Source organism: Paenibacillus sp. FSL K6-1096, assembly GCF_037977055.1.
Taxonomy (GTDB): domain Bacteria; phylum Bacillota; class Bacilli; order Paenibacillales; family Paenibacillaceae; genus Paenibacillus_AQ.
Genome location: NZ_CP150274.1, coordinates 57,672 through 115,342 on the forward strand (window position 1 = coordinate 57,672; position 57,671 = coordinate 115,342).

At 54.8% G+C, this 57,671-nt stretch carries 54 protein-coding genes (2 of these 54 cut by a window edge); 48 read left to right on the forward strand and 6 right to left on the reverse strand.

Annotated elements, in window-relative coordinates:
- Positions 1 to 810, forward strand: the end of a protein-coding gene (locus tag MHI24_RS00210) for a hypothetical protein (protein ID WP_340023540.1). Its footprint begins 903 nt before the window's first position; 810 of the gene's 1,713 nt are visible here — the last part of the coding sequence; its start codon lies off the left edge, out of view; its stop codon occupies positions 808 to 810.
- A gap of 74 nt (positions 811 to 884) precedes the next feature.
- Here the strand turns inward: MHI24_RS00210 and MHI24_RS00215 are convergent, their stop codons facing one another.
- Complete coding sequence (locus tag MHI24_RS00215; RefSeq protein WP_340023541.1) at positions 885 to 1,862, reverse strand: biotin--[acetyl-CoA-carboxylase] ligase; 978 nt, start codon at positions 1,860 to 1,862, stop codon at positions 885 to 887.
- Positions 1,863 to 2,089: 227 nt separating this feature from the next.
- On the opposite strand from MHI24_RS00215, the gene MHI24_RS00220 reads away from it, so the two are divergent.
- The 30 genes from MHI24_RS00220 (at position 2,090) to MHI24_RS00365 (ending at position 36,728) form a co-directional block, all read left to right on the forward strand.
- Positions 2,090 to 2,641, forward strand: coding sequence for a biotin transporter BioY (locus MHI24_RS00220; RefSeq protein WP_340023542.1), 552 nt, complete (start codon positions 2,090 to 2,092; stop codon positions 2,639 to 2,641).
- A gap of 6 nt (positions 2,642 to 2,647) precedes the next feature.
- A complete protein-coding gene (locus MHI24_RS00225) occupies positions 2,648 to 4,141 on the forward strand; it encodes an AMP-binding protein (RefSeq protein WP_340023544.1) in 1,494 nt (497 codons plus the stop codon).
- 35 nt (positions 4,142 to 4,176) lie between these two features.
- Complete coding sequence (locus MHI24_RS00230) at positions 4,177 to 4,974, forward strand: ATP-binding cassette domain-containing protein (RefSeq protein ID WP_340023545.1); 798 nt, start codon at positions 4,177 to 4,179, stop codon at positions 4,972 to 4,974.
- A complete protein-coding gene (locus tag MHI24_RS00235) occupies positions 4,959 to 5,813 on the forward strand; it encodes an ATP-binding cassette domain-containing protein (protein WP_340023546.1) in 855 nt (284 codons plus the stop codon). The genes MHI24_RS00230 and MHI24_RS00235 overlap by 16 nt, the downstream gene beginning before the upstream one ends.
- Positions 5,810 to 6,574 (forward strand): energy-coupling factor transporter transmembrane component T, encoded by a 765-nt coding sequence (locus MHI24_RS00240; RefSeq protein ID WP_340023547.1) that lies wholly within the window; start codon positions 5,810 to 5,812, stop codon positions 6,572 to 6,574. Before MHI24_RS00235 ends, MHI24_RS00240 begins: the two co-directional genes overlap by 4 nt.
- A gap of 42 nt (positions 6,575 to 6,616) precedes the next feature.
- Entirely contained in the window at positions 6,617 to 7,816 is a 1,200-nt protein-coding gene (locus tag MHI24_RS00245; RefSeq protein ID WP_340023549.1) for a phosphoenolpyruvate hydrolase family protein, read from the forward strand.
- Between the two features lie 72 nt (positions 7,817 to 7,888).
- Positions 7,889 to 9,112, forward strand: coding sequence for a Tm-1-like ATP-binding domain-containing protein (locus MHI24_RS00250; RefSeq protein ID WP_340023551.1), 1,224 nt, complete (start codon positions 7,889 to 7,891; stop codon positions 9,110 to 9,112).
- A 25-nt stretch (positions 9,113 to 9,137) separates the two neighbouring features.
- Positions 9,138 to 9,968: a phosphoenolpyruvate hydrolase family protein gene (locus tag MHI24_RS00255; protein ID WP_340023552.1), complete on the forward strand. Its 831-nt coding sequence runs from the start codon at positions 9,138 to 9,140 to the stop codon at positions 9,966 to 9,968.
- Positions 9,969 to 10,379: 411 nt separating this feature from the next.
- Entirely contained in the window at positions 10,380 to 11,621 is a 1,242-nt protein-coding gene (locus MHI24_RS00260) for an MFS transporter (RefSeq protein ID WP_340023553.1), read from the forward strand.
- Positions 11,622 to 12,379: 758 nt separating this feature from the next.
- On the forward strand, positions 12,380 to 13,702 hold the full coding sequence (locus MHI24_RS00265; RefSeq protein ID WP_340023554.1) for a sugar ABC transporter substrate-binding protein: 1,323 nt from the start codon (positions 12,380 to 12,382) through the stop codon (positions 13,700 to 13,702).
- Between the two features lie 48 nt (positions 13,703 to 13,750).
- Positions 13,751 to 14,632: a sugar ABC transporter permease gene (locus MHI24_RS00270; protein WP_340023555.1), complete on the forward strand. Its 882-nt coding sequence runs from the start codon at positions 13,751 to 13,753 to the stop codon at positions 14,630 to 14,632.
- Entirely contained in the window at positions 14,632 to 15,450 is an 819-nt protein-coding gene (locus MHI24_RS00275; RefSeq protein WP_340023556.1) for a carbohydrate ABC transporter permease, read from the forward strand. The genes MHI24_RS00270 and MHI24_RS00275 overlap by 1 nt, the downstream gene beginning before the upstream one ends.
- A gap of 18 nt (positions 15,451 to 15,468) precedes the next feature.
- Positions 15,469 to 17,181, forward strand: coding sequence for a beta-N-acetylglucosaminidase domain-containing protein (locus tag MHI24_RS00280; RefSeq protein WP_340023557.1), 1,713 nt, complete (start codon positions 15,469 to 15,471; stop codon positions 17,179 to 17,181).
- On the forward strand, positions 17,174 to 18,703 hold the full coding sequence (locus MHI24_RS00285; protein WP_340023558.1) for a DUF4127 family protein: 1,530 nt from the start codon (positions 17,174 to 17,176) through the stop codon (positions 18,701 to 18,703). Before MHI24_RS00280 ends, MHI24_RS00285 begins: the two co-directional genes overlap by 8 nt.
- Positions 18,704 to 18,841: 138 nt before the next feature.
- Complete coding sequence (locus MHI24_RS00290; RefSeq protein ID WP_340026856.1) at positions 18,842 to 19,549, forward strand: N-acetylmannosamine-6-phosphate 2-epimerase; 708 nt, start codon at positions 18,842 to 18,844, stop codon at positions 19,547 to 19,549.
- Positions 19,536 to 20,366, forward strand: coding sequence for a MurR/RpiR family transcriptional regulator (locus MHI24_RS00295; RefSeq protein ID WP_340023559.1), 831 nt, complete (start codon positions 19,536 to 19,538; stop codon positions 20,364 to 20,366). The genes MHI24_RS00290 and MHI24_RS00295 overlap by 14 nt, the downstream gene beginning before the upstream one ends.
- A 303-nt stretch (positions 20,367 to 20,669) precedes the next feature.
- Entirely contained in the window at positions 20,670 to 21,665 is a 996-nt protein-coding gene (locus MHI24_RS00300) for an ROK family protein (protein WP_340023560.1), read from the forward strand.
- Positions 21,658 to 23,244 carry an FAD-dependent oxidoreductase gene (locus MHI24_RS00305; protein WP_340023561.1) on the forward strand — a complete coding sequence of 529 codons (1,587 nt, stop codon included), beginning with the start codon at positions 21,658 to 21,660 and terminating at the stop codon, positions 23,242 to 23,244. The genes MHI24_RS00300 and MHI24_RS00305 overlap by 8 nt, the downstream gene beginning before the upstream one ends.
- A gap of 373 nt (positions 23,245 to 23,617) precedes the next feature.
- The gene (locus tag MHI24_RS00310; RefSeq protein WP_340023562.1) at positions 23,618 to 23,929 is read left to right on the forward strand and encodes a hypothetical protein; all 312 of its coding nucleotides are present in this window, start codon (positions 23,618 to 23,620) and stop codon (positions 23,927 to 23,929) included.
- Between the two features lie 160 nt (positions 23,930 to 24,089).
- Entirely contained in the window at positions 24,090 to 25,631 is a 1,542-nt protein-coding gene (locus MHI24_RS00315; protein ID WP_340023563.1) for a PAS domain-containing protein, read from the forward strand.
- A gap of 78 nt (positions 25,632 to 25,709) precedes the next feature.
- Positions 25,710 to 26,207, forward strand: coding sequence for a DinB family protein (locus MHI24_RS00320; protein ID WP_340023564.1), 498 nt, complete (start codon positions 25,710 to 25,712; stop codon positions 26,205 to 26,207).
- A 290-nt stretch (positions 26,208 to 26,497) separates the two neighbouring features.
- A complete protein-coding gene (locus MHI24_RS00325; RefSeq protein ID WP_340023565.1) occupies positions 26,498 to 28,333 on the forward strand; it encodes a sensor histidine kinase in 1,836 nt (611 codons plus the stop codon).
- Positions 28,330 to 29,175, forward strand: coding sequence for a response regulator (locus MHI24_RS00330; protein ID WP_340023567.1), 846 nt, complete (start codon positions 28,330 to 28,332; stop codon positions 29,173 to 29,175). Before MHI24_RS00325 ends, MHI24_RS00330 begins: the two co-directional genes overlap by 4 nt.
- A 253-nt stretch (positions 29,176 to 29,428) precedes the next feature.
- Complete coding sequence (locus MHI24_RS00335) at positions 29,429 to 30,724, forward strand: extracellular solute-binding protein (RefSeq protein WP_340023568.1); 1,296 nt, start codon at positions 29,429 to 29,431, stop codon at positions 30,722 to 30,724.
- An 85-nt stretch (positions 30,725 to 30,809) separates the two neighbouring features.
- Positions 30,810 to 31,694 (forward strand): sugar ABC transporter permease, encoded by an 885-nt coding sequence (locus MHI24_RS00340; RefSeq protein WP_340023569.1) that lies wholly within the window; start codon positions 30,810 to 30,812, stop codon positions 31,692 to 31,694.
- A 12-nt stretch (positions 31,695 to 31,706) separates the two neighbouring features.
- Positions 31,707 to 32,534 carry a carbohydrate ABC transporter permease gene (locus MHI24_RS00345; protein ID WP_340023570.1) on the forward strand — a complete coding sequence of 276 codons (828 nt, stop codon included), beginning with the start codon at positions 31,707 to 31,709 and terminating at the stop codon, positions 32,532 to 32,534.
- A 24-nt stretch (positions 32,535 to 32,558) separates the two neighbouring features.
- A complete protein-coding gene (locus tag MHI24_RS00350; RefSeq protein WP_340023571.1) occupies positions 32,559 to 34,166 on the forward strand; it encodes a 5'-nucleotidase C-terminal domain-containing protein in 1,608 nt (535 codons plus the stop codon).
- Positions 34,167 to 34,354: 188 nt separating this feature from the next.
- The gene (locus MHI24_RS00355) at positions 34,355 to 35,032 is read left to right on the forward strand and encodes an MBL fold metallo-hydrolase (protein ID WP_340023572.1); all 678 of its coding nucleotides are present in this window, start codon (positions 34,355 to 34,357) and stop codon (positions 35,030 to 35,032) included.
- A gap of 27 nt (positions 35,033 to 35,059) precedes the next feature.
- Positions 35,060 to 35,947: an ACP S-malonyltransferase gene (gene fabD, locus MHI24_RS00360; RefSeq protein WP_340023573.1), complete on the forward strand. Its 888-nt coding sequence runs from the start codon at positions 35,060 to 35,062 to the stop codon at positions 35,945 to 35,947.
- 70 nt (positions 35,948 to 36,017) lie between these two features.
- On the forward strand, positions 36,018 to 36,728 hold the full coding sequence (locus tag MHI24_RS00365; protein WP_340023574.1) for a 4'-phosphopantetheinyl transferase superfamily protein: 711 nt from the start codon (positions 36,018 to 36,020) through the stop codon (positions 36,726 to 36,728).
- Between the two features lie 3 nt (positions 36,729 to 36,731).
- On the opposite strand, the gene MHI24_RS00370 is transcribed toward MHI24_RS00365, so the two are convergent.
- From MHI24_RS00370 to MHI24_RS00385, 4 genes are read right to left on the reverse strand one after another with little or no spacing between them, the layout of a single operon-like run.
- On the reverse strand, positions 36,732 to 37,553 hold the full coding sequence (locus MHI24_RS00370) for an arylamine N-acetyltransferase (RefSeq protein WP_340023575.1): 822 nt from the start codon (positions 37,551 to 37,553) through the stop codon (positions 36,732 to 36,734).
- 4 nt (positions 37,554 to 37,557) lie between these two features.
- Positions 37,558 to 38,802 carry a beta-ketoacyl-[acyl-carrier-protein] synthase family protein gene (locus tag MHI24_RS00375; protein ID WP_340023576.1) on the reverse strand — a complete coding sequence of 415 codons (1,245 nt, stop codon included), beginning with the start codon at positions 38,800 to 38,802 and terminating at the stop codon, positions 37,558 to 37,560.
- Complete coding sequence (locus tag MHI24_RS00380; RefSeq protein ID WP_340023578.1) at positions 38,799 to 40,082, reverse strand: beta-ketoacyl synthase N-terminal-like domain-containing protein; 1,284 nt, start codon at positions 40,080 to 40,082, stop codon at positions 38,799 to 38,801. The genes MHI24_RS00375 and MHI24_RS00380 overlap by 4 nt, the downstream gene beginning before the upstream one ends.
- A gap of 4 nt (positions 40,083 to 40,086) precedes the next feature.
- Positions 40,087 to 41,097 (reverse strand): GDP-mannose 4,6-dehydratase, encoded by a 1,011-nt coding sequence (locus tag MHI24_RS00385; protein WP_340023579.1) that lies wholly within the window; start codon positions 41,095 to 41,097, stop codon positions 40,087 to 40,089.
- A 269-nt stretch (positions 41,098 to 41,366) separates the two neighbouring features.
- On the opposite strand from MHI24_RS00385, the gene MHI24_RS00390 reads away from it, so the two are divergent.
- Genes MHI24_RS00390 through MHI24_RS00415 form a run of 6 tightly spaced genes read left to right on the forward strand, consistent with a single transcriptional unit; the run spans position 41,367 to position 45,034 of the window.
- Positions 41,367 to 41,690 (forward strand): acyl carrier protein, encoded by a 324-nt coding sequence (locus tag MHI24_RS00390; RefSeq protein ID WP_340023580.1) that lies wholly within the window; start codon positions 41,367 to 41,369, stop codon positions 41,688 to 41,690.
- Positions 41,691 to 41,696: 6 nt separating this feature from the next.
- Positions 41,697 to 42,452 (forward strand): SDR family NAD(P)-dependent oxidoreductase, encoded by a 756-nt coding sequence (locus tag MHI24_RS00395; RefSeq protein ID WP_340023581.1) that lies wholly within the window; start codon positions 41,697 to 41,699, stop codon positions 42,450 to 42,452.
- 37 nt (positions 42,453 to 42,489) lie between these two features.
- Positions 42,490 to 42,972 carry a hypothetical protein gene (locus tag MHI24_RS00400; protein ID WP_340023582.1) on the forward strand — a complete coding sequence of 161 codons (483 nt, stop codon included), beginning with the start codon at positions 42,490 to 42,492 and terminating at the stop codon, positions 42,970 to 42,972.
- On the forward strand, positions 42,953 to 44,182 hold the full coding sequence (locus tag MHI24_RS00405) for a glycosyltransferase family 2 protein (protein ID WP_340023583.1): 1,230 nt from the start codon (positions 42,953 to 42,955) through the stop codon (positions 44,180 to 44,182). The genes MHI24_RS00400 and MHI24_RS00405 overlap by 20 nt, the downstream gene beginning before the upstream one ends.
- Complete coding sequence (locus tag MHI24_RS00410) at positions 44,166 to 44,591, forward strand: thioesterase family protein (protein WP_340023584.1); 426 nt, start codon at positions 44,166 to 44,168, stop codon at positions 44,589 to 44,591. Before MHI24_RS00405 ends, MHI24_RS00410 begins: the two co-directional genes overlap by 17 nt.
- On the forward strand, positions 44,588 to 45,034 hold the full coding sequence (locus MHI24_RS00415; RefSeq protein WP_340023585.1) for a hypothetical protein: 447 nt from the start codon (positions 44,588 to 44,590) through the stop codon (positions 45,032 to 45,034). The genes MHI24_RS00410 and MHI24_RS00415 overlap by 4 nt, the downstream gene beginning before the upstream one ends.
- Positions 45,035 to 45,051: 17 nt before the next feature.
- On the opposite strand, the gene MHI24_RS00420 is transcribed toward MHI24_RS00415, so the two are convergent.
- Complete coding sequence (locus tag MHI24_RS00420; protein WP_340023586.1) at positions 45,052 to 45,786, reverse strand: SDR family oxidoreductase; 735 nt, start codon at positions 45,784 to 45,786, stop codon at positions 45,052 to 45,054.
- Positions 45,787 to 45,960: 174 nt separating this feature from the next.
- On the opposite strand from MHI24_RS00420, the gene MHI24_RS00425 reads away from it, so the two are divergent.
- From MHI24_RS00425 to MHI24_RS00475, 11 genes are all read left to right on the forward strand, one after another.
- On the forward strand, positions 45,961 to 46,896 hold the full coding sequence (locus MHI24_RS00425; protein WP_340023587.1) for an NADP-dependent oxidoreductase: 936 nt from the start codon (positions 45,961 to 45,963) through the stop codon (positions 46,894 to 46,896).
- A gap of 27 nt (positions 46,897 to 46,923) precedes the next feature.
- Positions 46,924 to 47,883 carry a phosphotriesterase gene (locus tag MHI24_RS00430; protein ID WP_340023588.1) on the forward strand — a complete coding sequence of 320 codons (960 nt, stop codon included), beginning with the start codon at positions 46,924 to 46,926 and terminating at the stop codon, positions 47,881 to 47,883.
- 21 nt (positions 47,884 to 47,904) lie between these two features.
- A complete protein-coding gene (locus MHI24_RS00435) occupies positions 47,905 to 49,134 on the forward strand; it encodes a sugar efflux transporter (RefSeq protein ID WP_340023589.1) in 1,230 nt (409 codons plus the stop codon).
- Positions 49,131 to 50,264: a glycosyltransferase gene (locus MHI24_RS00440; RefSeq protein WP_340023590.1), complete on the forward strand. Its 1,134-nt coding sequence runs from the start codon at positions 49,131 to 49,133 to the stop codon at positions 50,262 to 50,264. Before MHI24_RS00435 ends, MHI24_RS00440 begins: the two co-directional genes overlap by 4 nt.
- A gap of 125 nt (positions 50,265 to 50,389) precedes the next feature.
- On the forward strand, positions 50,390 to 51,382 hold the full coding sequence (locus tag MHI24_RS00445; RefSeq protein WP_340023591.1) for an alpha/beta hydrolase: 993 nt from the start codon (positions 50,390 to 50,392) through the stop codon (positions 51,380 to 51,382).
- Positions 51,383 to 51,531: 149 nt separating this feature from the next.
- Positions 51,532 to 52,218 carry a response regulator transcription factor gene (locus MHI24_RS00450; RefSeq protein WP_340023592.1) on the forward strand — a complete coding sequence of 229 codons (687 nt, stop codon included), beginning with the start codon at positions 51,532 to 51,534 and terminating at the stop codon, positions 52,216 to 52,218.
- Positions 52,205 to 53,194 (forward strand): HAMP domain-containing sensor histidine kinase, encoded by a 990-nt coding sequence (locus MHI24_RS00455; protein WP_340023593.1) that lies wholly within the window; start codon positions 52,205 to 52,207, stop codon positions 53,192 to 53,194. Before MHI24_RS00450 ends, MHI24_RS00455 begins: the two co-directional genes overlap by 14 nt.
- An 82-nt stretch (positions 53,195 to 53,276) precedes the next feature.
- Positions 53,277 to 53,960 carry an ABC transporter ATP-binding protein gene (locus MHI24_RS00460; RefSeq protein WP_340023594.1) on the forward strand — a complete coding sequence of 228 codons (684 nt, stop codon included), beginning with the start codon at positions 53,277 to 53,279 and terminating at the stop codon, positions 53,958 to 53,960.
- Positions 53,957 to 56,533: an FtsX-like permease family protein gene (locus MHI24_RS00465; RefSeq protein WP_340023595.1), complete on the forward strand. Its 2,577-nt coding sequence runs from the start codon at positions 53,957 to 53,959 to the stop codon at positions 56,531 to 56,533. Before MHI24_RS00460 ends, MHI24_RS00465 begins: the two co-directional genes overlap by 4 nt.
- A 64-nt stretch (positions 56,534 to 56,597) precedes the next feature.
- Entirely contained in the window at positions 56,598 to 57,476 is an 879-nt protein-coding gene (locus tag MHI24_RS00470) for a CPBP family glutamic-type intramembrane protease (protein ID WP_340023596.1), read from the forward strand.
- 17 nt (positions 57,477 to 57,493) lie between these two features.
- Positions 57,494 to 57,671, forward strand: the 5' portion of a protein-coding gene (locus MHI24_RS00475; RefSeq protein ID WP_340023597.1) for a MerR family transcriptional regulator. The gene runs 578 nt beyond the window's last position; the window shows 178 of its 756 coding nt (coding positions 1-178); its start codon is at positions 57,494 to 57,496; the stop codon falls past the right edge of the window.

Below are 57,671 nucleotides of genomic sequence, written 5' to 3' on the forward strand. Positions count from 1 at the left end.
CATTGCGAGACCTGCTGCATCAAGGACATGATCGAATGTGCGAACGAGCTGATTCTGGCCGGGTACGGGGAATACTGGGAGGATCTGACGCGGTTCGCGCGCAACCAGCTGGTGGAGAATCAGATCCGGGTGACCTCCTATGTCGTTACTGACAATACCCGGCCGGACGGGGAGGGAATCACCTATAGGGACATTGACCGCAGGATGATCGGCGGCTTCACCGGAGGCTCACTCGTCAATTCCATCTCTTTGTCTAAGTTCCGCTCCATTGCGGGCTGCTGTGTCGGCATGGCCCCGGTAGCCCTGGAGATTGTCTGGAACCGGGCGGTAGAGTTCCTGGACGGAACGGTATTCGTCAATATGCCGGTGGATAAGGAGACGGATGAGGCCATCGTCACCATGAGCTATCCCGATCAGGGCTATCTGTCCATTACAGCCAAGCAGCCGTGCGATGTTGCGGTGCGGGTCTATGATTGGATGGGGGCGGACATCAGTGTGAAGTTGAATGGAACTGTATGCGCAGCCGCCCGGGAAGGCAATCTGCTTGTCCTCCACGGTGTAGGACCTGGAGATAAGGTCGAGCTTATGCATCCGCTGGAGACGGTGGTGGTGAAGGAGACGGTGCGCGGCGAGGAATATAAGGTATCCTGGCGGGGCAGCGATGTCGTGGATATCAGTCCCCGGGGAGAGCACTTGCGGCTGTACCAGCGGGATTTACGTATTCCGAAGGTGTATCCCTCTCCTGAAGATGTTCATTTCACCGGAGCGGCCAATTACGGCCCGACCCAGCAGGCGCAGGGGAGCAAGTAATGCTGAAGCAATAGCCATATTTGAAAAGACCACACCCCGCAGGCATTGCCTGCGGGGTGTGGTCTGTTGGCGCATTAGAGCCGGATATGCACTTCGCCGCTGGAGAGATATTCCTCCTCGCCATTCGCATAGCGGACCTTCAGGCGGCAGTCGTTGTCGATATCGATGGCAGTAGCCTGCTGCTGCTGATTCTCCTTAATGACCATGACTGTCTGGCCCAGGGACATCATCCGCTGCCGGTAGTCGGGCAGGAACAGGCGATTCTTGAGCTGCTCATAGTAGCCCAGGAAGCGGTTTAGCACCTCGGCAGCGAGCCGGTTGCGCAGATCTGCCGGGGGCTTGTCCTGCTCGTATACTGAGGTTGCAATCTCTGACAATCCGCCGGGAAACCCGCCGGAGGGCAGCGCCACATTGATCCCGATCCCGAGCACTGCGTAATCCAGCCACTCATTCTCCAGCGAGAGGGAGGCCTCGGTGAGGATACCGCATACCTTTTTGCCGTTCATGAAGACATCATTGACCCATTTGATCTGTGTGCTGAGACCTGACACGCTCTCAATGGCAAGCGCAACAGCAACGGCTGCCGAAGTGGTCAGCAATGTAGCGTCCGCCGCTGACAGCTTGGGCCGCAGCAGAATACTCATATAGATTCCCGTTCCTGATGGAGAGAAGAAGGGACGGCCTTTTCGGCCCCGGCCTGCAGTCTGCTCCTCCGCCAGAATGACCTTGCCTTCTGCTTCTCCACCGGAGGCCAATGTCTTCACCATTTCGTTGGTTGAAACCACGCTTTTAAATACTTCAAGACTCAGCTTCTGTCCCCGGGCATCCAGGTATCTGGACACTGCTGCGGCGGACAGAATATCCGTCTGGGCCGACAGGGAATAGCCCTTATTGGTGACGGCCTGTATGGAGTAGCCTTCGGTCTGCAGCGATTTGATCGCCTTCCAGACCGCGCTGCGCGTTACGGATAATTGCCCGGCGATGTCCTCGCCCGACAGATATTCACCCTTACGGCTGTCCAGCAGGGCGAGAATATGCTCTTTGACTGTCATGCCTGTTACCCTCCAGAAATATCGCTTTCCGATCCAACCCTTCTCAAATATATTAACATGCTTAGGCGGCAATAGAAAAACAAGGTTTCCGCTTGTTCAATTGTAAACCAAAAAAATAAATAGGTTTACAATACCTGTGGGCCTCGCTTATAATTCTGCTTGTCGGCCAGCCCCCGTCACCGGGAAGGCGGTCCGCACACTTATCCGATTCCATGGAGGTTGTTGATTTGAGAATTAAAGAGCTTGTCTACGCGGCCCTCTTCGCCGCACTGATCGCTGTGCTTGCCCTGATCCCGCCAGTATCGCTCGGCTTCATCCCTGTTCCTATTACAGCACAGACGCTTGGCGTAATGCTGGCCGGCTGCTTCCTGGGCTGGCGGATGGGGGCGCTCAGCCTGGTGATTTTCCTGATACTAATCGCAATCGGCTTGCCGGTGCTGCCCGGAGGACGCGGCGGGCTGGCCATCCTGGCCGGTCCGACTGCGGGCTATCTGCTAAGCTGGCCGCTGGCGGCCGGACTGATCGGCTGGTGCACAGAAGCTGTCTGGCCGAAGGTCCGGGCTTGGAAGCTGTTCGTTATCAGCCTGATCTTCGGCGTCCTGCTGGTGAATCTGATCGGTGCGTCCTGCATGGCCTGGATTACGAATACCCCGGTGTGGGCGGGTCTGACCGGTTCAGCAGCGTTCCTTCCCGGCGATCTGATTAAGGCTCTGCTGGCCGCTGTGATCACGATGCAGCTTAAGCCGCTCAGTCCGCTTGAAGACAAGAGAAGGGGATAAACAGCCATGAATCTGGCAGAGCTGATTCTGGAGCGCGGGCAACAGGTCCCTGACCGCATCGCGGTATCGGACGGGCAGGAAGAGCTTACATACGCAGAGCTTGCGGAGCGCGTCCGGCGGATGGCTGGCGGCTTGCGCCAGGGCGGACATACGGAGCAGCCCATCGCGATCTTAAGCGGCAACCGGCTGGAATTCGCCGAGCTTCTGCTTGGCGCTATCTATGCCGGATGTGCACCGGTGCTGCTGGACCCGATGTGGCCGCAGGCGGTGCTGGAGCAGGTCATCCGGCAATGTGAACCCGGGCTGATCGCCTGTGAAGCGCAATACGCGGTGAAGCTCTCGGGCAGCAGCTTCTGCGGAATGGACCGGTTGATCTTTGACAACGGCCATTCTGCCGGCAGCTACAGAGAGTGGCTGTCCGGCTTCGGGCCGGAGGCTGATGCAGAGAAGAATCCTGAACTGCTGTTCATCGGATACACATCAGGAACGACCGGGGCTCCCAAGGGCTATATGCGCACCCATCAATCCTGGTTCAGCAGCTTCGCAGCGACAGAACAGGCCTTCGGCCTGCATCAGATGAAGCATGTGCTTGCACCCGGGCCGTTCGTCCACTCTCTGTCGCTGTTCGCCTTGCTGCAATCGCTGTACAGTCTGGCCACCTTTCATCTGCTTACGGAATTCGATGCCGCACAGGTACTTACGCTCTGCTCCCGCGAGCCGGAGATAATTCTGTTCGTGGTACCCGCCATGGCTGATGCCCTGCTGCACCATGCTGACACCACCGGTACCAACGTAACCATGCAAGCCATTATCAGCTCCGGCGGCAAATGGCCTGCGGCCTCCGTACAGAGCTGCCGCGACAGGTTCAAGGGAGCCAAGCTCTACGAGTATTACGGCTCATCTGAAGCCAGCTATATCTGTTACCAAGAGCTAACCGGAACAGAACCGTCGGACTGCCTGGGCCGGCCGTTCAGCGGGGTAGAGCTGTCCGTCCGTGACGGACAGTTCCGCGAGGTGCCGCCGGGAACCGTCGGCGAGCTGTACGTCCGCAGCAGTATGATGTTCGCCGGATATTACCGCCTGCCGGAAGAGACGGCAGAGGTCTTCCGGGACGGCTGGCTGCGGACAGGAGATTATGCGGTTCTGGATGGGGAGGGGCAGCTTCGCTTGGCCGGACGCGCAGGCAGCATGATCAAGAGCGGCGGACTGAAGGTGTTCCCCGAGGAGGTGGAGGCGGTACTGCTCCGTCACCCGGCGGTCCGGGAGGTGATGGTATGCGGCCTCCCGGATGAACACTGGGGCGAGCAGGTTACAGCGCTCATCATCTGGAGCAGCCCGCAGCGGCTGGCGCTGGAGGAGCTCCGCAGCTACTGCCGACCATATCTGGCAAGCTACAAGCTGCCTAAGCAGATCATCAGCGTTAAGGAATTCAGCTACACCGGCTCCGGCAAAATCGCCCGCCAGCTCATGAAGAGCCGGGCGGAAGCGGGGATGAAATAAAGGAGGGGGTTCAGCTGGGAAGAGCAGGGCCTGTATTGGTTTTTGACCGGGTGGACTATGATTACCGGCAGGGGGAGCCCGTACTCCGTCAGCTCAGCTTCGCAATTCACCCGGGTGAATTCGTTGCCGTTATCGGTGCGAACGGCAGCGGCAAATCGACTGCCGCCAAGCTAACGAACGGGCTGCTGCAGCCGAGGGCAGGTCAAGTGAGACTGGGGCCGCTGGATACCCTGAACCGGCAAGATCTGGTGAAGATTAGAGAACGGGCCGGACTCGTCTTCCAGAACCCGGACGATCAGTTCATCACGGCGTCGGTGCTGGATGAAGTCGTCTTCGGGCTGGAGAATCTGCGGGTGCCCAGAGCAGAGATGAGCCGCAGGGCGAGCGCAGCTCTGCGGGCTGTGCAGATGGAAGCTTACGCAGACGCCGCGCCGCATCAGCTGTCCGGCGGCCAGAAGCAGCGGGCCGCCATCGCTGCTGTTATCGCCATGCAGCCGGAGATTCTGATCCTGGATGAAGCGACCTCCATGCTCGACCCGCAGGGCAGGCAGGAGCTTATTCAGCTTCTGCACAGCCTGCACCGGCAGGGCCTGACGATCATTCATATCACCCATCATATGGATGAGGTGCTTGCCGCAGAGCGTGTTCTGCTGCTATGCGGCGGAGAGCTGGCCTATGACGGGCCGCCCTCTGAGCTGTTCAGCAACGGCTCTGCTGCGGGGCAGGCGCTGGAGCTTCCTTTTGCCGCCAGATTATTTCAAGCTCTTGGACTAGAAGTGCCTGTAAGCGCGGACTGGAAGGAGACGATTGAGCAGCTATGGGCTATGCGTTAACGGATATAAGTGTAAGGCTGGACGGCCGGGATATTCTGCATTCCGTCAGCTGCCATCTGCAAGAGGGGAAGTGGATCTCACTGATCGGCCGGACCGGGGCGGGGAAGTCTACTTTTGCCAAGGTGGTTAAAGGGCTGACCCCCTTCTATAGAGGCGAGTACTTACATAATGGACGGCCTATGCCAAGAGACCGCCAGGGCCGGCTGAAGGCGGTTCCGCAGATCGGCTATGTCTTTCAGTATCCGGAACAGCAGCTCTTTGCGGCGACGGTGAAGCAGGAGCTGGGTTTCGCGCTCACCATGAAAGGGGCATCCAGAACAAGTGTGGACCAAGCTATTAAGGCGGTTATGGAGCAGACGGGGCTGCCCGCTGGGCTTCTTGAGCAGAATCCGTTCCAGCTCAGCGGGGGCCTGAAGCGGCGGGTGGCGATTGCTTCCGTGCTGATCGCGGACCCGGAGCTGCTGATTCTGGATGAGCCGGCGGCAGGGCTTGATCCCGGCAGCAGAAGGGAACTGCTCTCCCGGCTCCGAAGCTGGCAGAAGGAGAAGCAGCGGACGGTGCTGTTCATCTCGCATCAGCTGGAGGATGTAGCCGAATATTCGGACGAGGTTATTCTTTGCAATGAAGGGCGCATCCTGGGACATATGGGGGTCAATGAGTTATTCCTGAAGCGGGCGGAACTGATGGAGCAGGCGGGGCTGCCTCTGCCGGAGCCGGTACAGCTCTTAAGACTTGTGGAGAGGTTATCCGGGCAGAGGCTGGAGCCTGCAAGCTGCCGGGAGGCCGACATTATGGAGAGGGTTAAGGCGGTCTGGAACAGCAAAGGTGAGCGAGCATGAATAGTACAACCGGTTGGGGGCAGTATGTCCATGCAGATTCTGTAATGCACCGGCTTGATCCGCGCACCAAGCTGTTATGTGTCGTTGTCTTCACCCTGTGCTGTATGCAGCTTAGAACACCCGACGGTTATGTGGCAGCGACTGCGCTTGCGTGTGGTTCTATGCGGTTATCCCGCCTCCCGTTTCGCCTGTACCTCCGGGGATTACGGCCGGTACTCTTGTTCCTGTTGCTGCCGTTCCTCTATCATCTTCTGTTCAACCGGAGCCAGGAAGGCATAATAACGGAGGTTTACAACCTCTGGCGGATTCTGCTGCCGGTCTCCTTTGCCCTGGTGCTGACCCTGACTACGAAGCCGCTGGATCTGGCCAAGGGACTGGAGGTGCTCGGCAAGCCGCTTGCCCGCCTGGGGATTCCAGTGGAAGCCTTCGCGCTGATGGTGATGCTGGCCGTCCGGTTTATCCCGACGATCAGCCAGGAGCTCGACCGTATTCTGTTGGCCCAGAAAGCGAGAGGTTATGAGATCAGCTCTCTTCAAGGCCGCCAGCGGATTCAGGCCTGCCTGCGGCTGGTTATCCCGCTGCTGGTAACCACAATCGGGCGGGCGGAGCAGCTCGCCATGACCCTTGAGGCCAGAGCTTACGGGAACGGGCGCGGCCGGACCTCCTTCAGAGTGCTGCACTTCTCGCGTATGGATGCTGCTGCCGGGGGAATCATGCTTGTGTATATTCTGCTGATTCTGTCAGGCTGGCGGCCATGGTAAGATGGACGGGAAGAGAACACAGTTAGAGAGAAGGGATGAGACTTGAACCGGACCGCTATTCTGGAACGGCTCCAGACACAGCTTCATGAAGGTAACCACATCATCGGCGTCTCAACAGGTACGGGGATCACAGCCAAGGTGGCCGCAGAGAGCGGAGCGGACTTCATCCTGATGCTGAATTCCGGCAAGTTCCGGCAGATGGGAAGAAGCTCATTGGCGGGCTTCCTGCCGTTCTGTAACAGCAATGAGATGGTGATGGATTTTGGCTCCAGAGAGATTGTGCCGCTGGTCAGACATACGCCGGTGCTGTTCGGGCTGAATGCGAATGATCCTACCCGGGATATGGCTAAGTATATTGAGGAGATCAAGGCGAGAGGCTTCGCGGGCATCAACAATTATCCGACTGTCGGCCTGATCGACGGCAAGTTCAGAGAGGCGCTGGAGGAGGACGGCATCTGCTATGAGCAGGAGGTGGAGGCGATTCGCCTGGCGCATCAGCAGGAGCTGTTCACGGTAGCCTTCGTATTCGATGAGCAGCAGGCGGTCCAGATGGCCGAAGCGGGCGCGGAGGTGATCTGTGTGCATCTTGGCCTGACTGTCGGCGGATTGCTGGGCGCGCGGAAGGTGGTCTCTCTGGAGGCGGCCAAGACGAAGGCGCTGCGAATTCTTGCCGCTGCCGGTGAGGTGAAGCCGGAGGTGATCCAGATGATCTACGGCGGGCCGGTCAAGACACCGGTCGATGTCCAGTACATGTACAGCAACAATACAGCGATTATGGGCTATATCGGCGGGTCGGCTTTTGAACGGATTCCCTCTGAGCAGTCGATTACGGCCATTACCCGTGACTTCAAGCGCCTGGGCAAACTGAATGAGGACGACCTGATGGTCCAGATGCTCAGCGGCATCACCAAGCATTACGATTATGTGGAGTTCGTGAAGGAGTATGTGGCGCAGAATTACAGTGAGGAGATTATTTTCGCGGATCTGGCCCAGGTGGCCCATATCTCCCGCAGCTACTTAAGCAGCTTGTTCAAAAAAGAGGTAGGCTGCAGCTTCCAGAGCTACCTGGTGAACTACCGGATTGACAAAGCCGCTACCCTGCTCCAGTCGCCGCATCTACAGCTGTCCGAGGTGGCCGCCATGGCAGGCTATTCCGATTATGCCCAGTTCAGCCGGATGTTCAAAAAACTGAAGGGCTGCTCGCCCAGACAGTACCGATCTAACCTAAACACAAGAATATAGAACATAAAAGCGTTTTCATTCATGGACTGGCCCGGTATGATGAAGCTATCAAGAACAGAAGGAGGGCGCAGCATGAAGACGAAGACGATTGCCATTGCCGGAACATTCGATACCAAAGGCGAGGAATACCTGTATATCAAGCAGCTTGCCGGGGAGCTTGGACTGAAGACGCTGATGATCCATACTGGTGTATTCGAGCCGGTATTTGTCCCGGAGGTATCGAACGGGGAGGTCGCCCGTGCCGCAGGCATGAGCATTGAAGAGCTTGCAGCGGGAAAAGACCGGGCCTTGGCGACAGAGGTATTGTCCAGAGGCTTGGAGCAGCTTGTTCCGCAGCTGTATAAGGAAGGCAGATTCGACGGTATTATCTCCTTCGGGGGTACGGGAGGAACTTCACTGGTCGCACCCGCGATGCGGGCCTTGCCAATCGGCGTGCCGAAGGTGCTGGTCTCGACCGTGGCGTCAGGGAACACTGCTCCTTATGTCGGCACAAGTGATATCGTGATGATTCCGTCTGTGGTGGATGTGGCAGGCCTGAATTCCATCTCGACCAAAATCTTCAGCAATGCGATGTTCGCCATCGCCGGTATGCTGAGGTTCGAGACTGCGCAGCAGCCGGAGAAGAAGCCGCTGGTGGCAGCGACCATGTTCGGCGTAACCACGCCCTGTGTGACAGAAGCGCGTAAGGTTCTGGAGGAGGCGGGCTACGAGGTGCTTGTATTTCATGCAACGGGCATCGGCGGACAGTCGATGGAGGCACTGGTCGAGGCCGGGTTCATCGAAGGGGTGCTCGATCTGACAACCACGGAGTGGGCGGATGAGATCATCGGCGGGGTTCTGAATGCGGGCCCGCACCGCCTGGAGGCCGCAGGCCGCAAGCGTATTCCGCAGGTGGTCTCGGTAGGCGCGCTGGATATGTGCAACTTCGGTACAGCGGATAGCGTGCCGGAGAAGTTCAAGGACCGCAAGTTCTACCATCATAATCCGACGGTTACGCTGATGCGGACAACCGTGGCTGAGAATGAACAGCTGGGTAAGAAGCTGGCAGAGAAGCTCAATATGGCTAAGGAGAGAACGGTCCTGATGCTGCCTCTCCAAGGCATCTCGGCTATTGATGTGGAAGGACAGCCGTTCTATGGTCCCGAGGAGGACCGGATGCTGTTCGATACCCTGCGCGGCCAGGTGGACCGCAACGTTGTTGAAGTGATCGAGCTGGACTATGCGATCAACGATCCGGCTTTTGCCCAGGCGGCGGCCCGTAAGCTGATTAATCTGATGCAGGATGCTAATTCCTGAACCATACCACAAGGAGGAAATACGTATGAATAAGCTAAGCAGAACTGAGATTATGGCGAAATTCAAGGAAGAAGTGAAGGCAGGCAAAATTCTCCTCGGTGTCGGGGCAGGCACTGGCATTACAGCCAAGAGCAGTGAAGCGGGCGGGGCGGATATGCTGATTGTCTATAATTCCGGCCGCTACAGAATGGCGGGGCGCGGTTCACTGGCCGGTCTGCTGTCCTACGGGGATGCCAACCAGATTGTCGTGGAGATGGGATCTGAAGTACTGCCTGTTGTTAAGCACACGCCGGTGTTGGCCGGGGTATGCGGGACCGACCCGTTCCGGGTGATGGAGGTCTACCTGAAGCAGCTCAAGGAGCAGGGCTTCAGCGGTGTGCAGAACTTCCCGACCGTAGGCTTGATTGACGGCGTGTTCCGGCAAAATCTGGAGGAGACCGGCATGGGCTACGGCCTGGAGGTGGAGATGATCCGCACCGCCCATGAGCTGGATCTGCTGACCACCCCGTATGTGTTCGACCCGGAGCAGGCGAGAGCGATGGCCGAAGCAGGTGCTGACATTCTGGTTGCCCATATGGGCCTGACCACCAAGGGCACGATTGGTGCTGTAACTGCGCTGACGCTGGATGACTGCGTGGAACGCATCGAGGCGATTATTGAAGCCGGACGGGCCGTGAACCCGGACATTATGATTATCTGCCACGGCGGGCCGATTGCCGAGCCGGAGGATGCAGCGTATGTGATTGAGCGGACGAAGGGCATCGACGGTTTCTTCGGCGCATCGAGCATCGAGCGTTTTGCCGCCGAGAAGGGCATCACCCAGCAGACCGAGGCGTTCAAGGCTATTCATAAATAAGAGCGTTATAGCCAACCGGCTGTACACTCTCAAAAAGCTGTCTCCAAAGCCATCAAGTGGCTGGTTGGGGCAGCTTTTTCTTTGGGAGCAGGAGCACAACTCTCACTCACATCCGGTCCGTTACCCTGCACCCGCCAAATGTAGTCGGTTTTTCGATTATATTTGACCCGTGCACGTCCCACTCGCCTAATGCGAATGTGTTCAGTTTTCTACATACATCCCGCCCATATATCAGCAGATTCATCCGTCCAAGCCTGTGGAAGATTAATTACAATTTTTCTGTCCGCAGGCCTTTATTGAACAGGGTCCGGTCCGTATAATAAGGGAGGGAAAGGAGAACCCTGCCTGGAATGAACAAAGTATGAACCAGGATTGAACATTTATTTTATGGATTTGTAGGGGGGCAAAAAATTGAATAGTCACGAACAAAACGCAAAACCGCCCAGTTTGTTTGGTAACCGCTTTCTGCAGACGATTCTATTGTCAAGCGTGCTTCTGCAGATCGGGATTTGGGTGCGGAATTTCGCCATTCTCCTGTATGTTGCGGACCGGACCAACAATGATCCCTATGCCATCTCCCTGATTAGCGTAGCGGAGTTTGCACCGATTTTTGTATTCTCGTTCATTGGCGGAACCTTTGCCGACCGGTGGCGGCCGAAGCGGACGATGATCTGGTGCGATTCCCTATCTGCTGTGTCCGTCTTCGCCGTGCTGCTGAGCATCCATTTCGGATCCTGGGAGTCCGTCTATCTGGTCGCCTTCATCTCGGCCATTCTGTCACAGTTCTCCCAGCCGTCGAGCATGAGATTGTTCAAGGTTCATGTACCTGAGGAACAGCTGCAGCAGGGCATGGCGCTTTTCCAGTCGCTGATGGCGATATTCATGGTGCTGGGACCGATGCTGGGAACCTTCGTGTACAGCACATTCGGGCTGGAGATTTCCATTGCTGTTATGGGCGTGGTATTTATTCTGTCTGCGCTGGTTCTTGTCCGCCTCCCTGAGGACCTTTCCGTCACCAAGACAGTGGCTGTTAAAGGGCAATTCCGCAAGGACTTCACCGAAGGCTTCCGCTATGTCTGGCAGAGCCGGGTGCTGCGGATGCTCGGGCTGGCGTTCGTACTGGCAGGGCTTGCCGTTGGCGTATCCCAGGCGCTGAATCTGTTCATCGTCACAGAGCGGCTGGGCAAGAATGAGGAGTTCCTGCAATATTTGCTGATGGTTAACGGGGCTGCGATGCTGATCGGGGGAGGGATTGTCGCTGCTTTTGCCAAAAAAGTCCCTCCACAGCTGCTGCTGGCCATCGGGATGGTCTCGGGCGCGATCTGCACTACGATAGTCGGCTTATCCACCAGCATTCCGCTCACGCTGACCATCCAGTTCCTGAACGGGCTGGTATTCCCGTGCATCCATATCGGGATCAGCACAATGATTCTGAAATGGTCCCATTCCACCATTGTCGGCCGGGTCAACGGGGTGCTGAATCCGATGTTCGTCGGTATGATGGTCATATCCATGTCCTTCGCCGGCGCACTAAAAAGTTCCTTCTCACTAAGCGCGATCTACGGCGGAGCCGGATTGCTGTTCCTGCTGGGGGCAATGGTCATGCTGCCGATCATGAATCAGAAGGCGCCGGAGCAGGCTGCTGCTCAATAGGCACTGAGTACACAGCTCTGGCCGATATCTCCAACCTCCGCATTGCCGGGAAGTCACTTTCCTGTGCAGGCGGAGGTTTTTGTTGTGGAGAAAAACGTACACCCCATGGATTGGAGTCTGAATGTGAAAAACCGAATACAATGTGCTGGAGAGGGGACAGGTAGTGCAAATGTATACGAAAAACCGAATACAATGCGCCCGGTGAGGGCGTGCAGGCCCAATGTGTGTGAAAAACCGAACACAATAGGACCCGAACGGAGCGTGAGGATTAAATGTATGCGGAAAACCGAACACAATCGGTCAGCCGATGGTCCGCGGTTCAAATGTAATCGAAAAACCGAACACATTGCGCGTGTGCAAGGGTGGTGAGCCGAATGTAAGTGGAAAACCGATTACATTGTACTGGACGCGAGGGTGGCGGACCAAATGTACACGGAAAACCGATTACATCACGTCAGCGCGAGTGCACTTAGTCCGAATGATGACGCCGGCCAGCAGGCGGCCGGGCGAAGGTAGACCCTACTGAATAGTGGCATAAGATGCCTGCATCATTTTCTGCATTTTCACCCTTCAGGAGGAGTTGCTCCAATATACTCGACTCAAAAAGAAAAATTATTTCTTTATTTAATTTATTTTAGGAAAAATACTTTATTTTAATGTGAATTCTGCTATACTCATTGCAAAGAGGGGGCAACAAGTCAGGAATGCTGACGCGGGAAGGGCGCTCACCTTACACTTATACTGAGGGGGAATGTTGTGTGAGAACGAACAGAAAAGGCTTCACGGTATCGTTACTGCTGTCCATGTCTATGCTGCTTGCGGCTTGCGGAGGGAATGGCAATACCAAGGATACACCGGATACGGGAAGCGCCGGGCAGACCGGAACAGGCGCAGAGGCAACGGCTGCTGCCAAGGACGTGACTCTGGAATTCTGGACCATTGCACTTCAGCCTACGTTCAATGATTACTTCAATGATCTGATTGCCAAGTATGAGGAGAGCCACCCGGGAGTGAAGGTGGAGTGGAAGGATTATCCGTATGATGCCATCTCGCAGCGCCTGTTGACCAGCACAGCCAGCGGCAAAAGCCCCGATGTCGTGAATCTTAACACTGAATTCGCCAGCCAGTTAGGCAGCAAGGGAGCGCTGCTGGATCTGAATGAATACCTGACGGATGAGCAGGCGAAGAGTTATTTTGAGGGAATCTATAATTCTACGGTGCTGGACGGCAAGGCTTATGCGCTCCCCTGGTACACAGGCACTGAGGTGCTGTTCATGAACAAAAAGCTGGTGGAACAAGCCGGCCTTGACCCGGCGAACCCGCCGCAGACCCGTGAGGAGCTGGTGGAATGGGCCCGCCAGGTACATGAGAAGACCGGAGCCGCAGGGTATGCCCAGCAGCTGGTCTCCAAGCTGTTCCCGATCGATGGTATTCCCATCCTGAATGAAGACAAGACAGCCGCTGCCTTCAATACGCCGGAAGCCGAGGCAATGATTACCCAGATGCGCGATCTGATGAAAGAAGGCGTGGTACTGAAGGAGGACGCGGATTTCAGCAAGCAGATCCAGTATTTTTCGGGTGAGCAGGTAGCTTTTCAGTTATCCGGTCCAACCTTCATTAACTTCATCAAGACCTCTGCGCCGGATGTTTACAAGAACACCATCGCTGTCCCGCTGCCGACAGGCAAGGCCAATCTGCGTCTCTCTAACTCTATGAACCTGGTCGTGCCGCAAAAGTCGAAGAACCCGAAGGAAGCGGTAGAGTTCGCCGCCTTCATTACGGACGCCGAGAACCAGACGGCCTTCTCCAAGGTCGCCAATACACTGCCGTCAAGCAAGGCCTCGATTCAGGACCCGTTCTTCACCGAATCTGACGGCTCCCTGGAAGCCGAAGCGAAGGTCGCTTCCTCACAGAGTCTGGATAAAGCTACTGATTACATGGTCGGTGTGCCAAGTGCAGCGGATATCAACTCTGCGCTGGCGCGGGGACTGCAGGAGATTCTGATGAACGGCGCAGATATCAAGGAGACGCTGAACAAGGTAGAGAAGGAAGTTAACAACATTATCAGTCAGGGCTCCTAAGCTGCTGAAGGATAATGGAGTATTTTGAAGGAGAGGGAGGTGGAGCGGGTGTACAAGGGGATTCGGTCTGAGACGTTTACCGCATGGGCTTTTATGGCACCGGGCCTGCTGTTTCTGGCGGTGTTTACCTTTTGGCCGATTATATACGGAATACCGCTCTCATTGACAGATTATTCGGTCATTGCCGAGACGAAATATGTGGGTCTGGATAACTTCACCCGGGCCTTCCAAGATCACAATTTCCTGATTTCACTATGGAACTCACTGGTGTATGTGCTGATTGTGCCGGTGATCCAGATCCTGTCGATCCTGATGGCGATTCTGGTGAACAGCAAGATTCCTGGAGTCAAAATGTTCCGCGCCGCCTACTACATCCCGGTCGTAACGTCTATGGTAGCAGTGGCGCTGATCTGGAGCTGGCTGCTCGGCAATAACGGTGTAGTCAATTATCTGCTGCTGAAGGTGGGCATTATTAGTGAGCAGGTGTCCTGGCTCTCCACGAGCAGTACGGCGCTGTATGTCCTGATGTTCATTACAATGTGGAAGGGCCTCGGCTATTACATGATGCTCTATCTGGCCGGGCTTCAGGGCATTCCGGCAGACTTGTATGAAGCTGCAAGGGTGGACGGAGCCGGGCCGGGAAGGCTGATTGTGCATGTGACGCTGCCGCTGTTGCGCCCGCATATTCTGTTCTGCACGCTAATCTCGGTCATGGGCGCAATCCGCGTGTTCGATGAGGTCTACATTCTGACCAAGGGGGGGCCGGGGACGTCCACGCTGACCTCAAGCGTCTATATTTTTCAAAAAGGGCTGGAGCAGTTCAATTTCGGCTATGCCTCGGCGCTCGGGCTGATTGTCAGTGTGCTGGTGGGGGCGCTTAGCGTGCTCGTATTCCGGCTCAACCGGAAAGGCGGGGTGAATTCCTATTGATGCCGCGTAGCTTGCGTTATCTGATTACTTATATTCTGCTGGTCCTGCTCGCCCTGTTCATGATGGGGCCGTTCCTGTGGCTGCTCAGCGTGTCGCTGATGCCGGGACGCAATGTGTTTGCGAATCCGCCGGCTATTCTGCCGACCTTCATCGCTTTTGAGAACTATGTGCAGGTGTGGAACTTCATGGATTTCCCGCGTTACATTCTGAATACGGTCGTTATTACGCTGCTTGGGGTCGTCTTCAATATCTTCCTGTCCTGTCTGACCGCGTATCCGCTGGCCGCCTTCCGGTTCAAGGGCCGGAACCTGGTGTTCACGCTGCTGATCTCGACCATGATTATTCCATCGGCTACTGCGATGATTGTGCATTATTTGACGATTCAGGCTTTTGGGCTGGGCAATACCTTCCTTGGGGTGGTTCTTCCGGCGGCGGTGTCGGTGTTCAATATCTTCCTGATGCGCCAGACCTTCCTGGGCATTCCGGCCGACATCCGGGATTCGGGTAAAATGGACGGGGCCTCCGAGCTGCGGATCTTTATCCAACTGGTGATGCCTCTCGTCAAGCCGGGGATTGCCGTCATCGGGCTGCTGGAGGTCATGGCGTTCTGGAACAACTTCCTGTGGCCGATTGTCGTCCTCGACGATCCGCAGAAGTATCCGCTCGCGGCGGCGCTCACTTATCTGAACGGGCAATTCTCTTACAACTTCGGCTGGATTGCCGCCGGAACAATGATTTCGGTGCTGCCGATCATCCTCGTGTTCCTGTTCACACAGAAGTATTATATGGAAGGAATTGCAGGAGCGATTAAAGGGTAACTAAGGAGGCATAACTCAATGGGAATTTCGTTACGGGACTGCCAGTATCTGTTCCGCGACTATTATACACAAGGCAAAGAGCTGATCGTGGACGGCCCGCAGCTGCGCTGTGAACTGGCCTCGCGGTATGCGATGAATCAGGATGCAGACGGGCTGCTTGAGGAAGGCGGCGGCATCGTGATTCTGAAGCCGGCCGGACCGGGCGTAGCCACCGCCGATAAGGGGAATGCACAGCTGATGCTGGAGTATGACGGCGGGCTTGCTGCAGACGGATACCGTCTTACGATTGGCGAGGATGCGAAGCTGGTCATTGCTGCGCCTAACCGGCGCGGGCTAAAATACGGTCTGGATGCACTGAAGCGGCTGCTTACGGTTGAGGAGGACTGTTGCCGCCTGCCGGTGGCTACGGTGGAGGATGAGCCTTCTTTTGCGGTGCGGGGCATTATTGAAGGGTTCTATGGTGTGCCATGGAGCTTCGCAGACCGGATGGATTCGGTCAGGTACATGAGTGAGCACCGGATGAACGCCTTCATGTACGCGCCGAAGGATGATCCCTATCACCGGAAGCTGTGGCGTGAGCCGTATCCGGACGATGTGTCCGCCAAGATTCATGAGCTTAAGCAGGAATGCGACAAGCAGCTGGTGGATTTCTACTATTGTATTAGTCCGGGCAATGATCTGGAATTCCGCAGCCAAGGCGACTTCGCGAAGCTGGAGGAGAAGCTTGCGGCCATGATCGCGATTGGAGTGCGGCATTTCGCACTATTAATGGATGACATTGATTATGTGCTGCAAGGTGACAACAAGCAGTTCCTGGAGCGCTCCGGGACCGCCCATGCCTATGTGACGAACCGGGTCTACGATTATCTGGCTGGTTGTCTGCCGCACTTCACCCTGGCGATGTGTCCTTCGGAATACTGGTCGTATTGGAATACGGAGTACAAGAAGGATATCCGGGAGCAGCTTCATCCTGCCGTCAAAATCTTCTGGACCGGCTACTTCGTCTTCGCCCCGGAGATCGGCCGCAGACATGCGGAGGATAACCATGGCTTTTACGGGCATGAGCTGTGGCTGTGGGACAATATTCCGGTGAACGACTGCGACAAGGACCGGCTGTTCCTTGATCCGGTGCGCGGGCGCAGCTCCCGGCTTGGTCAATTCGGGCACACCGCCGTCGTGGCGAATCCCATGAACCAGTGGGAATGCTCCAAAATCACACTCACCACCATGTCCCACTACATGTGGAACAGCGGGCGCTACATGCCGGAGCTGTCCTGGGAGCTGTCCGTGCGTGAATTCGCCGGGGAGCTGGCGGAGGAGATGATGTTCTTCTGCCGCCAGAATCTGAACAGCCGCCTGTATTCCGGCGGATACCCGGAGCTGGACGATGCGCTGGCAGAGCGCGATCTGGAGCGGCTGGATGCTTATTTCAACCGGCTGGAGCAGACGGCTGTGCGGCTGGGTGGATTGGACAATGCCAAGTTCATCGAAGAAGCTGGACCTTGGCTGCGCCGGGCGATTGCGGATGCAGTGCTGTGGCGGGCGTTGCGCAGACAGCTTGCGGACCCGCTGGAGCCGCAGGCTGCGGCAGAAGTCCGTGAATGCCTGGAGACCTGTCGCAGCTATGGTGCGCGACTCGGAAGTGATCCGGCTGTACGCGCGGCTAAGGTGCTGGGTCTGGAGCTGCCGGAGGAGACGAAGGAGACCAAGGAGGGGGACAGACATGACTAAGCTTCGTAAACTGGTCCTGGTTCCGCTGGATGAGCGGCCCTGCAATTATGAATTCCCGTATCTGCTGGCTCAGGGAACAGATTACATGGTGGAGCGTCCCCCGGCTGAGATCATGGGCCTCAAAAAACGCCCGGGTGATATAGAACAGCTCTGGTCCTGGTTCGAGGCTGCCTGTGAAGGTGCGGATGGCGCGGTGGTCGCCCTGGATACGCTGCTCTACGGCGGGATTATCCCTTCGCGGCTGCACCAGTTGAAGCCGGATGAGCTGGATGCCCGTCTGGAGCGGCTGAGGGAGATCAAGCGGCGTTATCCGCAGCTTAAGCTGTATGCGTTCCAGCTGATTATGCGCTGTCCACAGTACTCTCTGTCGGACGAGGAGCCGGATTATTATGCCGACTGGGGCCGGGAGATCTTCCGCAAGGGCTTCATCGGCCACCGGCTGGAGCTGGGCATCGCCACGGATGAGGAGATCCGCGAGCTGGCCGATATTGATCTGCGGCTTCCGTCCGCCGTGCTGCAGGATTATCTCGGCCGCAGAGCCGTTAATATTGAAGCGAACAAGCAGGCGCTGGAGCTGGTGAGTGGCGGGGTCATCGACTTCATGATTGTGCCGCAGGATGATTCAGCTCCGTATGGCCATACCGCCAAGGATCAGGAGAAGGTGCGGGCACGGATCACGGCGCTTGATCTGGAGCTTAAGGTCTATATGTATCCGGGGGCCGATGAGGTAGGCTGCACGCTGCTTGCCAGGATGCTGAACATGGCCGAAGGACGCAGGCCGCTGATCTACCCGCGATTGTCTGCTGTGCAGGGAGCGTTCGTGACGCCGCTGTTCGAGGACCGCTTTTTCTACGAGACCCTGAAGTATCAGATCCTGGCTGCTGGGGGGCTGATCGCATCCAGTGCTGCGGAGGCGGATCTGGTCCTGCTGGTCAGCACACCGGGCGAGACGATGGCAGAGGCGGTGTCGCAGCATCACGCATACTTCAGCTATGATATATACCGGAACCTGATGGAGCTGGTAGAATACGGGGAGCACTTGCTGCGGGACAAGAAGCTGCCGGTTGCTGTGGCCGATGTAGGCTATGCCAATGGCGGCGATCAGAAGCTGGTCAAAATGCTGCGTCAAAAGCACATGCTGTTCGACCTGGCGGGCTATGCCGGCTGGAATACCAGCTCCAACTCCCTCGGAACCGTGATCTCCCAGGCGATGATCTATCTGCACTGCGGGCGGACACAGGCGCATCTGAATTTTCTGGCGCTCCGCTATGCGGAGGATGTCTGCTATTGCTCGGTCGTGCGGGGTGAGCTGAGCGGCGGCCCTGTGCAGGAGATGGGCTTCGGCAAGTATGAGCTGGACGGGCCGCGCGGCCGTGTGGCTGCCCGTGTCCGGGAACGGCTAAGTGAGGAGCTGGCGGTGAGGATCGACAGCCCGGAGGGAAGCGTCAGGATTACCGACTGTTATATGCCGTGGAACCGGATGTTCGAGGTGGGCTTATCTGTGCAGTATGTGCCCTCGTGATGGCGGGCGGATGATATAAATTGGACTTCAACAATACAGATCGGGAAAACTGACGGAGGGGATTTTGGAATTGTATAAGCGATAGGAGCGGTAGCTAGTTCAATTTTATATATAATACAAGGAGAGAGGGTGGGGACCCTGAGCAAAAATATACTGGAACGCCTGCACCTCGGATTGGTTGTCTCCTGCCAGGCGCTGCCGGATGAGCCGCTGCACGGGCCGGAGATTATGGCCCGGATGGCCGTGGCGGCCGCCGAGGGCGGGGCCATCGCCATCCGGGCGAACGGGGCGGCGGATGTGCGGGCGATCAAGCAGGCGGTTACGCTGCCGGTGATCGGCATCGTGAAGCGCGATTACCCCGGTTCCGCCGTCTACATTACGCCTACACTGCGGGAGATAGAGGAGCTGCTGGAGGCCGGAGCAGATATCATTGCTTTTGACGGGACCCGGCAGAGCCGCCCGGAGGGTTGTACACTGGAGCAGATTATAGATGTGCTGAACACAAGCCCGGCCGCTTCCATGGCCGATATCTCTACGCTGGAGGAAGCGGTCTATGCCGAATCGCTGGGGGTTAGCTGTGTCTCGACCACCTTGTCAGGCTATACCCCGTATTCACGGCAGCAGGAAGGCCCGAATCTGGAGCTGCTGGAGCAGGCCGCCCAGCGGCTGAAGATTCCGGTCATTGCCGAAGGCCGGATCAGCCGGCCCGACCAGGTGGAGGCGGCGCTGGACCTGGGAGCCTACGCAGTGGTGGTAGGCTCGGCCATTACCCGGCCGCAGCTGATAACCCGGCCGTTCGCAGCAGCGGCAAGAAAAGTGAGGATGAACCGCAATGGAAATGAATGACCGGATTAACACGTATTATCCTTCCATGACCAAATCAGAGCAGAAGGTGGCCCGTTGTGTGCTGGAGCACCCGGACAATCTGATCTATCTGTCGGTCACCGAGCTGGCTGACTTCGCCGGAACGGGCGAGACTACGGTGATGCGCTTTTGCCGCAAGATCGGCTTCAAGGGCTATCAGGATTTCAAGCTGATGCTGGCCCAGGGGCTGCCGAAGCGCCAGGCCCAGCAGGATGAGCAGGGGGCAGGCGAAGGCGACTATGCCGACCATCTGTACGCTTCGATGGTGGGCGTGCTGCATTCCAGTCTGGGGATGCTGGACCGTGAGCAGCTGCAGCAGGCGGTAGATGCGCTGGATCAGGCGCGCTATGTGCAGTTCTTCGGTGTCGGTTCCTCCGGCATCAGCGCGCTTGAGGCCAAGAACCGCCTGCTGCGCATCGGGCGGCGGGTGGAGGCCAATTCCGACAGCCATATCCAGTCGATGATGGCGGTCACCATGGGTGAAGGCGACGTCGCTGTAGGCATCAGTGTATCCGGCAGCACGCTGGATACGAACGACATGCTGATGAAGGCGAAGCAGAACGGGGCCAAGGTGATTGCCATGACCAATTATGCGAAGTCACCAATCGCTTCGATTGCCGACATCGTGCTGCTGACTGCCGGGAAGGAATCGCCGCTGGAGGGCGGCTCTGTGGGGGCCAAGATCTCGCAGCTGTTCATTATTGACCTGCTCTGCCAGGGACTGGAGCGCCTGCATGGCGAAGAGACCAAGCGGATGAAGGAGCTTACCGCCCGGGCTGTTATTGACCGGATTTATTAGGGTGCGGGGAAATGAAGTAATGTTAAGTGTTGTACCGTGTAACGGTAAGGGATTGGTGTAAGCTGGGGTGCCTGTCTAAGGCAAGCGTGGGCGAATGTATGCGAAAAACCGAGTACAATGTGATGCTGGGAAGGTAAGCTGACCGGATGTATGCGAAAAACCGAATAGAATGTGCCGGTGAGTGACAGACGGGTCAAATGTGTGTGGAAAATCGAATACATTGTGATGCTGGAACGTAAGCTGACCGGATGTATATGAAAAACCGAATACATTGAGCGCGCGCGGGGATGTGTGGGCAAATGTATGCGGAAAACCGAGTATAAATCGAATGAAGAGACGGACGCAGTAGTGGAGGCGGTACGAATGCGGGAAGTCATAGGTGTGGACATCGGGGGGACAGCCATCAAGGGGCTGGTGGCCGATGAGGCGGGGACGATTCTGGCAGAAGCAGAGCGTGAAACGGAGGCCCGGCTGGGCCGGGATACGATTCTAGCCCAGCTCCATAGTCTTGTGGAGGAACTGCTCGCGGGCCATCCTGCTGTAAAGGCGCTGGGGATTGCTTCCGCAGGCCGGATCAATGCGGACTCCGGCGAGGTCGTCTATGCCACCGGTAATCTGCCCGGCTGGCAAGGGGTGCAGTTGACGCAGTGGGCGGAGGCTGCGTTCGGGCGGCCTGCGGCGGCGGATAATGATGCCAACGCCGCACTGCTCGGCGAGGCCTGGCTGGGCGCAGGGCGCGGCCGGCAGAGCCTGGTCATGCTGACCCTGGGCACCGGGGTCGGCGGGGCGAATATGGCGGCCGGGCAGCTGTTGCGCGGGGCCGCCTGGAGCGGGGGCGACTGGGGGCACAGCGTGCTGGTGCCGGACGGTCGCCTCTGTAATTGCGGAAAGCGGGGCTGCGTGGAGCAATATGTGTCCGGCCGCGCGCTGCTGCGGCTGGCGATGGAGGAGACCGGCCGCGTGTATACGCACGGCCGGGAGGTTGTGGCTGCGGCGGAGCAGGGCGACGCGGCTGCGCTGGCGGTGCTGGAGCGCTTCACTGCGGATCTGGCGCAGGTGACAGCTAATATCGGGGCGGCGGTAGACCCCGAGTTGATTATAATCGGCGGCGGCGTTATCCAGAGCCGCGCGGTCTGGTGGCCGCTGCTGGCCGGCAAGGCAGGCGGGGAGCTGGCCGGGCGGATAGTGCCGGCGGAGCTGGGCAACCGGGCCGGCTGCCTCGGCGCGGCGCGGCTGGCTCTGGAGCGGCCGCGCCGGGATAACGACTGCTGCGGCAAGGAGGAGAGGGAGCATGGCTAACGGACAGGAGAAGCGTTCGGATATAGTAATTATCGGCGGCGGCCTTGGCGGAACGGCGGCCGCGCTGGCTGCTGCCAAGGCCGGACTGCGGGTCCTTATTACGGAGGAGACAGATTGGCTGGGCGGGCAATTGACCTCGCAGGCTGTACCGCCGGATGAGCACCGCTGGATAGAGCAATCGGGCAGCACGGCCTCATACCGGGAGTTCCGCAGCAGGGTCAGGGACTATTACAGACGGAATTATCCGCTTACGGAGGCTGCGAAGAGCAACCCGAACCTTAACCCCGGCAACGGCTGGGTCAGCCGGCTGGCGCATGAGCCGAAGGTGGCGCTGGCTGTTCTCTTGGAGATGCTGGCTCCGTATGTAAACACCGGGCGGATTGAGGTGCTCTATCATACAGTGCCGGTTGCTGCGGATACGGAAGGGGATTATGTTACTGGTGTTACTGTCCGGCATGGGGCGGAGGGGAACTTGATCATACTGCGCGGGGACTATTATCTGGATGCCACGGATTGCGGTGATCTGCTGCCGCTGGCCGGAGTTGAGCATGTCAGCGGCGCTGAGTCCCGCAGCGAGACAGGGGAGCCCCATGCGCTGGAGACGGCAGATCCGCTCGATATGCAGTCCATCACCCACGTGGCAGCGGTGGACTATGTGCCGGGCGGGGATTACACCATCCCGCGACCAAGGGATTATGATTACTGGCGCGAATATGTGCCATCGTTCTCACAGTATCCGATCTTAAGCTGGTATGCTTCAGATGCTGACGATACGAGCAAGCTGAAGCAGTTCACGATGTTCCCGAATGAGCAGGGGATCGTCTCCCTCTGGGATTACCGGCGGATCGTGGACCCTGCCATCTGGAGCGAGCCGCTGAATGACGGTGAGGTTACGCTGCTGAACTGGGCGTTGAACGATTACTATGCCGGGCCCATCATTGGCGTATCACCGGAGGAACGGGAGCGCCACCTGGAGGGGGCGCGGCAGCTTACCCTCTCGCTTGTGTACTGGCTTCAGACCGAAGCGCCCCGCCTGGACGGCGGGCAGGGCTATCCGGGCGTGCGGCTGCGCGGGGATGTGCTCGGCACAGAGGATGGGCTGGCTAAGGCCCCGTATATCCGGGAATCCCGGCGCATCCGCGGCCTGTACACGATAGCCGAGCAGGATGTAAGCAAGGAGCTGCGCGGGCCGGAGGGACCGAAGCGTTATGAAGACAGCGTGGGCGTCGGCAGCTACCATCTGGACCTGCATCCCACAACCGTAAGCCAGCGGACCTTCTATATTCCGAATCATCCTTACGAGATTCCGCTGGGTGCTTTGATTCCGGTGCGGGTCAAGAACCTGCTCCCGGCCTGCAAGAACATATCCATGACCCAGATCGCGAACGGCTGCTACCGCCTGCATCCGACTGAATGGAATATCGGCGAAGCAGCGGGAACGCTCGCGGCTTATGCCATCAGGCAACAGGTAGAGCCGGCTGAGGTCAGGGAGTCGGCCGCGCATCTTGCATCGTATCAGCAGCAGCTGATCGCACTCGGCGTCCAGCTGCACTGGACCCGTGAGGAGCTGGAGCCTTAAGCGGACTCCTTCCCTATAATCGAGCCCCGCTCAGCCAATCATAATTTAGTTATCCAAGTTAAGGCGCCCCGTCAGCGAGGCGTCTTTTTTGATATTATATTCTTAGTAGAAGATGTCTGGAAGTAAGTGGATAAACGCATCTTGTTTTGTAGACACTGGCAGAAACGGAGGAAACAAGTGGAAATAATACAACTGAGATTGTGCTATTTCGCTGCTTAGGAGGAAATGTGTAAATGTAAGTGCCATTTTTCCAATTGTTATCGTATCTTGGCTCTTTTGTCTATCAGCAAGTGTAGTAAATCCAACTGCTGTCTTTCGACCAAAGTAAATAATGTTTTGGAATGAAAAATAGGCCTAGCGGGGAAGGGATAACATGCAATTACTTATTGATTGGCTGAACCGCAATCGAATATGTAAATGTGAAACCTGTAAAACGGAGCTTAATGTTTATTCATATCTTTCTGGTGAATCGCTGATTTTGTACTGTGTTGCATGTAATGAGTATTTTTACAGAGAAGATCCCAGCTCACCTATAAATAAGTATAAAGTTCCTGAAGGACTTTTAAAGCAATGGGCAATGGATCCTTATAATAGTTATTATAAAGGATTACCAATTAGTGAAGCATATGAGCCCAAGTGGATTAGATTCTTACGAAAATTATCAAGATACCGCAAACCTAATTAAAAAACAGCGGCAGTCTGAGACTTTTTGTCAAGTCTTATTCTGCCGCTGTTTTATATTGATTTTTAAATATAAATTTGTATATAAAATTCCATGTGTGTTATATACTCAATCTAGCTTTTCCCAAATAGAGAGTACATCACGAGATGAGGAGAAATGACACATGCCAATACTGAACCGGTTCAAAGGAAATACCGCTCCACCAGCCCAGGGGGCTGCTCCGCAAGCAGAGCGTAAGCTGATCGAAGCCCTGCAACAATATGTTGAGCTGGCCGAGCGTAGAGAAGAGGAGCAAGCGGGTTCATATCTATTATCCAATCAGGATGAGCTGCGGGGTCTGCTAGACCGCCTGACAGCTATGATACATAAACGTGAGGATTATTATAAGGTTCGATTGGACATGATCACCAAAGCCATTGAAATCGGCCTCTGGGAGATGGATGTCTATGAGGGAGATCCGGTGAATCCGCGCAATGAGTTCAGGTGGACCGATGAGCTGCGCCGGATGATCGGGTACACCGATGAGCATGATTTCCCCAATGTGCTGGAGAGCTGGTCCAATTGTCTTCATCCTGAAGACAAAGAGGGCGTGCTTCAGCTGTTCGCAGATCATATGCTGGACCGGACCGGCACGATTAAATATGACACTGAGTACAGGCTGAAGACGAAAGCTGGCGAGTATAAATGGTTCCAGGCAACAGGCACAACCACCCGCGCTGCGGACGGGTCACCCATCATGGTGGCAGGAGCCTTGTTCGACATTCATGACCAAAAAAACAAACAGGACGAGCTGAATGCATTAGTAGTCCGCTATGATCTGGTGAACCGCGCCCTGGTGGAAGCGCCGTGGGATATGGTGGTCATCGCAGGCGATCCGGTCAACCCGGATAATGAGTTCTGGTGGTCGGAGCAGTTCCGCAGAACGATTGGTTTTGAAGGCGAACATGATTTCCCTAACTTGCTAAGCAGCTGGAGCAACCAGCTACACCCGGATGATCTTCAGCCTACGCTGGATGCCTTCGCCAATCATCTGAATGATTACACGGGGAAGACGGACTATGATGTGAACTACCGGCTGCGCTCCAAAAACGGCGAATACCGCTGGTATCATGCAGGCGGTGAAACCGTGCGCGATGAGCATGGCGTCCCTCTAAGAGTCGCTGGCACAATCCGGGATGTTACGCATGAGATCACCAAAGAGGAGATTGTCCGGCAGGTTAATGTACAGATGGAGGGCTTGCTGGCAGCGATTAACGAGATCGTCCGCGGCATCGTGTCCGTTACCGAGCAGGCTCAGGATATGGCTGAGGTTCAGGAGCAATCCCACCAGGCGGCCATGGAGGTCAAGGCTAAGACCGGGGAGACCAAAGAGATTACCCAATTCATCAGTGAGGTCTCGAACCAGACGGGCCTGCTTGGGCTGAACGCTGCGATTGAGGCTGCCCATGCGGGCGAATACGGCCGGGGATTCTCCATTGTGGCGGGTGAGGTGAGGAAGCTCGCAGAGCACAGTAAGACAGCATCGAATAACATTGAAACTACCATGCAGCAAATGAATGAAAAAGTAGACGACATCATTACGCGGATTAACAGCATGTCCAGCCTCACTGAAGCCCAGGCCGCCCTTACTCAGCAGGTCAATGCCTCAATTGAGGATGTGAGCCGGATGTCAGAGGAGCTGCTGGGGATTCTTCGTACCTTGTAGTTTGACATTCCTCCTGAGTAGAGCTATATTTTATTTCGGTAAATTATATTTCGCGCAATTAATAGGAGGAGCTTAATCATGTCCGAATCCAATCATGCCTTCAGCCAGCCACTGGTGAAATCTCTCGCGGGGGAACGGGGGCATATTCCGATAGCAAGGGCCTTGCCGGACCTCACCCCGGAGCTTGCCGGTTATACTATAGAAGGAATTCCTTACTCCATCTACCAGTTAGTGAAGCATATGGGCTACTGGCAGGACTTTATGCTGACCCATCTGGAGGGCGGTAAGCCGCAGCCGCCTGCAAGTGTACAGGAGAGCTGGCCTGCGGAGAATACTCCGGCAGATGAGACACAGCTCCAAGAGGCGATCACCCATCTGCTGGAGGGCGTGGACAAGGCGATTGCCATCGCCCGGACTGTCCAGCTGGACGAGCCGTTAGCCCATTTTCCCGGGGAGACCAAGGGCGGGCTGCTGCGCAATATCGCCTCCCACAACTCCTATCATCTGGGAGAGATCGTTCTGCTCCGCCGTCTGCAGGGAGCGTGGCCGCCGCCAGGGGGCGGGTACCCGGCTTAAGAAGGAATGAAATATGCGCTGGGCCAAGTCTGCAATGCAAGATTGCAGGCTTTGTTTTTGTTGAGGATATATATTTTCAGAAATCATGCACGAAATGCAACAAAGTCAGGGCTAACTTGCTCAAAACACCGGAATTTGTGCAAATAATGCAACAATGTACCGCAGCCAGTAACATTTTCGAGAACAATTCTGCAAAATATGCAACAATACTGCCGGCTTTGCTGTTGTTATAAATTGTGTATAATACATGTACAACCATACATGTAACGGAGGGAATGATGAAGCGGTTCATGCGATATCCAACCCTCTTGAGAAGGCTCCAGGCAGGGCTGCCCTTTCTGTTCAGCGGAAGTATGCCGCTGCGGCGGAAGATTCTGCTAAGCAACCTGCTGATTGTCCTGCTGGCACTGGTGATTTTCATGGTCAGCATTCAGCGGATTGTCTTCAATCAGACCCTGGAACGAACCTCGGCAAGCTCTCAGCAGGAAGTGAGGCTGGTCAAGCAGTCGATGGAGACGGTGTTCCAGTCGGTCCAGAATTTCACCAAGTTCGTGCTGATTAATCAGGACACACAGAAGCTGCTCAGCAGCGATACCGGTGCCGGCAATGACGCTGCTGCACTGAAGTCGATCTACAATACACTGGCTGCCATGCTGGTGACTGAGCCGAATATTGATTCCGTTATTATTGAATCCTTGAGCGGCAATCTCTATTTCACCTCCAACCTGACCGGGGTGACCCGGGAGCGGCTTGAAGTCTATCCCAAGGCGGAGATTGATGCAGCCAGAGGCGGGGCAGTCTGGTCCGATTCGCTGACGCCTGCCTTTCTGTCGGGGATGAAGCATAAGAATATGATCAGTGTGGGCAGGGTGATTAAGAGCCTGGAAAGCGGGACTCCGCTCGGCTACATCTATGTCAACATTGATGAGCGGACGCTTGCCCGCTTCTACCATAATGAACAAAGCCCCGGGAGCGCTACGCTGGTCATTCGCGACGGGAGAATCATCTCTGCGAATGAAGCATCAAGAGTGAACCAGCCGGTCCCGGAGGCATCCCTCGCAGGCTGGGTCCAATCAGTCCAGCAAGGGACGCGGACCCAGGAGGTGGCCGGAGACCGCTATTTAGTATCCATGCAGAGTCTCGCGCCTTATGACTGGAAGGTAGTCCAACTGGTGCCGATATCGGAGCTGACCTACGGGTACTGGAAAATCGCCTTGCTGCTGGCTGCCTTCGGTCTGATCAGCATTGTGTCGGCAGTGCTTCTGTCTGTCTTGTTCGCCCGCCGGCTGACCCGGCCGCTGAGCCAGCTTAGCGAGGTGATTGTCGAAGTGGGCAGCGGGAATCTGGAGCGGCGCGCTGCTGCCGATTCTGAGGACGAGGTCGGCCGGCTGGGAGCTACCTTCAATGAAATGGTGGAGCGCATCCAGGGTCTGATGGTTCAGGTGGAGACGGAAGAGAGGACCAAACGGATGCTGGAGCTGCGGCTGCTCTATTCGCAGATCAAGCCGCATTTCCTGTACAATACACTGGACACGATCCGGTCGATGGCTGTGATGTCAGGAGCGAAGGACATCAGCAGGATGCTGAAGTCGCTGGGTGAATTCTACCGGATATCGCTTAGTAACGGGCAGGAGCTGATCACGGTAGCCCGGGAGCAGAAGCATCTGGAGAGCTACCTTTATATCCAGCAGATCCGCTTCCCTAAGCTGAATTACCGGATATCCGTCCAGCCGGGGCTGGAAGCCTGCCTCGTACCGACCATGCTGCTTCAGCCGCTGGTCGAGAATGCGATTCACCATGGCATTAGAGGGATGGCCGACGGCGGCTGGTGTGAAATTACCTGCGAAGCGGAAAGCAAGGACGGACAGCCCCTGCTTCTCTTCACAGTCCGCGATAACGGCAAAGGCATGAGCGAAGAGCAGCAGCGGCTGATCTGGTCCGGGCCTGACGCCGCGGAGAGATACAGCTTCGGACTCCTGAATATTCAGGACCGTATCCGCCTGCGCTTCGGCGGAGCGTATGGAATTTCACTTACCTCTGAGCCCGGTCACGGTGTGGAGGTGAAGCTGCGCCTGCCGCTGCTTAAGCAGACAAACGAACAGGAAGAGGGGACAGTCAGACTATGAACTCAGCACCGGTAGCCCGCGTCCTGATTGTGGATGACGAATATTATTTCAGGCAGCTGCTGATCCGTCTGGTGGATTGGGAAGCTGCCGGATTCGAGGTGGCCGCAGAAGCCGATGACGGCTCGGCCGCGCTGCAGATCATCGGGGAGCAGCCGATCGATCTCATCATTACGGATATTGAGATGCCGAATATGAACGGGCTTGATTTCATTGGGGAAGTCCGTAAGCTGAATTCGGCGGTCAAGCTGATTTTCATTACCAGCTACGATAATTTCTCTTATGCGCAGCAGGCCATATCGCTTGGAGCGGATCATTATCTGCTGAAGCCCGTGGATGAGGATGCTGTCGAACAAGCTCTGCTCACGATCCGGACACAGTTGACGGAGAAGTGGGAGGCAGAGCGCTATATCAACCGGCTCAGAATCAAAGCCGGGGATGTGCAGGAGCCGCAGGCAGGCGATGCCCGAGGGCAGAAGCGGCCGAGCAGCAGCACGGCCTTAATCGGCAAGACGATCGCTTATGTGACGGAGCATTATGCCGAGGATACGTTGTCACTCCAGAGTACGGCCAGTGCCCTGTTTGTGAACCCGAGCTATTTAAGCCATGCCTTCAAGAAGGAGACCGGCGAGTCTTTTGTGGAATATGTGACGAATGTCCGTCTTGGCGAGGCCATGAAGCTGCTCCGCCAGGGGATTTCCGGGGAGGAAGCCACGGCGCCCAAGATTGCGACGATCGCCCGCCAGGTGGGCTATAGAGATCCGTTCTATTTCAGCAAATGCTTCAAGAAACGCTACGGCATGACCCCGAATACCGTGTACAGCGGTTCCTATTCGGATACATAAAGAGCAGCTATATGCAGAGTCCGGTGTTTTGCAGCCGGGCTTTTTCGCTGATTAAATTTCGCTGTTTCAAGTTAACCCTGTGTAAATCTGCCGTTAACATGGGAACACTCCGTAAATTGAATGTTAAGTAAGCTGACACACCTAAAAATTTTACTGTTAGAACCAATATATCTCCATTCGTGCACGGCGTTTTGCTTGTTAAGATGATACCTGTAAGTCTAAACCCGAAATATTGAAAGGTGGTCCAACAAAAATGTTCGGAAAAAAGCTTGGGGCAGTTGCAGCATCCATCGCACTCAGCAGTGTAGTGCTTAGTGCTTGCGGAGGAGCCAATGGTAACGAAGGGGCAACTCAGAATCAGGATGCGAAGCCGGCGGAAGGCAAGGAATCTGTCTCCTTATGGATGTTCGATGCAGATCCGATGTATCAGGCTGCTGCCGAGGCTACCGCAGCGGAGGTCGGCGTGGATTTGAATTACGAGTACATACAGGACGAGACCTACAAGACCAAGATCAGTGTTGCGCTGGCCGCCAATGAGCTCCCGGATGTCTTCCAGCAGCATGCCGGGAAGTCCTACCGGACCCCTGTGCTGCAATCGAAAACGGTAGCCCCGCTGAACGATACCCTAGATTCCACGGGACTTGGCGCGAAATTTCTGGACAACCAGCTGGTGAAGGAGGAAGACGGCAATATCTATTCCGTACCTTCCAATATCAGTACAACCCTGGTCTTCTACTATAACAAAAAGCTGATGAGCGATCTCGGCGCTACGCCTCCGGCAACCTGGGACGATCTTCAGGCGCTTGTAACCAAGGCCGAAGCTAAAGGAATCATCCCGATCGCCCTCGGCGGCAAGGAAAGATGGCAGGGCGATCTGCTGTACAACATGCTCGTAGCCCGTCAGGACGTTAACGCCTTCGACAATGCGATTAAGGGTGATGCGAAGTTTACGGATGCCCCGTTTGTAGATGCGGCTAAGCAGGTAGCCACGCTGGTAAGCAGCAATGCCTTCCAGAAGGGCTTCCTCGGCTCGGCTTACCTGGATGCCCAGGAGCTGTTCAAGAACGATAAGGCGCTGATCTGGATTGACGGCAGCTTCAACTTCGGCGCACTGTCCACGGCTATGGGCGATAATCTGGGTTATATCGCATTCCCGAAGACGGGTGCAGAGGATGTCTACAGTGCAACGATCGGCTTCCAGAACTCGGCGGCGCCTTACTCCTTGTTCGTGAACAACAGCTCCAAGCACCTGGACAAAGCCAAGGAATTCGCCATTAAGCTGTCCCTTAAGCTCAATGATGAGTTCGTTCGCAAAGGCCTGCCGGGATATGCGGCCAGTGAAGTGAAGTCGGAGTCGCAGAATGAGCAGCTCTCCGCTTATGCTTCCGATATCGGCAAAACGGCCAAAACCCAGGCGATGTGGTTCGGGCTGCTGTCGGCTGATACAGGTCAGGAATACCGCGATGTGACACAGCAGCTCTATGGCGGCAATCTGACGCCTGAGGAATACACCGCCCAGCTGGAAACCTTGCTCCGTTCGGCAGAGTAGGACACGCTTTACAAATATAATAGGGGAAAGGCGATGCTGTCTCTTGGACCGCATCGCTTTTCTGCACTCTGATAGGTGGTTAGTGATGGAAAGAGCGCTCTCGGATAAGAAATTAATCGCATTGTTTCTGGTGCCTGGCTTAACGGTGTTCCTGGTCTTCTATTTCGTGCCGATCCTTATGACGGCGTATTACAGCTTCCAGGAGTGGGACGGAATTAACCCGATGGCCTTCGTGGGACTGGACAATTACACCAAGATGTTCACCGCAGATAAAAGCTTCTGGCAGGCGGTATGGAACAGTGTGGCCTTCCTGCTGACAGGCGTGTTCGTGCAGCTTCCGCTCTCGTTCGGCCTGGCGCTGCTGGTCTCCCGTAAGATGAAGGGACGCAAATGGTTCCGCAATATTTACTTTTTCCCGGTGGTCATGTCAACGACGATGGTCAGTCTGCTGTGGGTCAAAATTTACGATCCGAACATCGGGATGCTGAACACGCTGCTGGAGGCTGCTCACCTGGGCAGCTGGGCCCAAGCATGGCTTGGAGATACCAAGACGGCACTCTTGTCTGTTCTGATCGTAACAACCTGGCATTATGTAGGCTATAACATGCTGATCCTGTTCGCAGGTATCCAGGGCATCTCGGAGCAGTATTATGAGGCCGCGAAGCTGGACGGAGCCGTCGGCTGGAAGGCCGTCCGTTATATCACGCTTCCGTTATTGTCTGATGTGCTGCGGATCTGTATCGTGCTGAACGTGATCTACGCGCTGAAGACCTTTGAAAGTGTGTATGTGATGACCAACGGCGGACCGCTGCATTCCACGACAATGATAGCCTTGAAAATGTTCCAGGAAGCCTTCCTGAAGCAGAACTTCGGCTACGGCAGCGCGCTGGCTGTGTTCATGGTGCTGGAGTGCCTGGTCATTGCCTGGGCGCTGAATAAAGTGCTGACCCGTGAAAAAATCGAATATTAAGGAGGACCGGACATGCTGAAGAGTACCAAAAACACAGGCGTCTATCTATTGATGAGCCTCATTGCCGTCCTCCAGTTGTTCCCGCTCTATTGGCTTGTGGTAAGTGCATTTAAGGATAATTCGGAGATTATCGGCGGAGTGGTCTGGGCGCTGCCCAGTAAATGGCGGTTCAGTAATTTCTCAGAGGCCTGGGTAAGCGCCAAGGTCAATCAATACTTTTTCAACAGTGTGTCAGTTACGCTGATTACCCTCTTTTTCGTACTGCTGTTTGCTTCGATGATGGCTTACGCGCTGACACGGATGAAATTCAAATATAACGGACTGATTCTGTTCATTCTGCTCATGGGGGTCATGGTGCCGATTCATGCCACGCTGATCCCGCTGTTCATGATCCTGAAGAATCTCGGCATTCTCAGCTCGCGGCTGTCCATTATCCTGCCATACATCGCTGTGAATCTGCCGATTGGCGTCTACATGCTGTCGGCGTTCCTGCGGAGCATGCCGAAGGAGCTGGAGGAGGCCGCGTTCATCGACGGCTGCGGGGTGGTGAAGTCCTTCTTCAAGGTCGTGCTGCCGCTGCTGAAGCCGCCGCTGGCCTCAGTAGCGATCTTCGTGTTCCTCGCCGTGTGGAATGAGCTGCTGATGGCGGCAACCTTCATTCAGAAAGAGACTCTGCGGACGCTGCCACTCGGGTTGATGAACTTCAGCGGCCAGTATAGTATTAGCTGGGGACCGCTGGCCGCAGCGATGGTGATCTCCACGTTGCCGATTCTGCTCGCTTATGTGCTGTTCAGCGAACAGATGGAGAAGAGCTTCACCGCTGGCGCAATTCTGAAATGAAGAGACGGAAGAAGGGGGAACAAGATGATGGAAACGGCAGCAAGCCGTAACCTATGCAAAATCGTGATTATTGCTACCTCGGATGTTCATGGCAATCTGTGGGGCTACCGTTATGAAGACGGACTCGATACAGCAAATGACGGACTAGCCAGAGTAGCCGCATATGTCCGGGAGCTTAGAGAGAGCGGGACAGAGATTCTGCTGATCGATAACGGTGACGTATTCCAGGGAAATATGCTGACTGACGATGTCTACAATAAACGGCCGGAGGACAGGCATCCGGTCGCGGCAGCACTGAATGCCATGGGCTATGCCGCACTGACCCTGGGCAACCATGAGTTTAACTTCGGTCTTGGCCTGATTGAGCGGATCAGGCAGGAGCTGAGCTTCCCGGTGCTTGCGGCAAATGTCTGGGATGCGGAAGGCAGACCGTTTACAGAGCCGTATGTGATCATTGAGCAGCACGGCATCCGGATTGCGGTCATCGGACTGACGAATCCCAATGTTCCGCGCTGGGATGGAAGCAAGGTTGAGAGCTTAAGATTCGGACATATGGCCGAAACTGCGCAGGCGGTTGCCGCCTCGCTCCGCGCGGAAGGGAAAGCGGACGTGATAGTGATTAGCGCCCATGCGGGCATGGTCGCAGAATTCGATGAAGAGGGCGGCTCGGATGCTGCAGGACGGATTGCGGAGCTTGTTCCAGAAGCCGATGTGCTGCTGGTCGGCCACATGCATATTACCGTGAACCAGCGTATCGGGAATACCGTCATTGGAGGGCCGCGGGACCGGGGGCGGGAGGTCGTCCGCTTCGATCTGACGCTGGAGTTGGACGGCGGCCAGCCCAAGGTCGTGAACCGTGAGGTTACGGTGGTAGATATGAGCGGCTGGGAGCCGGACCCGGAATTCCGCAGTCTGGTTACAGAGGCACATGAAGAGACTCTCCGGTTCATTGCCGAAGGCGGCGCAGGCTCTTCAGTAGAAGGAGAGGGCGGCATTCTGGGGTATGCGGCTGCGGATTTCCAGCCTGAAGAGACGGCCGGTCTGCCGGCGGGACGGGTGCAGGCTACGGCGGTCATTACCTTGATCCAGCGGGCCATGCTGGAGGCCAGCGGAGCGGATGTTGCCGCTACAAGCCTGTTCAACGACAAGGCCGATCTGAAGCAGGGACCGCTGACGTATGCCGATGTCTACCGCATTTATCCTTTTGACAATGTGCTCTATGTCGTTACGGTCACCGGCAAGGAGCTGAAGGCTTATATGGAAGCTTCCGCTGCCCATTTCCGGCAGTGGCAGCCGGGAGACACGAATATCGCCGCCGATCCTGAGGTGCCGAGCTATCTCTACGATATGTTCGCCGGGATCGAATATCAGATTGATATCTCCCAGCCTGCCGGACGGCGGATCATTCATCTAAAATACAAGGGCAGACCGCTTGCGGATACGGACGAGTTACAGCTTGCCGTCAACAATTACCGCTACAGCAGCCTGCTGAAGGCCTCAGGACTGGTCAGCGCCGTCAAGCATTGGGAGTCGGACTGCAGCGTCCGCGATATGCTGGTGCATTACATCCGGGAGCGCCAGACGATCGCACCGGAGGTAGATCAGAACTGGTCTATTGTAGGGATGGATTGAAATAGTAGATTAGAGAGTCTGCAATGCTAGATTGCAGGCTTTTTTATTTTTTCTATAAAATGATGCCATTTTTAACTTTATACAGCATAAACATTCATTGACAGTTCGGGAGCGGGTGGACGATAATTTAGTAGATTCATAGTGTAAATTATGGAAACCGGAGCTAACCAATCTTCAAGGAGGCGGGTATGGAAGCAACCTATGATCTGTTTACCCTCAAGACACAGTGCATGACCTTTCTTAATTATGCTTATCTCGGTATAGACAAGACCACCCGCAAAGCTTTTGTGGTTGATCCGTCCTGGGATGTATCGCAGCTGATTCAGATTCTGGAGGGGCATGGGGCTTCCCTGGCGGCTGTACTGCTGACCCATTCTCATTTTGACCATACCAATATGGTGAGCAAGCTGGAAATGCTCTATCGTCCCGCAGTCTATATATCCAGAACAGAAGCGGATTATTACAAATACAGGTGTGCACGGCTCCGGACGATCGGGGACATGGACCGGATTTGCATCGGCGATACCGAGATCACCTGTCTGGTGACGCCGGGGCATACCCGGGGGAGTACCTGCTACTGGAGCGGGAATAATCTGTTCTCGGGGGATACCGTGTTCATTGAAGGCTGCGGACTGTGTGACAGCGACGGGGGATCGGCGGAGGATATGTATTACAGCCTGCACCGGCTGATCCGGCTGCTGCCGGCTCATGTGAAGGTGTTCCCGGGCCACTCCTTCGGCGATCCCCCGGGCAAGGAGATGAGTTATCTATATAAGAGCAATCTCTATTTCCAGATTGACGACATCAATCATTTCGTGAAATACCGGAACCGGAAGAACAATACGCGAATCTTCGATTTCAAATAGGATAGAGATGAGAAGGAGGCAGTGTAGATGAGGGCTTATTTATTCCCCGGGCAGGGCGCTCAGTTCATCGGTATGGGGGCCACTCTGTTCCAGGAGTTCCCTGAATATACCGCAATTGCTGACCGGGTATTGGGCTATTCTATTGAGGAATTGTGTCTGAGGGACATCAACAAGCAATTGGATAATACCGCTTATACACAGCCAGCCCTCTATGTGGTTAATGCATTGTCCTACCTGAAGGAGGTCCGGCAATCCGGGTCAGTACCAGATTTCGTAGCCGGGCACAGCTTGGGCGAATACAGCGCATTGTATGCGGCGGGGGTGTTCGATTTCGAGACCGGACTGAGGATTGTTCACCAAAGAGGCGCGCTGATGAGCATGGCAACCGGCGGCAGCATGGCCGCTGTCATCGGACTGCGGGCGGAAGACATCCTGCGGATTCTGGCGGAACACCGTCTGGACAAGCTGGATATAGCCAACCTGAATACGCCTAAGCAGATTGTCCTCTCCGGACTTGCGGAGGACGTGGAAGCCGCCAAGGCCGTCTTCGAGCAGAACGGTGCTGCAGCTTATGTCATTCTGAATGTCAGCGGAGCCTTCCATTCGCGCTACATGCGCGCTTCGGCGGTCCAGTTCCGGGAGTATCTTAACCAGTTCATGTTCGCCCCGCCGTCCATTCCGGTCATTGCCAACCTGACCGCACGTCCCTATGCCAGTAATGATGCTGTGCATTATATGACCGAGCAGATGACCAGCAGTGTCAAGTGGATCGAATCCGTCCGCTACCTCATGGGCAGACATTCCGGTATAGAGCTGATCCAGATCGGTCCGGGACATGTCATCGAGGGCATGGTCAGCAAAATCAAACGGGAAACAGAGCCGCTGGACGCGGCCTGGATCATAGAAGGGAAGTGAACTGACAACGATGCAACCTACAGCCTTCAATGGTCAATACCCAACCTATCTCACGGAGACAGTAAGAACAATGAGCCTGGAGCTGGGGAGCAAGGAAGAACCATACCGGCTGAAACTAAGCGTAGTCTCGCTGCAGCCGGAAGGTGAGCCGCTAGAGTATCTGAGCAGCGAAGAGAAGGAGACGTATTTCGGCTTCCAGTATCCAAGAAGACGGAACAGCTATTTGCTCGGGAAGCTGGCGGCTAAGACCGCTGTGGCAGAGGAAGGCGAAGATCTGTCCGGAATTCAGATCGAACACGGAATTCTATGTCAGCCACTGGTGGCCGGAAGGAGCAGGAAGGTTACGATTACCCATTGCGATTCGCTGGGGGCAGCGGTCGGTTATGATCCTCGCCTGCTGGCGGGCGTGGACATGGAGCTGGTGGATGAGAAGGCGGCGGAAGCAATCCGGAGAATTACAAGCAGGGAGGAAGAGGCGCTGTTGCCGGAGCTGGCAGCATCGGCTGCACTGACGCTGCTCTGGACAGCCAAGGAGGCGATGTCGAAGGTGATTCAGACCGGGTTCACGGTTCCTACCGAGCTGTTCGAGATTAAGGCATGTACCTTTATCGGCAGGGCAGTGATCAGCCAGTTCAGGAATTTCCCGCAATTCCAAGCGGTCTCCATCCTGCGGAAGGAATATGTATATACACTTGTGCTGCCTGCCAAGGTCATAAGCGGTTCTGCAGAAGCCCGGCTGCTGCAAGGTCTGCAGGAGCTGCTGCCGGACGGGGCGGGGTGAAGCTTATTCACCCCATATTGGTGTGCCCAGAGATTCCAGGGTTTCTACAGCTTCATGAACCGGGAGATTCGCCATCCCGAACTCATGATGCACAATATCCTTAATCTCCTGAATGGATTGCAGCTTCATCTGCTCCTGGCTCTCCTGATAGCGGATGGTGAACGTATTATTGACAATCGACAGCGAGCGCTGCCGGTCCGGCTGCCACAGATAGACCCGCAGGATGGTGGTGAACAGACGCTGCGGCTCATTGCTCCAATGAATCAGCTTATGTACTTCCGGCAAGCCTGCACGCTCATAGGGACGGAATACCCAGTGATGCTGTTCCTTGCCGGTAATACCGTGCACCAGATGGAATTTCAGCTTATTGTTGGGGTCAGGATATCCCTTAATTTGGGATTGGTGAATCGTAAGCTCATGGTTCCGGGAGATCTCCATCGGATAATAAGAGGGATGCCCCAGCGATACATCCGTATAATAGAGCCGGTCTGAGAGCCTCACAATTGTCGCCAGATGCGAAGCATATTTGATAGGATATGCCTCAAAGCCAAGCTCCTGCAGCAGCTTGCAGAAATAATAATTGCCCGTGTGGCACACGCCTGAGTAATCGAATCTGTACATATGATCCATATAGACTTCCGGCGGGGGAAGGTAGAACTGCTGTTCCTCGAAGTTTTTAAGATAATGCAGCTTGGAAATATTCTCAAAAGCCAGACGGGTCATCCGCGACCTGACTAATTGTTGCAGATAGTCCAGGCCGGTCGGCTGCACATCCATGCCTATCCGCTTCAGGTACATCACAGCCCATGCTGAAGGAGTCCCCATCCGTTTATCCTCGCTTATATTTAGCAATGACCAGAGACGCATTCTGTCCGCCCATGCCGAAGGAATTGGTAAGGGCTGTCTCTATGTCCGCAGGTTTCGCTATATTGGGAGTATAGTTGAGGTCACACTGGGGATCAGGGGTTCTGTAATTTATTGTCGGCGGAATGAACCCGTTATTCAGGCTGAGAATGGTAACCAGCGTCTCCATAGCCCCGGCGGCTGTCATCAGATGGCCATGCATCGACTTGGTGGAGCTGATATCCAGTTGCCCGGAGAGGCTGCCGAAGACCGCCTTGACCGCTTCGGTCTCATGCTTGTCGTTCTTGGGTGTTCCGGTTCCATGGGCGTTGATATAGCCGATAGCGTCCAGCGGCACCCCGGCATCCTCTATAGCCCGCCTCATGGACAGAATCATCCCCAGGGAAGACTCATGCGGGTCTGTGATGGAATAGCCGTCCAGCGAGCTGCCGTATCCCTGTATCTCCGCATAGATTGGCGCTTGTCTGCGCAGCGCATCCTCTTCCCGCTCCAGAAGGAACAGAACCGAGCCCTCCCCGATCGTAAAGCCGTTCCTGTTCAGATCAAACGGGGAGCAATTCTCCCGGCAATCCGCCTTCGTAGGCTCCAGTGCACCGAGCCGGCAGAGTCGGGCCAGGGACATCGGGTCCAGCTTGGAGGAGACTCCTCCGGTAATCACCGCATCGGCATCCCCCGATCTTAGCGTAAGCATGGCGTCGCCAATCGCCTGGGCGGAAGCAGCACAGGTGCCGAAATTCGCTATGCACGGACCCCCTATGCCGAAATCACGGGCCGCATGATAGAACATATACGATGGATGATTGGCGAGCAGCGTCTCCAGCTCCATCTTTGCTGAGGCAGGCCGCTCTTCATTAACATAGGCGTACAGATACTGGAGGTCTTCAGGGGTGGAGGTATTGGGGTCAGTGCCCACCATCAAGCTGATGCGTTCGGGAGCATAGAACCTTCCCGGGCTGCTGGTGTCCAGCAGATCCTTCACGCAGGAATAGAACAGCTTGAAGATCAGATTGCCGGATACGGGGTACTGAATCCCGTTCAGCTCTTGATCGTCAATCATAGCGGCATGCTTAACGGGCAGACTGCCCACCTGATACCGTTCAATCGGCCTGATCCCTGAATGACCCGCCTTCAGATTGGCCGTAATGGATTCCAGATGATTACCCAGAGGGGTAATAGCGCTTATTCCGGTCACTACAATTTTGCTTCTCATCGCGAGTGGTTGTCCCCTTTCTCAAGAATGACAGCACTGTAGGCCCCGCCCGGTCCTGCACTGTTCACTATAGTCCGTCCAATCTCCATGGCCGCATTCTGCGGGCGAACCCATTCAACCCGGCTGTCAGAGGGCGCAGATTCGTGGTTCAGCGGCACAGCGGTTTGACTGGCCAGCGATTGCACCGCGAGGATCACATCCAAGAGACCGGATACAGGGCCGAGATATCCCAAATATCCCTTCAATGCAGACGCCCTTACGCTGGAATGGTTCCACACGGAACAGATGCCCTCAAGCTCAGCTTCATCCCAGGCCGTAATAGACGGTGCATTGCACATGATCAGATCAATCTCATCCGGCGTAAGCCTTGTACGCTCTAGTGCCCGTTCAAGGGTCTTGGTGAAGCCTAGCCCCGGTAATGCGAAGTATGTGTCGCCTGGAACGGTGAGGCTTGCTCCGCCCCGGATTCTGGCCAGAACAGGGTGGCCGTTGCTTAAGGCGACCTCTTCCCTTTCCAGGAAAATGGCACCTGCGCCTTCGCTCAGCAGTGTACCTGAAGATTGTGGGCTGAAAGGGGTGACTAGCTCATCCGTGCCATCATCGGGGGATGCGCTTCGGATCAATCCTGTCTCCAGCCACCATCTGAATTCATGGGCGCTGAAGGGGCTGAAGGAGGCCGAGACGATGGCCTGGTCGATTTGTCCGGTCTCGATGGCCCTTGCCGCAGACAGGAGGGCGGTTACGCCTCCGCAATCGCTGTTGCAGTACAAGTTGCCCGGACCGTGCGCTCCGGTGATTTTGGCAATGAAGTGGGAGGGAACCGTGGTTAATTGCTTCACGCCGCTAAGCGGCGGAATCCGGTGCAGCTGATCGCCCAGCCGTGAAAAATCCATTGCTTCGTCTCCGCTGCTGCAGATCGAGCGAATGACCTGCAGCGTGTCCGGGTCCAGATTCACCGGATGATTGGCCACGTAGACCGCACAATTCATGGCGGTATTCTCCAGGCTTGGCATCAGCCCATAGTCATTCAGCATCTGATAGGCTGCCTTCATCGACATCTTGTTGTATCTCAGCATCATGTTCGAGCCGGAGATGCCTAAATCTCTGATACTGAAATCCGGGATTTCTCCTGCGGTGGAGCATCTGCAGGCGGATGCATCGAATTGAGTAATGGTGCTGTAAGCGGTCCTGCCTTGAAGCATGGCTTCATGGACCTCCCCGGGCGTATGGCCGAGCGGAGTGACACAGCCCATAGCGGATATGACAACGGATGGATTCATGGGATTATACAACTCCTGACGTTGCTTGATGGGATTCGGATAGCCAGTACCGGTCATACCAGTCGACGGTTTGCCGGATGCCTTCCTCCAGCGGAGTGTCTGCTGACCAATGAAGCACCGTCCTGGCCCGCTCAGGGGAGAGATGCTGGTGCAGAATTTCACTGCCGGTATGCACCTCATAATGCGGCTCGATATGCTCCAGATTCATCGTACGCTGAATAAGCGAGGTAACCTTCTGAATATCCCACAGCTTGCCGGTCCCGAAGTTGAAGATATGCTCCACGCCATGATGCGCATCATAATGGTACATCGCCATATAAGCCTGGACCAAATCCTCGATGTAGAGGAAATCTCTCATGTAGATACCGTCTGAAGGGATGCGGATTACAGGCTGAAGCCTGCTGTAGAGCCGCTGGATGGTTCCGGGAATAAGCCTGCGGAAGTTGAGGTCGCCTCCTCCGTAAATATTGCCGAAGCGCCCGACCACAACAGGCAGGCTGAAGCTGTGCCTATAGCTCTGGGAGATCAGATCGGAACAGGATTTCGACGCGTCATAAGGATTCCTGCCCTGAATGGGCATCGCTTCATCATAGGGGAGAATGGGGCTGTCACCGTATACCTTGTCACTGGAGGCAACGATGATCTTAGAGATCTGGTCCCGGTGAATCCGGCAGACCTCCAGCAGATTGTACGTGCCTTTCACATTCGTCTCGAAGGTCTGCCAGGGAATCTGGTAAGCGAGGTCCTGCATGGATACGGCGGCCAGATGAAAGACGGTGTTAATCCTTCCGTCCGTGATAGCGCGTTCAATCAGGTGGTAGTCGGCAATTGAACCGTAGTAGCAGCGGATATGCTTGTCCAGACCCATTCGGGCAAACGGGCTGCGCGGATTAAGCTCACTCAGAATAGAGGTTAGTTCAGCACCTTGTTCGAGCAAATGATGAGTGAGCCATGTCCCTACGAAACCGGATGCGCCTGTCACCAGCGCGCGGCAGTCTGATAAAGCGCTCTTCATTGACATAACCTCCCAAAAATCGATTGAAAGATTGCTAGGTTATTCCATCCATTTTTGCCGATAATAACTCACAATGAGAATAAATACAATAGCAAATGACTCTATTTTATAGCTTTCACGGCGAAAAAAATCATTGCTATTAATAGAAAAATATGTATACAATAACAAAGAAATCTATTCTCTCGCGGAGGTGCGTTATGGATCAAACCATTTACAGCAAAGTGAAAAAATTGTTGCAGGATGTACTTGATCTTCCGGAGGCTCGAATCTTGCCGAATACTTATCTGTACAAGGATTTACACCTGGAAAGCGCAGAGACTCTGGAATTAACGTTCATGCTTGAACAGGAATTTGGCATCAAGATTGACAGCCAGGAATTCTGGAATTTGCCCAATGTGATTGCCAACCGGGGAATGTTCGCCGGCGGCCGGCTGTCTTCCGAGGCCGTGTCGTCTGTGAAGCAATATTTCACCGTATCGGATGAGGACCTTACGGGCATTGCCAGTCCCTATGATCTGTTCAATTATTTGACTGTAGAGAATATGGTTGATTTCGTATCCGCCAAGTTAGAGAAATCGGAGCATAGGGTGTGACCGGGCGTGAACATTGATTTCTCAGGCAAAGTGGTCGTTATTACCGGCGGGAGCAGAGGCATCGGGCGGGGGCTGGTGAAGCATTTCGCACGGGCCAATGCTACCGTATATTTCACCTATCTATCGAGTGAGGACCTGGCGGCAGCTGTTGTTCAAGAGTGCAGGGAGCAATACGCGGCGGATGTCACCGGGCTTAGAGTAGACGGCAGATCCAAGTCAGATGTGGAGAGCTTCCTGGATACGGTCTGGAAGAATCACAAGCGGATCGATGTTGTGGTGAACAACGCTGCCTGGATTCCAAGAGGCTTATTTCTCCAGATGAGCGGGCAGGATTGGAGCGAGGGGATCAACGCCAACCTGAATTCTGTCATTGCCTTCTGCTCCTCGGCGATCAAATATATGATTCTGAACAAATCGGGATCAATCATCAATATTTCCTCCCGTTCAGCTCTGCAGCCCGGACGGGGACAAGCCGTGTACTCGGCGACCAAAGGCGCCATTGAATCGTTAACGAAGGTTCTGGCGCTGGAATACGGCGCTTATAACATCCGTGTGAACACCATTGCGCCCGGGTTAATCGAAACCGATGTCGCCGGTACGATGCAGACAGAGCTGAAGAAGAAGATTATGGAGCGCACGCCGCTGGGAAGAATCGGAACAGCAGACGACATCGGCAGCGCAGCGCTTTTCCTGGCCAGTGATTATGCCTCATACATTACAGGCACCCAATTGCTGGTGACCGGAGGAAGACACTTGGATTAACTTTGGCGGGTAAGGGATGTGAAGCTGCTTGCGGTATATGCAATTGGTATCTTTTACAAGAGTAAGCACCAGCGAAGCGGAGGCCTGCCAGGTTCTTCAGCCCCGTGAGGATGTGTTTGAAGCTGAATTGGATACAGGGCTGACCGTGCCATTCTATGTTCTGCTTGAATCTGTATTCCAGACCGCAGGCAGGCTTGCCCGCGAAGTGACGCATAACCGGTACGGCGCCGGAATTGTGAGCTTTAGTAATTTTGTGTTTGCCAGACCTGTATTTCAGGATGAGCAGGTGACCTATTATGCCCGGCTGCTGTCAGTAAACGAAGAGATCCGCAGCTTCTTCTTCCGGGTTACCATTTCTGCCGGGGGAGAGATCATCGTTCCTGACGGCAGATTAATTACGAAGCAGGAGAACGTAATCTCTACACATAGCTTGAACAACAACACGAGGCTGTCAGCTGAAGACGGAATGAATCTGCTGAACGTTGAGGGGGCGAGCGGACGTGTGGATATGGATTTTTAATATTACAGTGATGTCATTATTTCTGGTGCCGGGAATTCTCGCTGTTTATTTTATACTGGAGAGACAGCGGTCCCGCAAGGCATTGGCTGCTCTTGCACCTTATTATCCTAATGTTACCGTGCTGCTTCCCTTTCGGGGTCTGGACTATAACTTTGAATCCACCCTGCAGAGTCTTGCGGATCAGAAGTACGCCGGGAATTACGAGGTGCTCGCGGTGACCTCCGAGGAGAATGGAAGGGGGGAAGCGCTGGTACACCAATATGCGGCACGCTCCCCGCTGATTCAGCTGGTGAAAGCCTCTCATTCCGAGGTATCCCAATACCGGAGTGATAAAGTGAATAATCTGTTAACCGGCATCGCACACGCATCCAAGGAGACCGAAATCTATCTGTTTATTGATTCGGATATCGTGCCCCAGGCGACCTGGATTGAGCAAATGGTGCAGCCCTTGCAGTCAGACCATGTCGGGCTGACCAGCGGGAGCGCGTGGATTGTATCCAAGAGCAGAAGTGTCATGGCGCTGGCGGCAAGATACTGGGATTTCCTGGCGACCACGATGATTACGTTTCCGGTGACCCGCTTTGCACGGGGGTTCTCGTTTGGGATACGGGCCAAGGTGTTTGAGCAGATTGGAATGAAGTCCATCTGGTCGGAAGCCTTCCATGACAATTTCACGATATCGGATGTCGTAAGGAGAGCAGGATACAGCATTCAATACGTTCCTGACTGCTTAGTGCCGGAGCATTTCGATATCCACGGCTTCGCCTGGGTGAAGTGGGTGAAGCGTCAGGCTCTGAATACCAAGGTGAATTACAAGCGGCTCTGGGCGTTTGGCTTCTTTCTGGTGACGATGCCGCGGTTACTGGGAGCGGTCCTGTTCCTGGTTGCCCTCGGATTCGCTTTAACCGGCAGCATTCCTTCCTTGCTGGAAATATTTCTGTATTGGCCGTTATTGCATATTGCCGGAGCGACCATCGTAGTGGCTGCCGTATCCCGGGACGCTTCTCAGATTCAGGATTACCGCCCGTCTGTTATCCGTACAGCGGGGCTTGTCCTGTCTTCCTTCGTGTCTGTGCTGTATTGCATAAGCTCGCTGTGGGCCGTAATTTCCAACAAAATGGAATGGAGAAACCTCGTATATCATCAGAAGACTCCATTCACTACGGTGGTCACCGGAGAAAGGGGGAGCAAGCATGACCCTGGACAATGAGGCTTATTCGGTCATCCATAAACGGATCTATTTCAAGAACACCGACGCCGGCGGAGTGGTCTACTTCGGCAATGTATGTGAGTTTATCGAAGCCGGCTGTACCGAGTGGCTGCGGATGCACGCGCTTTCGCTGAAGGAGATGCTTGATCAGCATCACATTTTTTTTGTAATGAAAAAAGTTGAAATTGACTTTCTGCACCCTGTCTACTATGACGAGAGCATTGAGATCAGGACCTCTGTGAAGAGGATTATGCACTATTGGATTGATTTCCACACCGAGATCCGGGTGAATGGAGATACGCGGTATGTTGCCGGGAACCGGATGGTTCCCGTCGATCTGTTGACCAAGAAGCCTGCCGCCATTCCTGAGGAAGTATACGCCGCCGTCAAAGGAGTCTGCAGAGTATGAGATATATCTTCGTTGATGAAATCACCGGCATGACGGGAGACTCTATCTCCGGCAAGAAATATATTTCCTTGAATGAAGATATCTTCAGGGACCACTTTCCCGGACAGCCTGTGCTGCCGGCAGCGCTGATTACAGAGTCGGTCATCCAGTTATCCCGAATCTTCACATGGATCAGCAGCGGATACACCCGCTCGCTCATCCCCGTGACCTTTGAACGGCTGAAATTTCTGCGGATGGTGGCGCCCCCAAGCATTATGGGGATCGGGCTTACCTTCGAGGATACCGGCGGCGGGGAGAACCTGAAGGGAAGAGCCAGAATTCTGTGCGGGGATGGAGAGCTTGTCTGTGAAGGCTCTATTCTCTTCAAGCAGGTCAGCTTCGAGGCGCTTCACCGGGAAGAATCTTGTAAATCGCTGGTGGGGATTCTAACCCGTAATCTATGATTCTCAGATTTGAAAATTCAGTTCAGGTGCGAACCGCCTGTGACCAGCAGATCCGCTCCGGTAATGAAGCTTGCCGCTTCGCTCCCCAGAAAAGCCGCAGCATGACACACATCCAGGGCATTGCCTGCCCGCTGTAACGGTATCTTGCGTATATCCTCCTCGCTGACTACCTTAGGCTTCTCGGTGACAATCAGGCCGGGGGAGATGGTATTGGCGCGGATGCCAAAGGCTCCATATTCAATGCTGAGTGATTGGGTCAGGGAATCAACGGCTTTTTTGGTGGAAGCATAAGCGGCTTGTCCGCGGACAGGATGGTCGGAGCAGACCGTGGAGATATTGATGATATTGCCTGATTTCTGCCGGATCATATAAGGAAGGGCGGCGGTGCAGTGATGGACAACACCCATCAGATTGGTCTGAAGGGACCTGTCCCACAGCTCTGTGGTGGTGTTACCGAAATCAGCCCTCCATATGAATGCGGCATTGTTAATCAGGACATCGATCGCATGATTCTGCCGCCAGACTTCTAAAGTAAAGGCTTCGACATCCGTACCAGAGCCTGCATCGACCTGAATCCCAACCGGTTGCGGTCCATGGCCGGAGTCTGCTGTTACAGGCTGAAACCGTTCGGCAGATAAATAGGTATAGTACACCTTGGCATTCATAGTACTAAAAGCTTGCACAAGCTGGCGGCCGATTCCCCGTGAACCGCCTGTGATCAGAGTAACCTTACCGGTATAATCGAATTCCATCGTGAATTCCTCCCTTTCTGGTCTGTTATCATCATATGTAATTAGTAGATTAATTGCAATTATATCCTATAATATATATTAAAAGGGATTGATGGTTTCATGCCCACTCTCAAAAATACTAGAATTGTAATGTGCCAGCGGCCTCAGGGTATTCCACAGCATGAGCATTTTCGGATGGAGAAGGTGGAGGTCCCAGCCCTGTCAGACGGGGAGGTGCTAGTGAAGAGCACCTATCTGTCGGTGGACCCTTATATGCGCAACCTGATGCGCCGCAGCAAGTCCTATATGGATTCCTATCAGATCGGGGAGATTTTTGGCGGGGCGGGGATTGGCAAGGTAGTGGAGAGCCGTTCCTCCGGCTATCAGACAGGGGAGATGGTATGGGGCATCCTGGGCTGGCAGGAATATAGCATACACAGGACCGGACAATTGTTGAAAATAGACCCGGATATTCAGCCAGCTACAGCATATCTTGGACTCCTGGGCACTCCTGGACTCATCGCCTATTTCGGTCTGGCTGATGTATGCAAGCCCCGTGAAGGCAAGACGCTTGTGGTATCCAGCGGGGCAGGAGCTGTCGGGTCAGCCGTTGGCCAGATCGCCAAGCATATCTATGGCTGCCATGTCGTCGGCATCACCGGCTCGGATGAGAAGGCTCATTATTTGACAGCGGAATTGGGCTTTGATGCAGCGATCAATTATCGCCTGGATCAGAATCTGCGTATCGAATTGATGAAGACATGTCCTAACGGAATCGATATGTACTTCGATAATGCCGGGGGAGATATCTCCGATGCCGTGTTCGGTCACATCAACGATCATGCCCGGGTTGCGGTTTGCGGGCAGATTGCCCTGTATAATCTCGCCAGACCCGAAGCCGGCTCACGGATTCTTCCATCCATTCTGCTTCACCGGGCGATGGTCAAGGGGATTCTGATTGCCGATTATGAAGATCAGCTTGCGGAAGCCCGGCAGGTACTGGGGCAATGGCTTAAGGAAGGACAACTGAAATGTACAGAGACCATTACGGATGGCCTTGAGAATATTACCGGTGCGTTCATCAATCTGTTCAGCGGAACGAATCTGGGCAAACAACTAGTGCGGATCTAATCTCATGTAAAAAGGAAAATAATACCTATGGCAAACATAAACTCAGTAACAGGGGCCATTGACAGTACACAGCTTGGTCCTACGCTAACCCATGAGCATCTGCGGGTCAGATCCGTTGAAGTTGCTACGCAATTTCCACATCTGTATGACCGCAACGAAGAGCTGCAACTGGCCAAGGAGCAGGTGCTGGCGGTCAGACAGGCCGGCATACAGACCATCTGTGACCCCTCCGTTATGGGGCAGGACCGGGATGTTCTCTTCATGAAGGAGGTGTCTGAGTGTACAGGGGTAACCATTATTGCAGCGACCGGAATGTATACTTGCCGGGACCTGCCTGAGCCTTTACGGAATAAGAGTATTGATTACATCGCGGAGCTGTTCATCAGGGATATTGAGGTGGGAATTCAGAATACGGAGATTAAGGCAGGGTTCATCAAATGTGCAACCGATGTTCAAGGGATCACTCCGGATGTAGAGAAGATTATCCGGGCGGCTGCCCGTGCCCACAGGAGGACCGGGGTGCCGATAATGACCCATACCCATGCGGCCTCCAGGAATGGGCTGGATCAGCTGGATCTGCTTGAAGACGAAGGCGTTACCGCCCGGGCGGTCGTTATCGGACACTCAGGCGATACCCATGATATGGACTATTTATCCCAATTGTTGAACCGGCATGCCTATTTGGGCATAGACCGGTTTGGTCTGTCTGTCGGGATAAGTAACCAGGAACGTCCTGCTATGCTGCTGAAGCTGATCCGCCAGGGCTGCCACAGGCAGCTGCTTGTCTCTCAAGATTACTGCGGGACCATTGACTGGTGGGAGCGGGGGGAGGTACGGTCCTTTGCACCCGACTGGTCCATGACCCATCTGACCCGCGATGTCTTTCCTTATATTATGGAGCAAGGGGTGGCCCCGGACATTCTGAGCGAGATCATGGTCAACAACGTACGGGAATGGTTCGAGCATGCAGCGAATGGTAACTATTAAATCATAACTGGAGACAGAATCATGAAGATGAATTTTCTCAAAGATATTATCAAAATGCCGAGCTTTATCGCCCTGGTCTTTACTATCACCATGCTGGGGCTAAGTGTATCGGCGACCAATCCGTTTTTATCGCTGTACTGCATTCAGCAGGCGGGAATGACGCCTTTGTCGTACGGGGTGCTGATGTCGATCACCATGGTCTTCGGACTCTTGATCAGCACGCTCCTTGGCAAAGCCTCTGATTCCAGGTTCAGCCGAAAATCAATCATCATCTTTACGCTGCTCTCCACGTCAGCCGCCTATGTGTTATTTGCCCTGTTCACCAATTATTATGTGCTGCTGGCCGTGTCTGCAATCTTCTTCGGCATATCGTTTGCTTCGTTCCCGCAGGTCTTTGCCTATGCCAGAGACTCCATTTCCAAATCCAATATCAGTGCCATTAATCAGCCGCTGGCGATGAATATTCTAAGAATGTTCTATTCGCTGGGCTGGATTGCCGGGCCGTCGATCGGATCGGTATTAGTCAATAAATATAACTTTTTCTATCTCTTTCTGATTGTAGCCGCAACGTACATCTTCGTCAGCCTGATTGCTTTCATTCTATTCCGCAGCCATCCGGTAACCCTGTCTGTTCAGGAAGACAAACAGCCCGTGCATCTGGGCAAATTCATGAAGCAGCCGCAGATTTCCTCCGTACTGGGTACATTCATCCTGTTAAGCATTGCGTCTTCAATGAGCAGCATCGTCCTGCCCTTGTTCTTCACAACCTCGCTGCATGGTAATTACCAGCAGTTGGGATGGCTCTTCAGCATTACGGCGATTGTCGAGCTGCCCTTGATGATTGTCGTCGGCGTCATGTCCCGCAAAATGGGCAAAACCGCGATTATCCTGATTGGTATCATCGCAAATGTGCTGTATTTCCTGGTTTTTGCCATGGCGCACTCCATTGTGCTGCTCTATTTCGCCCAGGTACTAAGCGCTATTTCCGTGTCCATTATCATGGGCTACGGGATCAGTTATTTCCAGGAGCTGCTGCCGGAGGAGCCCGGAACCGCTACAACTCTCTACAGCAACACCTCCAGAATCGGTTCTTCGCTGGGGGGCGTGGTCTCCGGGACCGTATCGGGATTGTTCGGCTACCGTTCCGTATTCGTGGCCTGTATGACCTTATCTCTTGCCGCGCTGTCCATCTTCGGACTGGTTAACGCAGTGAACCGGAGTACCATCCATAAGGAGGCTGGGAAAATATGAAGATCAGCATATTGGTGCTGGCTTATAATATCAAAAATCTGGTAACCGAATGTCTGCTGTCGCTGAACCGCCAGGTTCAGGTGCCGGAAGGCTGCTTCGAGGTCATCTTCGTTGACGACGGTTCAGATGACGGGACAAAGGAGCGGATCACGGCGCTTAATCTGGATTATCCGTTGAACTACATATACAAAACGCCGGATGCGGCAAAATGCAGATCAGCGGCCAGGAATCTGGGCGTGTCGCACGCGGACGGCGACATTCTGCTCTTTTTGGACGGGGATCAGGTGGTTGAACGGGATTTCATCTATCAGCACTGGAAGGTGCACCAGCTCTGCGATGAGCCTCTAGTCGTGATGGGGCTGAGGGATTTTCTGGCCGAGGAGAACCGGATACCGTTCAGCCAAGTGGAGGACGGCAACCGCTCGTCTCTAATTCTGGAACGCAGAGACCCACGGCTGCCGATCATCCGGCGATTCTCGGAGAATGCGGGGAATATTGAGAATATATGGGCGCTACTCTACAGCTGCAACTTCTCGGTTCCCCGCAGCAGCTATACCGAAGCCGGAGGCTTCGATGAAGATTTTATCGAGTGGGGCCTTGAGGATTGTGAACTCGGATACCGCTTATACCAGCAGGGCGCCAAATTCGTCCTGAACACGAAATGTATTGTCCTGCACCAGTATCATCCCACGACTTACGACGCGAAGAAATACCTGGGCTGGTTCACTAATCTGGAATTATTCAAGCAAAAGCACCCCACGCTGGAGGTTGAGCTTCAGAGCATTCTCGGGGACTGGTTCGACCCGGCACGGCGAAAGCCCTGGAAGGATGCTTTTATCCGGTATGAGCTGGCCGTCCGGTCCGTAAAGGGCTTATATAATCAGCTAAACACTCTGTACAAAGTGGCGGTGATTCCTGACGGATCTCTTCCCGCAGAGGAATGGCTGGCCCGGATTAAGCTTGCGCTGGAAACGCATAATGTGCTGGTGCTAGATTATTCGGATACGGACCTGGACCTGCTGATTCAGCTCATTCCCCGGTCCTATGATTTGCTCTATTACCGGGAGCCGTCTGCGGACAAGGTAATCGAGGTGATGAAGTCTATAGCTGTTAATCTGTCTGAACTGTAGCAGTATAATCGTCTGCCTGTTCATCTTCCGTTCATATTGCCGTCATGCTGAGGACATCTGGCCTGGCTATACTACAAATAAGCTGCTAAGGCGGCTGTAGAGATAGAGGACAGGAGAAGATCGATATGGCAGACACGGCTGAACTAAAGACAGACGGAAGAAGAAACGGCAAGCGACGGAAGCTCTGGGTGAGAATCATCGGCGGCCTGCTCGGGGCGCTGGTGCTGTTCATAGGAATTATGTTCATTGTAAATGTCATCAGCACCAAGGCCGAGCAGAAGCGGATTGATGCTTACGGCCAGTATGTACAGGTTGACGGGAAGAAGATGAATGTGCTGATTCAGGGGAGCGGGGAGCAGACCATTGTTCTCCTGCCGGGGCAAGGGACGGCTTCACCTGCACTGGATTTCAAGCTTTTAATCGATGAATTAATTCCGGAGTATAAGGTTGTAGTGATCGAGCCCTTCGGTTACGGGTTAAGCGACCGGACGGACAAGGAAAGAACGACAGAGAATATCATTGGTGAGATCCACGAAGCTGTGCAGCAGCTTGGACTTAAGCGTTACATTCTGATGGGGCATTCCATTACGGGACTCTATAGCGTATCTTATGTCAAGGCTTACCCGGATGAAGTGCAAGCGTTCGTCGGAATTGACAGCAGTGTTCCCAATCAACCGGGCATGGATGCCAAGCTGCCCTTGCGGTCCATGAAGTTTCTGCAGGATTCCGGGCTGATGCGGCTGCTGAAAGCTGTCAGCGGTAATCCATACAAATCACTTGATTTCGATGAACATACCAAGGAGCAGCTGAATCTGATCTCCAACCAGGTGAGCAACAACCCTACCATGATCAATGAGCTGAAGCATCTGGGGTCGAACTTCAAGAATGCAGAGCAGCTTACTTATCCCAAGGACCTGCCAGTGCTGCTGTTTGCGCAATCGAACAACGAGCATAACAAGCAGTGGATTCCGCTGCATGAGGAGCAGGCGAAGCAGTCTTCACAGGGGAAATTGATCCCGATGGAAGGCCCCCATTACCTGCACCATACGAAGTACAAGGAAATCGCTGCAGAGTTTAAGGAGTATATAGCGAAAATACAGTTGAAGCCAGCTCAATAGGGCATGGATGATAAGGAAGCTGTGGTGCCGAAAGTGGTGCCGCAGCTTTTGGCGTTCCCGGGGCGTGAGGCAGGATCTTCTCTCCGGCACTGCCTAAAAGATGCGTCTGCTGTATAATGTAGGGAATGTTGAAGACGGAGGTTCAAACAATGCCACACATTCTGCTAGTTGAAGACGATCAGGCTATTGCCAGAAATCTGGAGCTGCTGCTCCGCTCGGAAGGCTTCACCGTTACCCGTGCCGCAACGCGGGGTGAGGCTGCCCAGGCGCCCATCGGGAATCCCTTTGACCTGGCGCTAATCGATATTTCCTTGCCGGACGGCAACGGCTTTACGGTGTACACCGAGCTGAAGGCAGTATGCGAAGCTCCTGTTATCTTCCTTACGGCTTCCGGCGATGAAGCCAGTGTAGTGACCGGGCTGAATATGGGGGCGGCTGACTATATTACCAAGCCTTTTCGCCCGCGTGAACTGATTGCCCGGATTGGAACGGCTCTGCGCCAGAGCAAGCGCACGGAACCGGCTTGGGATCATTGTGGTCTGCATGTGGATACTGCCAGCGGTATCGTCAGCAAAGACGGCCGTGAGCTCTACTTATCCGCTTTGGAATACCGCCTGCTGCTGGTGTTTGTGAACAATCCCCGCAGCATCATCACGCGAAGCCGGCTGCTTGACGAATTATGGGACGCGGCGGGTGAGTTCGTGAATGACAACACGCTGACGGTCTACATCAAACGCTTACGCGAGAAGATTGAGGATAATCCGGCAAGCCCGCAGCTTATACTGACCGTACGCGGAACGGGCTACCGGCTGGGAGGCAGCGATGCTGCGCAATAGAGAATTTAAGCATTTCATTCTGTGGTTCGTGCTGCTGGCCGCCGTCACAGTGATCCTGGGATTCACTATTAGTCCGGCTGCGGGTATCCTTACCGTTACGGCAGCGGCGGCTTGCGGGGCTCTGTTCGTGCTGTTCACCCGTGCCCGGTACCGGAGCATTGCGCGGATCTCCAGTCAGATTGACCTCGTACTGCATAATGCCGATCACCTGTATATCGGGGAAGCGGACGAAGGCGAGCTCTCCATATTACATAGTGAAATCACCAAAATGACGCTGCGCATCCGGGAGCAGAATGAAGCGTTGAAGCGTGACAAAGAACATCTGGCCGATTCGCTGGCCGACATTGCGCACCAGCTCCGTACTCCGCTTACCTCTGTAAATCTGCTTCTGTCCCTGCTGGCAAATAACCCTTCGGAGGAGGAGCGGAGAGCCTTTATCCGCGAGAGTGAGGAGCTGCTGCTGCGGATGGATTGGCTGATTACCTCTCTGCTGAAGCTGTCGCGCCTCGATGCGGGCATTGTAGTATTTCAGAGCGGGGAGATTGCCGTAGACCATCTGGTCCGCGCTGCGCTCCGTCCGTTCCTGATCCCGCTGGAGCTGCGCAATATCGCTCTGAAGCTCGACTGTCCTGATGGGATAGTCCTCCAGGGAGATGAAGCCTGGCTCTCGGAGGCGATTCAGAATATCCTCAAAAATTGCCTGGAGAGCGCCGGCGAGCACGGGAGGGTGGAGATCCGCTGCACGGACAATCCGCTGTATACCGGAATCAACATCCGCGACAGCGGCAGGGGCTTCGACCCGGAAGAAATTCCGCATCTGTTCGACCGCTATTACCGCGGCAAGAACCCGGCAGCTGCCGGTTACGGGATAGGACTCGCACTCAGCCGGATGATTATCACCCGCCAGGGAGGGAGCATCACCGCGCAGAATCATCCGCTGGGCGGGGCAGTTTTTACCCTTCGCTTCCCTAAGTGACGGATCTCTCACCTGAAAGTCACCGAGAAGTAAGGCGGAGGTTCTAAGCTAGGGATAGATCAGGTGAAGGGAGTTTTACAGGATGGAATTTCTGAGAATTGACAATCTATGCAAGGTCTACGGCAAGGGGTACAGCCAGGTTACTGCGCTGGATCACGTGTCGCTGACTATTGAGAAGGGGGAGTTCACCGCCATTATCGGCTCCTCCGGCTCCGGCAAATCCACATTGCTTCATATCATCGGCGGGGTGGATGTACCAACAAGCGGCAAGGTCTATCTGGACGGACAGGATGTCTATGCCCAGAGCAACGAGAAGCTGGCGATCTTCCGCAGACGGCAAGTCGGACTGATCTACCAGTTCCACAACCTCATTCCTACGCTGGATGTGGTCGAGAACATCACCTTGCCGATCCTGATGGACAAGCGCAAGGTGAATGAGGAACGGCTGAACGACCTTCTGGAGCTGCTTGGTCTGAAGGACCGCAGGTCGCATCTGCCGAACCAGCTCTCGGGCGGGCAGCAGCAGCGTGTCTCGATCGGCCGCGCCTTGATGAATGCCCCGGCGGTCATGCTGGCGGATGAACCGACAGGCAGCCTGGACAGCCGCAACGGGCATGAGATCATCAACCTGCTGAAATTAAGCAACCAGAAGTACCGGCAGACACTGCTTATCGTCACCCATGACGAGAACATCGCCCTGCAGGCCGACCGGATCATTGGCATCTCCGACGGCAAGGTCGTGCGGGATGAGCGGGTACGGCCATGAATATTTTTCACAAGGTTACCCTGCAGGGAATGAGCAAAAGCCGCACCCGCACCATCGTTACCATCATCGGAGTCATGCTGTCGGCCGCGATGATTACCGCCGTTGCCACCTTCGCCGTGTCCCTCCAGAGCTATATGATCAATGGGGCAGAGGTGAAATACGGCAGCTGGCATCTTGAATTCCCGGCGGTGAATTCCGCTTTCGTGCAGGAGCGGACAGGCGACAAGGAAGTTACCCATACCGCAGCCTATCATAATGTAGGGTACGCCAAGCTGGCCGGGGGGAAGAACCCCGATAAGCCTTATCTTTTCATAGCCGGGTTTAATGAGGACACCATGAATAGCCTGCCCGTTACCCTGATCTCCGGCAGAATGCCGGAGAACAGCGGGGAGATTGTCGTCCCGGCGCATGTAGCGGCCAATGGCGGGGTAAGATTCGCAGAAGGCGATACGCTTACCCTGGCTGTCGGAGACCGCATAAAGGGCAATGAGAGGCTCAGCCAACATGATCCGTATCTTGCCGGAGGCGGACCGGGGCAGGACGGAGAGATGCTGTCGCCGACTGTTGAGCGCACCTACAAGATAGTGGGCATCTGCGAAAGACCTGCTTTTGAAGAAGTCGCCGCACCAGGATACACCCTGATCACCAGAGCCTCCTCCGCAGACCAAAGTGACAGCTTCAGCCTGTTTGTAACCCTTAAGCATCCACGCGGGGTGAAGGCTTATGCCGGCAGCTTTGCCGGGAACCATGCTTACGTCTACAACGATTCTGTATTGCGCTTCATGGGCGTATCCAGCGATGGCCTGCTCACCATGCTGCTGTATACAGCCGGGGGAATCGTTGCCTTGATTATTGTAACCGGCTCCGTATTTATGATCTATAATGCCTTCACTATCTCCCTGAACGAACGCACCCGCCAATTCGGCATTCTCTCGTCCGTGGGAGCGACAGCCAGACAGCTAAGGAATTCTGTTCTGTTCGAGGGGCTATGTATCGGTGCGGTTGGCATTCCGCTTGGCGTGATCGCGGGCATAGGCAGCATGGGACTGGTGCTGTCCGCCGTATCCAGTAATTTCGGAAATATTCTCTATTCAGGTGTTCCGCTGAGCTTAAAGGTGTCTGTTCCGTCCATTGTCTGTGCGGCAGCGCTCAGCCTGGTTACCATTCTAATCTCGGCCTATATTCCGGCCAGAAAAGCGGCAAACACCCCAGTGATGGAGAGTATCCGCCAGACGAACGAGGTTAAGGTGGAAGCCAAGGCGCTCAAGACGTCCGGGTGGGCACAGCGAATCTACGGGCTGGAGGGAACACTGGCGCTTAAGAATTTCAAACGGAACAAGAAACGCTACCGCAGCATTGTGCTGTCCCTCATGTTAAGCGTAGTGCTGTTTATTTCGGCTAACGCTTTCGTAACGGATATGAGGCAGATGTCGGAGCGGGCCGTGGCGTTTACAACCTATGATATCGGCTTCGCCACGCAGGAGATGACATATCAGGAGATGATAGCGCTCTATGATAAGCTCAGAACCGCAGACGGGGTGTACGATAGCTCTTACCAGGCGCTGTTGAAGTATCCGGCCAAGGTTCGGGCCAGCGATCTTTCGGATGCGTATTGGGCAAATTCAGGGAATTCTGTACCGTACTCGCCTGATAAGCTGATTGATCTGGATGTAAATCTCCAGTTTCTGGATGATGCAGCCTATCTGAAGATTCTCCAGGATGTGGGCTTGCCTGAAGAAGAGTATACTGGTGCGCAGGCTAAATTCATCTCGGTGGCCAAAATGACGGATATGGCGGATAATAACCGGAAGAGAGAAGTGGATCAGTTTAGTAATTTGTTCAAGGGTTCCGCTTATGAGTTTGCAGGCTCGCCTATTAGCGTTACCTTCGTGGACACAGTACCGCCGGATACTCTCCCTCTCCCGGGTGATGGGGGCTCCAGGCATCCGTACTTTTTGAGTGTGATCGCTCCGTATTCGCTTATAGCGAGGTTTGAATCCCCGGATACCCCGGCGGTGGTGAAAGGATTGACCTTCCTCTCCAGGAACCCGGCCCAATCGGTGGCTGAAATGGACAAAATGATACAAGCATCGCAAGTCACGGCCGATTACAAGCTGTACAATGTGTACAAAATGATGGACGAGAGCCGCAATACGATTTTTATCATCAATGTGTTCGCGTATACCTTCATTGTCATGATCTCGCTGATCGCCATTGCCAATGTGTTCAACACGATCTCCACCAATATCAAGCTGCGCCGCCGGGAGCTGGCGATGCTCCGCTCCGTGGGCATGTCCGAACGCGGCTTCCAGCGGATGATGAATTTCGAATGTGCTTTTTACGGGATGAGGGCGCTGAGCTTCGGTCTTCCTATCGGGCTGGCCGTCTCCTGGCTGATCTACCGTGGAATGCTTACCGGCGGGGCGGATAACATCGATTATGTCTTCCCGTGGACGAGTGTCGGCATCAGCATATTCAGCGTACTGCTGGTTGTGTTCGTCACCATGCTGTATTCGGTCAGCACAATCAAGAGAGAGAATATCATTGATGCGCTGCGGGATGATTTGACTTAAGCGATTCCATGCTTGACCCTGACGTATAGTAGAGGGTTTATAATGGCAGCAGGAGGGATGGATAATGGATAAAATAACACTGCCTGCAAGTCACAGCTATGGCCGGGGGTCGACAAGCAGTTGGCTGGCGGTTACGGCGCTTGGATGGCTGGCGATGACCCTGGGCCTGTTCACAGCCACAGTTGCCGGGAATGCTGTCCGGGCTTCCGGCGGCACGGACAACACCATTGCTGTCGTACAGGCTCTGACTACAGCGCTGCTCATTGTACCTGCCGTCTATCTTATTCAGCGCCGGTTCCAGCTGACCGGCCGTCTGCTGTCAGTAACTCCAGCCGCACTACTGCAGTTGCTGAGCGGCGGAGCGTTAGCCTTGCTGCTGGGTGGACTAGGCTTTATGATTACCGGTGCGCTGGGCTGGACCACCATTATTGAATGGCACTTCTCCGTGGATCTATTAATAGCGGTAGCCTTCAATATTTGTATTGCCTTTCTGTACGAGGCGCTCCCGGAGGAGTTGTCGATGAGAGGAATCGTCTACAGCGGCTTGCGGCTGCGGCTGCCTGCCTATGCTGCCTATGGCGCTCAGGTGCTGCTGTTTGTGCTGGTGCCGGTCACGGTGAACCAGCTTCAAGCCTGGAGCGGAATGGGCCGCGGAAATATTATTAACGCAGACTATGTGATTATGCTGGTGTGCTTCGGCACGGTGCTTCAGCTCTGGCGCAGCTTGACCGGATCGCTGTGGGCGTCCATCGGCTTTCATCTGGCGTATCTGACAATGGCGCGGTTTGTTATTCTGCAGAGAGAGCGGAGGATACTAACATACAATGAGCTGGAGACGGGGACAGGACCGGTTGTCATACAATTTGGTATAATCATTATCGGCAGCGCTGTGCTGCTGGCGCTGCTCAATCTGGTGTTACGCCAGCGCCGCTTACACCTGTGAATGTAGGGAGGGAGCCGATGTATACTGTAGGGCAGTTGTCCAAGCTCACCGGTGTGTCTGTCCGCACCTTGCATTACTATGAGAAGCAGGGCCTGCTCCAGCCGGACAGGAATACCGGGAACCAATACCGTTCATATAGTGAGGATGATATTTTACGCCTGCAGAAGATTGCTGTACTGAAGCAAATGCATTTTA

Coding starts and splice junctions, on each gene's coding strand:
- MHI24_RS00215 (WP_340023541.1), bottom strand. CDS start 1,862: ATGACAGTCAAAGAGCATATTCTCGCCCTGCTGGACAGCCGTAAGGGT.
- MHI24_RS00225 (WP_340023544.1), top strand. CDS start 2,648: ATGAATCTGGCAGAGCTGATTCTGGAGCGCGGGCAACAGGTCCCTGAC.
- MHI24_RS00235 (WP_340023546.1), top strand. CDS start 4,959: ATGGGCTATGCGTTAACGGATATAAGTGTAAGGCTGGACGGCCGGGAT.
- MHI24_RS00240 (WP_340023547.1), top strand. CDS start 5,810: ATGAATAGTACAACCGGTTGGGGGCAGTATGTCCATGCAGATTCTGTA.
- MHI24_RS00250 (WP_340023551.1), top strand. CDS start 7,889: ATGAAGACGAAGACGATTGCCATTGCCGGAACATTCGATACCAAAGGC.
- MHI24_RS00255 (WP_340023552.1), top strand. CDS start 9,138: ATGAATAAGCTAAGCAGAACTGAGATTATGGCGAAATTCAAGGAAGAA.
- MHI24_RS00275 (WP_340023556.1), top strand. CDS start 14,632: ATGCCGCGTAGCTTGCGTTATCTGATTACTTATATTCTGCTGGTCCTG.
- MHI24_RS00280 (WP_340023557.1), top strand. CDS start 15,469: ATGGGAATTTCGTTACGGGACTGCCAGTATCTGTTCCGCGACTATTAT.
- MHI24_RS00285 (WP_340023558.1), top strand. CDS start 17,174: ATGACTAAGCTTCGTAAACTGGTCCTGGTTCCGCTGGATGAGCGGCCC.
- MHI24_RS00295 (WP_340023559.1), top strand. CDS start 19,536: ATGGAAATGAATGACCGGATTAACACGTATTATCCTTCCATGACCAAA.
- MHI24_RS00300 (WP_340023560.1), top strand. CDS start 20,670: ATGCGGAAAACCGAGTATAAATCGAATGAAGAGACGGACGCAGTAGTG.
- MHI24_RS00305 (WP_340023561.1), top strand. CDS start 21,658: ATGGCTAACGGACAGGAGAAGCGTTCGGATATAGTAATTATCGGCGGC.
- MHI24_RS00310 (WP_340023562.1), top strand. CDS start 23,618: ATGCAATTACTTATTGATTGGCTGAACCGCAATCGAATATGTAAATGT.
- MHI24_RS00315 (WP_340023563.1), top strand. CDS start 24,090: ATGCCAATACTGAACCGGTTCAAAGGAAATACCGCTCCACCAGCCCAG.
- MHI24_RS00320 (WP_340023564.1), top strand. CDS start 25,710: ATGTCCGAATCCAATCATGCCTTCAGCCAGCCACTGGTGAAATCTCTC.
- MHI24_RS00325 (WP_340023565.1), top strand. CDS start 26,498: ATGCGATATCCAACCCTCTTGAGAAGGCTCCAGGCAGGGCTGCCCTTT.
- MHI24_RS00330 (WP_340023567.1), top strand. CDS start 28,330: ATGAACTCAGCACCGGTAGCCCGCGTCCTGATTGTGGATGACGAATAT.
- MHI24_RS00335 (WP_340023568.1), top strand. CDS start 29,429: ATGTTCGGAAAAAAGCTTGGGGCAGTTGCAGCATCCATCGCACTCAGC.
- MHI24_RS00340 (WP_340023569.1), top strand. CDS start 30,810: ATGGAAAGAGCGCTCTCGGATAAGAAATTAATCGCATTGTTTCTGGTG.
- MHI24_RS00345 (WP_340023570.1), top strand. CDS start 31,707: ATGCTGAAGAGTACCAAAAACACAGGCGTCTATCTATTGATGAGCCTC.
- MHI24_RS00350 (WP_340023571.1), top strand. CDS start 32,559: ATGATGGAAACGGCAGCAAGCCGTAACCTATGCAAAATCGTGATTATT.
- MHI24_RS00355 (WP_340023572.1), top strand. CDS start 34,355: ATGGAAGCAACCTATGATCTGTTTACCCTCAAGACACAGTGCATGACC.
- fabD (WP_340023573.1), top strand. CDS start 35,060: ATGAGGGCTTATTTATTCCCCGGGCAGGGCGCTCAGTTCATCGGTATG.
- MHI24_RS00365 (WP_340023574.1), top strand. CDS start 36,018: ATGAGCCTGGAGCTGGGGAGCAAGGAAGAACCATACCGGCTGAAACTA.
- MHI24_RS00370 (WP_340023575.1), bottom strand. CDS start 37,553: ATGGGGACTCCTTCAGCATGGGCTGTGATGTACCTGAAGCGGATAGGC.
- MHI24_RS00375 (WP_340023576.1), bottom strand. CDS start 38,802: ATGAGAAGCAAAATTGTAGTGACCGGAATAAGCGCTATTACCCCTCTG.
- MHI24_RS00380 (WP_340023578.1), bottom strand. CDS start 40,082: ATGAATCCATCCGTTGTCATATCCGCTATGGGCTGTGTCACTCCGCTC.
- MHI24_RS00385 (WP_340023579.1), bottom strand. CDS start 41,097: ATGAAGAGCGCTTTATCAGACTGCCGCGCGCTGGTGACAGGCGCATCC.
- MHI24_RS00400 (WP_340023582.1), top strand. CDS start 42,490: ATGCAATTGGTATCTTTTACAAGAGTAAGCACCAGCGAAGCGGAGGCC.
- MHI24_RS00410 (WP_340023584.1), top strand. CDS start 44,166: ATGACCCTGGACAATGAGGCTTATTCGGTCATCCATAAACGGATCTAT.
- MHI24_RS00415 (WP_340023585.1), top strand. CDS start 44,588: ATGAGATATATCTTCGTTGATGAAATCACCGGCATGACGGGAGACTCT.
- MHI24_RS00420 (WP_340023586.1), bottom strand. CDS start 45,786: ATGGAATTCGATTATACCGGTAAGGTTACTCTGATCACAGGCGGTTCA.
- MHI24_RS00425 (WP_340023587.1), top strand. CDS start 45,961: ATGGAGAAGGTGGAGGTCCCAGCCCTGTCAGACGGGGAGGTGCTAGTG.
- MHI24_RS00430 (WP_340023588.1), top strand. CDS start 46,924: ATGGCAAACATAAACTCAGTAACAGGGGCCATTGACAGTACACAGCTT.
- MHI24_RS00435 (WP_340023589.1), top strand. CDS start 47,905: ATGAAGATGAATTTTCTCAAAGATATTATCAAAATGCCGAGCTTTATC.
- MHI24_RS00440 (WP_340023590.1), top strand. CDS start 49,131: ATGAAGATCAGCATATTGGTGCTGGCTTATAATATCAAAAATCTGGTA.
- MHI24_RS00445 (WP_340023591.1), top strand. CDS start 50,390: ATGGCAGACACGGCTGAACTAAAGACAGACGGAAGAAGAAACGGCAAG.
- MHI24_RS00450 (WP_340023592.1), top strand. CDS start 51,532: ATGCCACACATTCTGCTAGTTGAAGACGATCAGGCTATTGCCAGAAAT.
- MHI24_RS00455 (WP_340023593.1), top strand. CDS start 52,205: ATGCTGCGCAATAGAGAATTTAAGCATTTCATTCTGTGGTTCGTGCTG.
- MHI24_RS00460 (WP_340023594.1), top strand. CDS start 53,277: ATGGAATTTCTGAGAATTGACAATCTATGCAAGGTCTACGGCAAGGGG.
- MHI24_RS00465 (WP_340023595.1), top strand. CDS start 53,957: ATGAATATTTTTCACAAGGTTACCCTGCAGGGAATGAGCAAAAGCCGC.
- MHI24_RS00470 (WP_340023596.1), top strand. CDS start 56,598: ATGGATAAAATAACACTGCCTGCAAGTCACAGCTATGGCCGGGGGTCG.